53 protein-coding genes and 1 other annotated feature (2 of these 54 cut by a window edge) are annotated in these 57,671 nt (G+C 53.1%); of the genes, 3 read left to right on the forward strand and 50 right to left on the reverse strand.

Annotation, left to right across the window (positions count from 1 at the left end; genetic code table 11):
- The 23 genes from glyS to J2T14_RS02595 all read right to left on the reverse strand — a co-directional run.
- A protein-coding gene (gene glyS, locus J2T14_RS02485) for a glycine--tRNA ligase subunit beta (protein ID WP_307467377.1) crosses the window boundary here: on the reverse strand, positions 1–505 show its 5' end (the start). It extends 1,577 nt beyond the left edge of the window; the window shows 505 of its 2,082 coding nt (coding positions 1–505); its start codon is at positions 503–505; the stop codon falls past the left edge of the window.
- Positions 498–1,385 (reverse strand): glycine--tRNA ligase subunit alpha, encoded by an 888-nt coding sequence (glyQ, locus tag J2T14_RS02490; protein ID WP_307467379.1) that lies wholly within the window; start codon positions 1,383–1,385, stop codon positions 498–500. The genes glyS and glyQ overlap by 8 nt, the downstream gene beginning before the upstream one ends.
- Before the next feature lie 356 nt (positions 1,386–1,741).
- A complete protein-coding gene (locus J2T14_RS02495; RefSeq protein WP_307467382.1) occupies positions 1,742–3,304 on the reverse strand; it encodes an MDR family MFS transporter in 1,563 nt (520 codons plus the stop codon).
- A gap of 119 nt (positions 3,305–3,423) precedes the next feature.
- Positions 3,424–4,176 carry a DNA repair protein RecO gene (gene recO, locus J2T14_RS02500; RefSeq protein WP_307201853.1) on the reverse strand — a complete coding sequence of 251 codons (753 nt, stop codon included), beginning with the start codon at positions 4,174–4,176 and terminating at the stop codon, positions 3,424–3,426.
- Positions 4,177–4,269: 93 nt separating this feature from the next.
- The gene (locus tag J2T14_RS02505; protein WP_307201855.1) at positions 4,270–4,431 is read right to left on the reverse strand and encodes a YqzL family protein; all 162 of its coding nucleotides are present in this window, start codon (positions 4,429–4,431) and stop codon (positions 4,270–4,272) included.
- A gap of 99 nt (positions 4,432–4,530) precedes the next feature.
- Complete coding sequence (gene era, locus J2T14_RS02510; protein ID WP_307467385.1) at positions 4,531–5,460, reverse strand: GTPase Era; 930 nt, start codon at positions 5,458–5,460, stop codon at positions 4,531–4,533.
- An 8-nt stretch (positions 5,461–5,468) separates the two neighbouring features.
- Positions 5,469–5,903 carry a cytidine deaminase gene (cdd, locus tag J2T14_RS02515; RefSeq protein ID WP_307201859.1) on the reverse strand — a complete coding sequence of 145 codons (435 nt, stop codon included), beginning with the start codon at positions 5,901–5,903 and terminating at the stop codon, positions 5,469–5,471.
- A gap of 33 nt (positions 5,904–5,936) precedes the next feature.
- On the reverse strand, positions 5,937–6,299 hold the full coding sequence (locus tag J2T14_RS02520) for a diacylglycerol kinase family protein (RefSeq protein ID WP_307467388.1): 363 nt from the start codon (positions 6,297–6,299) through the stop codon (positions 5,937–5,939).
- Complete coding sequence (gene ybeY / locus J2T14_RS02525) at positions 6,299–6,796, reverse strand: rRNA maturation RNase YbeY (RefSeq protein ID WP_307467391.1); 498 nt, start codon at positions 6,794–6,796, stop codon at positions 6,299–6,301. The genes J2T14_RS02520 and ybeY overlap by 1 nt, the downstream gene beginning before the upstream one ends.
- On the reverse strand, positions 6,793–9,042 hold the full coding sequence (locus J2T14_RS02530; RefSeq protein WP_307201863.1) for an HD family phosphohydrolase: 2,250 nt from the start codon (positions 9,040–9,042) through the stop codon (positions 6,793–6,795). Before J2T14_RS02530 ends, ybeY begins: the two co-directional genes overlap by 4 nt.
- 15 nt (positions 9,043–9,057) lie before the next feature.
- The gene (locus tag J2T14_RS02535) at positions 9,058–10,023 is read right to left on the reverse strand and encodes a PhoH family protein (protein WP_373458103.1); all 966 of its coding nucleotides are present in this window, start codon (positions 10,021–10,023) and stop codon (positions 9,058–9,060) included.
- Between the two features lie 12 nt (positions 10,024–10,035).
- Positions 10,036–11,229 (reverse strand): sporulation protein YqfD, encoded by a 1,194-nt coding sequence (gene yqfD, locus J2T14_RS02540; protein WP_307467394.1) that lies wholly within the window; start codon positions 11,227–11,229, stop codon positions 10,036–10,038.
- Between the two features lie 64 nt (positions 11,230–11,293).
- Positions 11,294–11,572: a sporulation protein YqfC gene (yqfC, locus tag J2T14_RS02545; RefSeq protein ID WP_307467397.1), complete on the reverse strand. Its 279-nt coding sequence runs from the start codon at positions 11,570–11,572 to the stop codon at positions 11,294–11,296.
- Positions 11,573–11,767: 195 nt separating this feature from the next.
- Positions 11,768–12,217, reverse strand: a complete 450-nt coding sequence (locus J2T14_RS02550; RefSeq protein ID WP_307467400.1) for a hypothetical protein — start codon at positions 12,215–12,217, stop codon at positions 11,768–11,770.
- A 6-nt stretch (positions 12,218–12,223) separates the two neighbouring features.
- Positions 12,224–13,216, reverse strand: a complete 993-nt coding sequence (floA, locus tag J2T14_RS02555; RefSeq protein WP_307467403.1) for a flotillin-like protein FloA — start codon at positions 13,214–13,216, stop codon at positions 12,224–12,226.
- Positions 13,217–13,256: 40 nt separating this feature from the next.
- Complete coding sequence (locus J2T14_RS02560) at positions 13,257–14,636, reverse strand: NfeD family protein (RefSeq protein ID WP_307467406.1); 1,380 nt, start codon at positions 14,634–14,636, stop codon at positions 13,257–13,259.
- Positions 14,637–14,764: 128 nt separating this feature from the next.
- A complete protein-coding gene (locus J2T14_RS02565; RefSeq protein ID WP_307201876.1) occupies positions 14,765–15,208 on the reverse strand; it encodes a GatB/YqeY domain-containing protein in 444 nt (147 codons plus the stop codon).
- Between the two features lie 15 nt (positions 15,209–15,223).
- Positions 15,224–15,397: a 30S ribosomal protein S21 gene (rpsU, locus tag J2T14_RS02570; protein ID WP_005547957.1), complete on the reverse strand. Its 174-nt coding sequence runs from the start codon at positions 15,395–15,397 to the stop codon at positions 15,224–15,226.
- 86 nt (positions 15,398–15,483) lie between these two features.
- Positions 15,484–15,837 (reverse strand): histidine triad nucleotide-binding protein, encoded by a 354-nt coding sequence (locus J2T14_RS02575; protein WP_307201879.1) that lies wholly within the window; start codon positions 15,835–15,837, stop codon positions 15,484–15,486.
- Positions 15,838–15,945: 108 nt separating this feature from the next.
- On the reverse strand, positions 15,946–16,542 hold the full coding sequence (locus J2T14_RS02580) for a hypothetical protein (protein ID WP_307467409.1): 597 nt from the start codon (positions 16,540–16,542) through the stop codon (positions 15,946–15,948).
- Positions 16,543–16,607: 65 nt separating this feature from the next.
- Complete coding sequence (addA, locus tag J2T14_RS02585; protein WP_307467412.1) at positions 16,608–20,528, reverse strand: helicase-exonuclease AddAB subunit AddA; 3,921 nt, start codon at positions 20,526–20,528, stop codon at positions 16,608–16,610.
- 8 nt (positions 20,529–20,536) lie between these two features.
- Complete coding sequence (gene addB / locus J2T14_RS02590) at positions 20,537–24,046, reverse strand: helicase-exonuclease AddAB subunit AddB (RefSeq protein ID WP_307467414.1); 3,510 nt, start codon at positions 24,044–24,046, stop codon at positions 20,537–20,539.
- A 44-nt stretch (positions 24,047–24,090) separates the two neighbouring features.
- Positions 24,091–25,473: a class I SAM-dependent rRNA methyltransferase gene (locus J2T14_RS02595; protein ID WP_307467415.1), complete on the reverse strand. Its 1,383-nt coding sequence runs from the start codon at positions 25,471–25,473 to the stop codon at positions 24,091–24,093.
- Positions 25,474–25,602: 129 nt separating this feature from the next.
- Between J2T14_RS02595 and J2T14_RS02600 the strand changes: the two genes are divergently transcribed.
- Positions 25,603–26,580, forward strand: a complete 978-nt coding sequence (locus tag J2T14_RS02600) for a Na/Pi cotransporter family protein (protein WP_307467418.1) — start codon at positions 25,603–25,605, stop codon at positions 26,578–26,580.
- Between the two features lie 49 nt (positions 26,581–26,629).
- Here J2T14_RS02600 and J2T14_RS02605 read toward each other — a convergent pair whose 3' ends face one another.
- The 17 genes from J2T14_RS02605 to gpr all read right to left on the reverse strand — a co-directional run bounded on the left by J2T14_RS02605 (position 26,630) and on the right by gpr (position 43,732).
- Positions 26,630–27,061, reverse strand: a complete 432-nt coding sequence (locus tag J2T14_RS02605) for an NUDIX hydrolase (RefSeq protein ID WP_307202351.1) — start codon at positions 27,059–27,061, stop codon at positions 26,630–26,632.
- Between the two features lie 196 nt (positions 27,062–27,257).
- Positions 27,258–28,649, reverse strand: coding sequence for a tRNA (N(6)-L-threonylcarbamoyladenosine(37)-C(2))-methylthiotransferase MtaB (gene mtaB / locus J2T14_RS02610; RefSeq protein ID WP_307467420.1), 1,392 nt, complete (start codon positions 28,647–28,649; stop codon positions 27,258–27,260).
- Positions 28,650–28,654: 5 nt separating this feature from the next.
- Complete coding sequence (locus J2T14_RS02615) at positions 28,655–29,443, reverse strand: 16S rRNA (uracil(1498)-N(3))-methyltransferase (protein ID WP_307467423.1); 789 nt, start codon at positions 29,441–29,443, stop codon at positions 28,655–28,657.
- A 99-nt stretch (positions 29,444–29,542) separates the two neighbouring features.
- Positions 29,543–30,196, reverse strand: coding sequence for a site-2 protease family protein (locus J2T14_RS02620; protein ID WP_307467426.1), 654 nt, complete (start codon positions 30,194–30,196; stop codon positions 29,543–29,545).
- 14 nt (positions 30,197–30,210) lie between these two features.
- Entirely contained in the window at positions 30,211–31,206 is a 996-nt protein-coding gene (prmA, locus tag J2T14_RS02625; protein ID WP_307467429.1) for a 50S ribosomal protein L11 methyltransferase, read from the reverse strand.
- 135 nt (positions 31,207–31,341) lie between these two features.
- Positions 31,342–31,548 carry a hypothetical protein gene (locus tag J2T14_RS02630; RefSeq protein ID WP_307467432.1) on the reverse strand — a complete coding sequence of 69 codons (207 nt, stop codon included), beginning with the start codon at positions 31,546–31,548 and terminating at the stop codon, positions 31,342–31,344.
- Position 31,549: 1 nt separating this feature from the next.
- The gene (locus tag J2T14_RS02635) at positions 31,550–31,705 is read right to left on the reverse strand and encodes a YfhD family protein (protein ID WP_307201901.1); all 156 of its coding nucleotides are present in this window, start codon (positions 31,703–31,705) and stop codon (positions 31,550–31,552) included.
- Positions 31,706–32,101: 396 nt separating this feature from the next.
- Positions 32,102–33,229 (reverse strand): molecular chaperone DnaJ, encoded by a 1,128-nt coding sequence (dnaJ, locus tag J2T14_RS02640; protein WP_307201903.1) that lies wholly within the window; start codon positions 33,227–33,229, stop codon positions 32,102–32,104.
- A gap of 127 nt (positions 33,230–33,356) precedes the next feature.
- Positions 33,357–35,198, reverse strand: a complete 1,842-nt coding sequence (gene dnaK, locus J2T14_RS02645; protein WP_307201905.1) for a molecular chaperone DnaK — start codon at positions 35,196–35,198, stop codon at positions 33,357–33,359.
- A gap of 144 nt (positions 35,199–35,342) precedes the next feature.
- Positions 35,343–35,897, reverse strand: a complete 555-nt coding sequence (gene grpE, locus J2T14_RS02650; RefSeq protein ID WP_307467433.1) for a nucleotide exchange factor GrpE — start codon at positions 35,895–35,897, stop codon at positions 35,343–35,345.
- A 39-nt stretch (positions 35,898–35,936) separates the two neighbouring features.
- Positions 35,937–36,962 carry a heat-inducible transcriptional repressor HrcA gene (gene hrcA, locus J2T14_RS02655; protein WP_307467436.1) on the reverse strand — a complete coding sequence of 342 codons (1,026 nt, stop codon included), beginning with the start codon at positions 36,960–36,962 and terminating at the stop codon, positions 35,937–35,939.
- Between the two features lie 150 nt (positions 36,963–37,112).
- Entirely contained in the window at positions 37,113–37,580 is a 468-nt protein-coding gene (locus J2T14_RS02660) for an N-acetyltransferase (protein ID WP_307201913.1), read from the reverse strand.
- Positions 37,581–37,679: 99 nt separating this feature from the next.
- Positions 37,680–38,843 (reverse strand): radical SAM family heme chaperone HemW, encoded by a 1,164-nt coding sequence (hemW, locus tag J2T14_RS02665; RefSeq protein ID WP_307467440.1) that lies wholly within the window; start codon positions 38,841–38,843, stop codon positions 37,680–37,682.
- A 77-nt stretch (positions 38,844–38,920) separates the two neighbouring features.
- Positions 38,921–40,738 carry a translation elongation factor 4 gene (lepA, locus tag J2T14_RS02670; protein ID WP_307201920.1) on the reverse strand — a complete coding sequence of 606 codons (1,818 nt, stop codon included), beginning with the start codon at positions 40,736–40,738 and terminating at the stop codon, positions 38,921–38,923.
- 81 nt (positions 40,739–40,819) lie between these two features.
- Entirely contained in the window at positions 40,820–41,266 is a 447-nt protein-coding gene (locus J2T14_RS02675) for a hypothetical protein (RefSeq protein ID WP_307467443.1), read from the reverse strand.
- 29 nt (positions 41,267–41,295) lie between these two features.
- A complete protein-coding gene (gene spoIIP, locus J2T14_RS02680; RefSeq protein ID WP_307467445.1) occupies positions 41,296–42,546 on the reverse strand; it encodes a stage II sporulation protein P in 1,251 nt (416 codons plus the stop codon).
- A 181-nt stretch (positions 42,547–42,727) separates the two neighbouring features.
- Positions 42,728–43,732 carry a GPR endopeptidase gene (gene gpr, locus J2T14_RS02685; RefSeq protein WP_307467448.1) on the reverse strand — a complete coding sequence of 335 codons (1,005 nt, stop codon included), beginning with the start codon at positions 43,730–43,732 and terminating at the stop codon, positions 42,728–42,730.
- A 210-nt stretch (positions 43,733–43,942) separates the two neighbouring features.
- Between gpr and rpsT the strand changes: the two genes are divergently transcribed.
- Positions 43,943–44,215, forward strand: a complete 273-nt coding sequence (gene rpsT / locus J2T14_RS02690) for a 30S ribosomal protein S20 (RefSeq protein ID WP_307201928.1) — start codon at positions 43,943–43,945, stop codon at positions 44,213–44,215.
- Positions 44,216–44,324: 109 nt separating this feature from the next.
- On the opposite strand, the gene holA is transcribed toward rpsT, so the two are convergent.
- The 7 genes from holA to J2T14_RS02725 all read right to left on the reverse strand — a co-directional run bounded on the left by holA (position 44,325) and on the right by J2T14_RS02725 (position 53,066).
- The gene (gene holA / locus J2T14_RS02695) at positions 44,325–45,302 is read right to left on the reverse strand and encodes a DNA polymerase III subunit delta (RefSeq protein ID WP_373458104.1); all 978 of its coding nucleotides are present in this window, start codon (positions 45,300–45,302) and stop codon (positions 44,325–44,327) included.
- Between the two features lie 434 nt (positions 45,303–45,736).
- Entirely contained in the window at positions 45,737–46,810 is a 1,074-nt protein-coding gene (locus tag J2T14_RS02700; protein ID WP_307467454.1) for an anti-sigma factor, read from the reverse strand.
- Complete coding sequence (locus tag J2T14_RS02705) at positions 46,807–47,355, reverse strand: RNA polymerase sigma factor (RefSeq protein ID WP_307201934.1); 549 nt, start codon at positions 47,353–47,355, stop codon at positions 46,807–46,809. The genes J2T14_RS02700 and J2T14_RS02705 overlap by 4 nt, the downstream gene beginning before the upstream one ends.
- Positions 47,356–47,716: 361 nt before the next feature.
- Positions 47,717–50,383: a ComEC/Rec2 family competence protein gene (locus J2T14_RS02710; RefSeq protein ID WP_307467457.1), complete on the reverse strand. Its 2,667-nt coding sequence runs from the start codon at positions 50,381–50,383 to the stop codon at positions 47,717–47,719.
- A 132-nt stretch (positions 50,384–50,515) separates the two neighbouring features.
- Positions 50,516–51,046, reverse strand: coding sequence for a deoxycytidylate deaminase (locus J2T14_RS02715; protein ID WP_307201940.1), 531 nt, complete (start codon positions 51,044–51,046; stop codon positions 50,516–50,518).
- A gap of 70 nt (positions 51,047–51,116) precedes the next feature.
- The gene (locus tag J2T14_RS02720; RefSeq protein WP_307467459.1) at positions 51,117–52,415 is read right to left on the reverse strand and encodes a homocysteine synthase; all 1,299 of its coding nucleotides are present in this window, start codon (positions 52,413–52,415) and stop codon (positions 51,117–51,119) included.
- Between the two features lie 114 nt (positions 52,416–52,529).
- Complete coding sequence (locus tag J2T14_RS02725) at positions 52,530–53,066, reverse strand: ComEA family DNA-binding protein (RefSeq protein WP_307467461.1); 537 nt, start codon at positions 53,064–53,066, stop codon at positions 52,530–52,532.
- 135 nt (positions 53,067–53,201) lie between these two features.
- Between J2T14_RS02725 and comER the strand changes: the two genes are divergently transcribed.
- On the forward strand, positions 53,202–54,041 hold the full coding sequence (gene comER, locus J2T14_RS02730; RefSeq protein ID WP_307467464.1) for a late competence protein ComER: 840 nt from the start codon (positions 53,202–53,204) through the stop codon (positions 54,039–54,041).
- Between the two features lie 56 nt (positions 54,042–54,097).
- Here the strand turns inward: comER and leuS are convergent, their stop codons facing one another.
- The 3 genes from leuS to J2T14_RS02745 all read right to left on the reverse strand — a co-directional run.
- The gene (gene leuS, locus J2T14_RS02735; protein WP_307467467.1) at positions 54,098–56,536 is read right to left on the reverse strand and encodes a leucine--tRNA ligase; all 2,439 of its coding nucleotides are present in this window, start codon (positions 56,534–56,536) and stop codon (positions 54,098–54,100) included.
- Positions 56,537–56,665: 129 nt separating this feature from the next.
- Positions 56,666–56,885, reverse strand: a binding site (T-box leader).
- 47 nt (positions 56,886–56,932) lie between these two features.
- Positions 56,933–57,337: a hypothetical protein gene (locus J2T14_RS02740; protein WP_307467469.1), complete on the reverse strand. Its 405-nt coding sequence runs from the start codon at positions 57,335–57,337 to the stop codon at positions 56,933–56,935.
- Positions 57,334–57,671 carry the 3' portion of a hypothetical protein gene (locus tag J2T14_RS02745; RefSeq protein WP_307467472.1) on the reverse strand. Its footprint extends 28 nt past the window's final position, so the window shows 338 of its 366 coding nt (coding positions 29–366); its start codon lies beyond the right edge, outside the window — the gene reads right to left on this strand; it ends in the stop codon at positions 57,334–57,336. Before J2T14_RS02745 ends, J2T14_RS02740 begins: the two co-directional genes overlap by 4 nt.

Raw genomic sequence — 57,671 nt, forward strand, 5'->3', positions numbered from 1 at the left:
CACCGAACATAGCGACTAACCAGCGAATCGGACGGACGAAGCGAAGCTCATGCGCGCCCCAACGCATATTTTTCGGGAACGACATTGAAGTGATCAGCGACGGCAATCCTTCCGGCAATACGCCAGCCGTCTCCACTCCTATGCTGCTCTTGCTTGCATACACGTATTCAACGCCGGCAAGCTCTTGGAAATAAAGCTGATCCGGTTCGACGCCTTGGCTGCGCGCGAAGCCGAGTGCCGCCTTGCTCCAGTTCCCTTGCTCATCCTGCGCGATCTTGCGCGAAGGGCCCTTCGCTTCCTCGTTCATATCCGATTGCTTCTCTGCGACATCGCGAATAAGCAATGCCAGACGGCGCGGAGTCGCGTACGCTACGACCTCGCCATGGGAAATGCGGGAATCGGCCAGCCATTTGACCATTTTGTCCTTCAACTGATTCATCGCGCCGCGCACGAAGCGTGCCGGCACTTCTTCAAGACCGATCTCGAGCAATAAATCTTTAGCCATTGTGCTCCACTCCTTTCTTCAGCAACGGGAATCCGAGACGTTCTCTCTTTTCGAGGTAAGTCGCCGCGCAAGAACGAGCCAAATTTCTTACGCGCGTAATATAGCCCGTTCTCTCGGTTACGCTGATTGCGCCTCGCGCATCAAGAAGATTGAACGTATGCGAGCATTTCAACACGTAATCGTAAGCGGGAAATACGAGCTTCCGCTCCATCGTCTTCTTCGCTTCCTCTTCGTACATATTGAACAACGTGAACAGCATGGCCGCATCGGATGTCTCGAACGTATATTTGGAATGCTCGAATTCGGGCTGTTTGAACACGTCGCCATAGGTTACGCCTTCGACCCACTCCAAATCGAACACATTTTCCTTTTGTTGGATATAGGATGCAAGGCGCTCCATGCCGTACGTAATCTCTACGGCGACCGGATTCGCGTCGATGCCTCCGACTTGCTGGAAGTACGTGAATTGCGTAATTTCCATGCCGTCAAGCCATACTTCCCAGCCCAGTCCCCATGCGCCCAGCGTTGGCGACTCCCAGTTGTCCTCTACGAATCGGATATCGTGATCCAGCGCATCGATGCCCAGACGTTTCAAGCTCTCTAAGTAAAGCTCTTGGATATTGTCCGGCGATGGCTTCAGAATTACTTGAAACTGGTGATGCTGATACAACCGGTTCGGATTCTCGCCATAACGCCCGTCTGCCGGGCGGCGCGAAGGCTCTACGTAAGCAACATTCCATGGCTCAGGGCCGATCGAGCGCAAGAAAGTCATCGGGTTCATCGTGCCCGCGCCCTTCTCGACGTCGTAAGGCTGAACGAGAATGCAGTTCTGTTCGGCCCAAAATTGTTGAAGCGTCAATATCATTCTTTGAAAATTCATCAAAACCGTCTCCTTCTTCCTCATTATTGTCCGTATAGGACCTTATCCTGCGCATCGGCGAAGGCGATGGCGATGGAATGCAAAAAACTCCCGCCTCTACGCCTGTTGCCAGACGTAGGGACGAGAGTTATATCCCGCGGTTCCACCCTACTTGGTTCCCTCGCCTCCGAGAAAACCCTCTTTTCGTTCGTCAGACTCCGGAACGCCCCTTCATCGCCATCGTTCGTCCGGGCTTTCACTGTCCCCGGCTCGCTATGCACGTCGATTGTTACGATTACTCTTTCCATCATAGTCCATATACATATTAGATTATTGTATTCCCTTTGCAATGCAATGTCAACTATAACGGTTTAAGACTAGCGGCTGCGGGATTCGTCTCTATGGGACGCTATAGCTGCCTTCCCATGCCCGCGCGTCTCAAGTAAATCCTTCATGCCCGCATTGCCCATCATAAGAACGCATACGAAGGCAAGACCGGCGGGCACGATCGACCATAGGAACGTAACCGATATCGATTCCGACAACGCGGCTATGATTTTATCCATTACCGGACCCGGAATTTCCGCGCGCTTCTCCGGAGAGAGCAGCTCCCGAGCATTATCGGTCATTGGCGCAGCGCCGCCGCTTCCGCCTCTGCTTGCGAACGCTTCGGTCATTCCGTTCGTAAAGTGATTGCGCTGAATGATGCCGAAGATCGTAATGCCGACCGTCATGCCAAGCGAACGGACGAAGGACATCGTAGATGTCGCGCTCCCGCGCTGGCGCATATCGAAATCGTGAATCGACGACATGCCGAGAACCGAGAAGGAGAAGCCGATTCCGAAGCCTGTGACGAACATATAGACGGATAGCAGGAAACGCGTCGTATCCGGCGTAATCGTCGACAATAATATAATGCCGGCAATAAAGATGACAGCGGATACAGTCATTATGCTGCGATAAGATATTTTATTGGCTAGAAATCCGCCAAGCTGCGCGGCGAATACGGAACCGAGTGTCATTGGCAGCAGAGTTAAGCCCGCACTTACTGCGGTACCCCCGAATACGCCTTGCACGAACATCGGGATATACAGAGCCGCCGTAATGAATGCCGCCCCGTAGAACAAACCTGCTCCCGTACTGCTGGCGAACAACCGTTTCTTGAACATGCCGAACGAAATGATTGGCTCCTTCGCCCTCGTCTCCACGAAGAAGAAAGTAATCAACAGTACGGCGAAGCCCGCGAACAGGCTAATAATTTGCGCAGAATCCCATGCATATTCATTGCCGCCCAGTTCTAACGCGAACATTAAGCAAACGATCGAGCCGACAAGCGTCGACGCTCCCCACCAGTCGATAACTTGCTTCGAGTGGGACAACGATTCCTTGTAATAGATAATAATGAAAGCCAGTGCAACAAGACCGATTGGGATGTTGATGTAGAAAATCCAGCGCCAATTCACATACTCCGTCAAATAAGCGCCGGCAAGCGGCCCGAATAAGCTCGAAGTGCCGAATACGGCACCGAAGAGACCGCCCATCTTTCCCCGTTTCTCAGGCGGGAAAATATCGAATACGATTGCGAACGCGATCGGCATCATCGCGCCGCCACCAATGCCTTGGATCGCGCGGTAAATCGTAAGTTGAGTAATCGATTCCGCCGTTCCGCATAATACGGAACCAATTAGAAATAAGGATATGCCGAGCACGAAAAATCTTTTCCGTCCGTACATATCGGACAGCTTGCCGAAAATAGGCATTCCCGCCATTTCCGTAACGAGATAGGCGGACGTTACCCAAACGTATTTGTCCAGGCCGCCAAGGTCGGACACGATTGTCGCCATCGCCGTCGATACGATTGTGTTATCGATCGAAGCGACTAGAATGCCGAGCAGCAAGCCCGCGACAACGAAACCAAGTCTGCTTTGTTTTGCTGACATAATGTCATTCCCTCCATCATTTTGTAGATAGGCAACCAACATCAACTAGCATACTGTATCGAATGGCGGCATGTAACCATCGATAGCAGTAGCGCCGTCTCCGTCTTAAGAAGTAGGCTCTATTCGGGCGGACTCAGCTTATCGAGCTGATCGAGAAAGTTTCTGGACTTAAGCTGCAAGCTCATGTGCGTATCCATAAGCTTGCGCATGCATACTTTCAGCTCTTCTTTTGTCTCCGGCCTTACTTGAATTTGGCCCAATCGTCGCATATCCATCCTGCGGAATAGCCGCAGCAGTTTATAGGCTCCTTCACTAAGCAGCATAGCGAAAGGATCTTTGCCCGTGCATCTTGAGCATAATACCCCGCCAGCGTATGGCGATAAGCGGAACGGCCCTACGACGTTGCCGCAATGTACGCATTGGTCAAGCTCAGGCGCATAGCCAGCCGAGTCAAGCATCCTCATTTCGTATAGATGCGCGACAATCTGCAAATCCTTGCCTTCCTCAAACGCCGACAAACAAGCCTTCAATTGCTCGAAATGATAATTGCCGACTTCATCGTCCTGCAAGGCCCGATCCGTGAGCTCGACTATGTAAGCCGCATACGCCGTCTTATCAAGCTGCTCACGCAAAAGATGGTGAGATTCAATAATCTCACCATGGTTAAGCGTTCCGAGACCGCTCGTACGAAAGTAAACAAATTCACCATATGTAAAAGGCTGCGAAAGCGATCCGTGCTTGCTCTTCACCTTTTTTGCGCCGCGAATAAGGACGCCGACCTTGCCATTCGTATTCGTCAGAAGCGTTACGATTTTGTTGCCTTCCCCGTAATCCATGCTTCGAATAACGATTCCTTCCACTCGATAGAGCATATGGTTTCCCCTTAAAGCGTAAATGGCTTACACCGTCCCATACGGTGTAAGCTCATTTTCGCACTGAAATGAAGTGCGGTCATTAGACGGCATCTAGCTAGAGCTATCCTCTAATTCCATCATGGCAAAATCATCGTGTTCTCCAGCTTGCGCGACGCCTTGTTCCAGGGCGCCCATTTGATCCATTTCTTTGTACAGCATGAAGGATTCGACATCCCCGGTCAACGTAAAATACTTCCACGAAAAATCTCGCATTCGTATCCATCCCTTTCCGTGTCGGAAATGCTGCTCCAGACAGTATTAGGATGCGATAAAGATTCGAAGTCTATCCTTAACAAAATACGTCAACGAAGGTCAATCATGCCTGAAGCCGAGATCTTTAAGAACCCGTTCCTGGTTCCGCCAATCCTTCTTCACCTTCACCCACAGCTCAAGGAATGTCCGAGAGCCGAGCAACGCTTCAATGTCTTTGCGAGCCTGCTTGCCGACTTCCTTCAGCAGCTCGCCGCGCTTGCCGATAATAATCCCTTTCTGGGAATCCCGCTCAACAAATATGACCGCTCCGATATATACGACGCCATTGTCCTGCACCTTCATATCCTCTATGGCTACCGCAATCGAATGCGGAATTTCCTCGCGAGTCATATGCAGTATTTTCTCGCGGATAAGCTCCGACACGACGAACTGCTCCGGATGATCCGTAATCTGATCCGCAGGATAGTATTGCGGCCCTTCCGGCATATAACGCGACAATTGCTCGATAAGCGTGTTAACGTTATTGCCTTGCAGCGCGGAGATCGGAATAATCTCGGCAAATTCGAACAGCTCGTTATATTGCGTAATCATCGGCAGCAATTGCTCCGGTTGAACCTTGTCGATTTTGTTCATGACGAGAAATACCGGCGTCTTCACTTTCTTAAGCTGCTCGATAATGAACCGGTCTCCGCCTCCAAGCCCTTCCGAAGCATCGATAAGGAACAAAGCCGCTTCCACTTCCTTCAAGGCGCTCTCTGCCGTCTGCATCATGTAGTTGCCCAGCTTCGATTGGGGCTTATGAATGCCCGGTGTATCAAGAAAAACGATTTGCGTATCGTTCGTCGTATAGACCCCGTGAATTTTGTTGCGAGTCGTTTGCGGTTTGTCGGACATAATCGCGATCTTCTGTCCGATGAGATGGTTCATCAGCGTCGACTTGCCGACATTCGGCCGTCCGATAATCGCTACGAACCCGGATCGAAACTTGCCTTTGCCGTCTCCGCGGTTATTCGATGGTTGTTGATTCATAATAGGTTTTAGCTTTCCCCTTTCTCTAATGAAGCAGGCGTGAACGCCCCTGGCAATATCGCGGACACCGTGGACATCGTCCATTGTCCGTTCATATTGCCCATAATAACCGGCATATCCGGCGAGCATAGTTCTACCAGTACCTGTCGGCATATGCCGCATGGCGCAATCGGCCCTTCCGTATCGCCAATAACGGCAATCGCTTGGAATTGGCCGGGACGCTTGCCGTCGGCGACAGCGCGGAAGAGCGCAGTCCGCTCCGCGCAATTCGTCGGCCCGTAAGCGGCATTTTCGACGTTGCAGCCATAATGTACATGTCCTTCGTCATCGAGCAAAGCCGCTCCGACTTGAAAGTTCGAATAAGGCACATAAGCGCGTTCCATCGCTTCCTTAGCCGAGTGCAGCAACGTTGTATAAGCTTCCGATAAACCTTCATAAATCATTGTAACATACCTCCCGCGATTTCAATGCGTCTATTATTCAAAGCATAGCCGCCATAACGGCGGGCCTAATAGAATCAGTCCAATAAAGACTGCGGCAATGGCCGCAAGAAGTACGGCGCCAGCCGCGACATCCTTGGCCGTCTTGGCGATCGGATGGATGTCGGGGCTGGCTAGGTCCACTGCTTGTTCAATTGCCGTATTTACCATCTCCGCGCAGATGACGAGCGCGATTGCCAACAATAGAATTGCCCAGTCCTGCCGCGGTAATCCGACTAATACACTAATGCCGCAGGCTAGTGCCGCGGCAATTAGATGAATTCTCATATGCAATTGCGTCCGTATGGCAAACCATATGCCTGTATTCGCAACAGATAAGCTGTGGATGAACTTGCGCATTAGCGTGATAAGCCAGCTTGCTGCAGCACGGCTTCCTGCTTCGCCGTCATTTCCGCTTCACCGGCTTCATCCTGGTGATCATAGCCGATCAGGTGAAGGAAGCCGTGAACGAATAGAAAACCGATTTCCCGCTCCAGGGAATGGCCGTATTCTTCGCTTTGGCGTACCGCCGTCTCGGCCGATATGATTATATCGCCAAGCATGCCGGAAATCGGGTCAATCTCATCCTCGGTCTCTACTTCGAAAATAATGTTCAGCTCTTCCACGCCATCGTCCTGCATCGCGAAGGAAAGCACGTCGGTAGGACGGTCGATATTGCGGTATTCAAGATTGAGCTTATGAATCTCCTCATCGTCCGTGAACGTGAGCGTTACTTCGCCATCCGCAATGCCTTCCTTCTCGCCTGCAATGCGAAGCAGCTGCTCCAGCCTGCCGATCCACGCCTCGGGGATGTCTACCTTCTGCTGCTCATTGCTCCAATCCAGCTGCAAGCTCATGCCAAACGCTCCTTTGATTTCACATCATCGGGATATTCAATACGCGAGTGGAAAATACCAATAACGCTTTCCTTAAGCGACTGCGCGATTTTGTCCAATTCTTTCAGCGTCAGATCGCACTCGTTGTACTGATTATCGTCAAGTCTGCTTTTAATTATTTTGTGAATCATCGCTTCTATTTGTTCGACAGTCGGATTGCGCAAGCTTCTTACCGCCGCCTCCACGCAATCCGCGATGCCGACAACGGCCGCTTCCTTCGACTGCGCCTTCGGACCGGGATAACGGAAGTCGTCCTCGGTAAAGGTAGGGGGGGTGCCTTGCTCTTCCGCTTGCTTATAAGCTTTGTGATAAAAATATTTGAGCGACGTCGTCCCGTGATGCTGCTCGGCGATATCGCGAATCGGCTTAGGAATATTATGTCCCTTCAGCAGATCGACGCCGTCTCTGGCATGCGCGACGATGATCGATTTGCTCAGCTTCGGATCAATGGTATCATGCGGATTCTCGATATTCGTCTGGTTCTCTATAAAGTAGTTGGGCCGCTTCGTCTTCCCGATGTCGTGATAGAACGAGCCAACCCTGCAAAGCAAGCCGTCTGCCCCTATCGCCTCTGCAGCGGCCTCGGACAAATTGCCGACCATAACGCTATGATGGTAAGTGCCCGGCGTCTCGGTCAACAGTTTGCGAAGTAGCGGATGATTCGGATTCGACAGCTCCACGAGCTTAAGCGCCGACAAAATGCCAAACGTAATTTCGAAGAACGGCATAAGTCCGATAACGAGAACCGCAGTCACGAGTCCGCTTGCGAATGCGAACGACACCGAGTAAATGAACGGCATGCGCTCTAGCTGCTCGTTTAGCAGCATCATCGCGATAACGGATAACGAACCGAATAAGCTGACCATGATGCCAGCCTTCAAAATTGTCGAGCGTTGGCTGGCCCGATGAATCGAGAAGATCGCGGCGAACGATACGGCGATAATGAAGAAGCCGTATTCGAAGTCGAATATTTGATGCTGCGACGTATTCAGTAGGATACTGCCCATGATCGCGAACAGAATCGAGCTAACGATCGCCAGATGGATATCGAGAAGCAGCGTAATGAGCATCGTTCCCATTGCCGCCGGCGCAAGGAAGCCCACGTAAGCAGCCGAATCGGTCTGCGTTAGCGCCACGATCTGAATCGTAATCATATTTATCAGGAAAACAAGCCACAGCATAAGCAGTTGCGAATTATTGTACTTCGGCTTAATGCCGTTAATACTGCCGGAATTATGCAAATAGGCGAATAGTAGCACGGTAAACATAATCGACATTATCAAGAGGCCTAGCTGCGGCCAATAATTTTTCTTGTCCTGCAGAAGCGATGAGTCGACGAGAAGCTGGTACAGATCCGGTGTTATCGTCTGCCCGCGCTTGACGATCAGGTCGCCTTCCTTAATGATGACGGGCGGCGTATTCTGCTTCGCCAGCGCCTTCGCGTCGTCAGTCGCTTGTTTGTCCAAAAACTTGTTCGGCATAATCGAGAACCTGGCTAGCTCCTGAACGATTTCCCGGCTTGTCCGGTTCGCGAGCGAACTCGCATTAACGAGCTCCGCTACTTGCGTACGGGCCGTCTCTGCCTCCCGGAGCTGCTCGCTGGTCAGCTTGCGTACGATGTCCCGGGCAACGTCCCGCATCTCCGCCAGTTCTTCGGCCGTTAAATTCGGCATCTTGTAAAAGGCTTCCTCCGGAATCGTATACTGCTGATCTTTGGCGATAACCGACATTTCCTCAAGGAGCGCATCGTTATATGTCCCCTTGCCCTTATTCGCCTTAACGAAGCTGTCAATATAAGCGGAATAGCGGCCCGGAATTTCATTGCGATAGATGTCGATCTTGTTCTGCGTCGACACCTGGTCATCCATATTCAATTGCTCGATACGAACGAGAATTTGTTCTACAAGCGCTTCATTGCGGAGCGGAACGATCGAGTAGATCGTATCGATTCGCTCCGCTGCGTCCTCCTCCGCTTGGCGAGTGGCTTTCTCGTCCTTAATCTGGAACGGCGCTTTAATGTCCTTCTCGCTAACCGCGCCTTCTTGTATATCATAGGTTTCCGGAACCAAATGAGGCGCTAGGCTGAAATAAAACAGCAGGACGAACAAACACAGCAGCACCCACTGCACGGCCTTGCTCTGCTTCCAGCGAGCCGATCCGAGCGACTGAGAGACGCCTTGCTGCTTGTCCGCTTGTGTTTGGTTCATGCAGCACAGTCCTTTCTAGGTTCTGTTCTCAGCATCTGTATTGTATGCAACAATGATTTTCTGAACTAACGAATGGCGTACGACGTCCTGTTCGGCGAACATCATGAATCCAATCTCTTCGATGCCTTGCAGGATTCGTCTTGCTTCGATAAGACCCGAATTTTTGCCTCGGGGCAAATCGATCTGCGTCACGTCGCCCGTAATAACCATCTTAGACCCAAAGCCGAGCCTGGTCAGAAACATCTTCATCTGCTCCGGCGTCGTATTTTGCGCTTCGTCCAAAATAATAAAAGAATCGTCGAGCGTACGTCCGCGCATATAAGCGAGCGGCGCTATCTCGATAGAGCCGCGCTCTAATGCTTTCACCGTCTGATCAGGACCGAGCACATCGTGCAGCGCATCGTATAACGGCCGCAAGTATGGATCGACTTTCTCTTGCAGATCCCCTGGCAAGAAGCCCAGGTTCTCTCCCGCTTCGACAGCTGGGCGCGTAAGCACGATTCGCTTTGCAGAGCCATCCTTAAGGGCCGCAACCGCCATCACAACGGCAAGATAGGTCTTGCCTGTACCGGCCGGTCCTATCCCGAACACCACATCGCGCTTCCGAATCAGCTTGACATAATGGCGCTGGCCGATCGTCTTCACCCGAATCGGCTTGCCTTTGAAAGTGGTCGTAATTTCGGCTTTGAACAGATCGAGCAATTCTTCGGCTTGCATCGATCTTGCCAAATCCAGTGCGTATGACACATCTCGCTCAGAAGGGGTATAACCGCCGCGGATGAGCCCCAATAGCACCTGATAAAGCTGCTCAAGGGAGTCAACCTCGGCAGGCGGACCCGATATGACGATTTCGGCCTCCCGCGAAGAAATAGACGATTCAACCTGCTGCTGCACCAATCGCAAAAACTTGTCCTGTGGGCCGAATACGGCTAACCCTTCCGCTGCGTTACCGAGCGGGATCTTTACTGATTTCGTCTCCATTTGCAACAATTCTCAATCTCCCTGTAATTGAACTAATGGCATTTCCGTTACGATGGATTGCTCAACTTCAAAAACAACTTTCATATAAACTTTACCATTGTCTGTCTTTTCATGCAAAACCTTTTCGTCCGCTATGACAGCATCCGCCCCTGCTTTATCAATGACCTCGGCTCTCGCTTCCATTAACCCGATCTCTCGCGCATCCGCCTCGGTCAGCTCTCTTTCCTGTATCTCCGTTTCCATTACCGTTTCCTTCATACGGCCGACGGGAAGCGTCCAATGCCGCCATGCCGCCCTCTCCTCCACTCGAATCGTTTCCGATTGCTCGTATGAATGACCGCCGAATCCGCTAATCTGCAGCGCGCGCGAACCGAACACGAGATGCCACTTCGTTTTCTTCCCGCCCGTATATACTTTCGCCTTCTGCGTAAGGGGAGCGGCTATGTCGAATTGGTACCAGACAAGACCTCTGACTATCCCTTTGGCAACAACCGTTTGCGAATGCATCTCGTTGCCAATCGTTCCCGATATAAGCGTTTGTCCTTTTTTGACGAACGCGTTTCTCTTCACGACAGGCCTGCCTCTCTCGGCTATAATTTGAGTCACGACCGCATCGGCCGACGCAACCAAGTGGCGCGGGCTCTGAAGCTCCGGCAGCTCGGGCGACGTCGACTCCACCACCTGAATAACGACCTTCGTCCCTTTCTTCTCGACGCCGATCCACGACGCTCCCGGAAGTTTCGTTACGAGCCGTTTGGACAATACGTCTGCATCGGCAAGCTTGAACGACCATTGCAGCGGATATAATCCCTCCTGCTTGGCAACGGCACGAATCTGCTCTTCCGTCAGCTTGACATTGCCTTTCACATCGATGCTCCAGACGAGCGAGGACAATAAGAACATAAGGGCCAAGAACAGGACAATGCCCGACGTAAACAGCAATCGCTTCTCGGCTTTCATAAGCCAGAACGGTAATCCTCTCCGCCTAGACACATGCGCCCGGCAGCCTGTCTCCTTTAAATACGCGCGAAGTCTGAAATAGTCGCTTACGGACAGCTCGAATTCGAGCAAGCCCCCGCTTGTCCACCGAATGGACGACAATTCGAGCCCCCCGGCTAGCGCTTTGTTCACAAGCTGCTCGGGCTTTCCGCCCCTGACATGAACCGTCACGATCCCCTTCATCCACGGTGTGCTTTGCAGTTTCAACCGTTTCCCCTCCTCTGTTCGTCTTCCGTGCCTACAGACATGCCAGCTTGTACGCACGCTCCGGCTAAGGAATTAATTGGATATTCGAAATCTGTCCTTCAATGAACACTTCTTCCGTCCAAATGGTCCGAATGACCAGATCGCTTCCCGTCACTTCCAGCTCGCCCTTCGTTAAGGCGAGACGCAGACGATCCGTTGAGAAATGGACGACTCCCCGATGATTCTCGATATATAGTTGGCGATCCCCGATCATCGTCAAGCGGGGAAGGTCGTATACGACGTCCTGAGGCATATCAAGCAGATCTGCTGTAAGTTTGCGAAATCTCTTTTTCAAGCGACTCATTGTTGAATTCATGCCCCCTCGTAATGATGTATCCCGCAAGCCCCTTGACGTATAAGGCCAAACCCGCATCGATTACACTATGATCTTTTAAAAATATGCTCGGTGCGCCGCAAATATGAAACAGAACGAAAAGAGCGGTTGAAGAAGGCATAATCGCCTTCCTCAACCGCTCTTCCGCTCATTGCTCGTAATGAATCACTTCCGGAATGGACGCTTCGCGCGCGGCGGACCCAATATTTCCGCCCATACAACCGCCCGCCTAATATCTTCCGCTCGCAATTCCGGCTTTGCGCCGCCGATGATCGGAGATGAGCGCTGCCCCCGATGGGCATGAGACGCTCTGTCAGCCTCTGACGCTCTCCGGGCTTCTTCTCGCGCGTTGCGATCGACTACGCGCCGACCCAGCTCCAAATCGGCCTCGTACGCCCTCTGACGCTCGCTCTCAAGCGCAGCGTGCCGCCCCTCGATCTGACGTCTGCGTTCCTCCTGGAGTTCCTCCGTCCGGTCAGGAGCCGGCTGTCCACCGAAGCTGGCCGTTTGCCCCGGCTTTCGCTTCTCCTTCACCTTGCCCAATAACGTCGCCACGAAACCTAATGCGATGACGACCGCAACGATGTTATCGAGCAGAAACTGAAAAAGTTGCATGCTTTATCAGCCGTCCTTGCCGTCTGGCGGCCCGTCGGTTTTGCCGATCGAGCTTCGCATTTGGGTATCGGCCTCAATATTTTTTAAGTTCATGTAATCCAACACGCCGATCTTGCCGCTTCGCAGCGCTTCCGCCATCGCAAGCGGAACCTGCGATTCGGACTCGACGACGCGAGCCTCCATCTCAACGACCTTCGCCTTGTTTTCCTGCTCCTGCGCAACAGCCATTGCACGACGCTCTTCCGCCTTCGCTTGGGCAATTTTCTTATCGGCTTCCGCCTGCTCCGTTTGCAGATGCGCCCCGATGTTTTTGCCTACGTCCACGTCCGCGATATCGATCGACAAAATTTCGAACGCAGTTCCCGCATCCAGTCCTTTGCCAAGCACCGTTCGGGAGATCATATCCGGATTCTCCAAAACGTCCTTATGGGAATTCGCCGAGCCAACCGTCGTAACGATCCCTTCGCCTACACGGGCGATAATCGTCTCTTCGCCGGCGCCGCCGACAAGCCGATCGATGTTGGCACGTACCGTAACGCGAGCCTTAACCTTCACTTCAATGCCGTCCTTGGCAACAGCCGCAACGATAGGCGTCTCGATGACCCGCGGATTAACGCTCATTTGCACCGCTTGCAGCACGTCGCGGCCGGCAAGGTCTATCGCTGCCGCCCGTTCGAATATCAACGGGATATTGGCACGCTGCGCCGCGATTAAAGCATTTACAACGCGGTCTACGTTACCGCCTGCTAGGAAGTGGCTCTCAAGCTGATTAATATTGAGACCTAGTCCCGCTTTCGTCGCCTTTATGAGCGGATTCACGATCCGACTCGGCACAACTCGCCGCAGACGCATGGCGACTAGCGTTATAATGCCGATTCTAACGCCTGACGCAAGTGCCGATATCCATAACATAATCGGGAAGAAGCTTAAAAAAACAGACATCAGCACGATTACGACTACTGCGATTATCAAGAAAGATACAATGGGATCAAGTGTCATGCATTCGCCCTCCTATTGGAATTTAGTAATTACCGATAGCTTACTCTATCCATTCCTTAACAACAACCCATGTGCCCTCTGCTTTTACCACCCTTACCTTACGGCCTGCAGGAATGAATTCGCCCGATGTCACAACGTCGACGCGATTATCGCCTATCAATACCGTACCCGACGGGCGCAGCGGGGTTACCGTGACGCCTTCGAGACCTAAGAGTGAATCCTTCGCATCGGCTGAAACGTAACCGTCTTCGGTCGTCAGCTTGTCGCGCAAAATAAATTTGTTCCATATCCCCTTCGACTTATACCGTTTCACGACGAAGGCAATGACGAGCACGGCCGCAACGAGAGCGACGGCGATCGAGATAAAGGCGGTCATAGGATCGGATGCCGCAATGACCACGCCCGTAAGAAGTGACGCCGTTCCGAGCAAGCCTAATATGCCGAAGCTGGGAACGAAGATTTCAATCACAAGCAGCGCAATGCCAACGATTAACAGCACGACGGATTCGATGCCGGCGAAGCCTGCTACATAATGGCCGAAGAAATAGAGCCCAAAGCCAAGCAAGCCGACAACTCCCGGTACGCCGAAGCCGGGTACGAGCAGCTCGATCACGATGCCCGCAATGCCAAGGACGAGCAGAATCGTCATCACGAGCGGATTGATGAGCCATCTCGCAACATTTTCAGCCAGAGAAGGGTTCACCTCGACCTGCGTGCGCCCTTCGAGCTGCAGCCATTTGATAACGTCGTTCACCGAGCTTGCGGTGTAGTCGGAATAGCCGACCGCTGCCGCCTCGCTCGCCGACAACGTTAGAATGTCGCCCTTCTGCTTATCTCTGCCGATCTTGTCCTGCAGTTTGAGCTCCACGTTCGGATCCACCATAGCAGCCGCAATATCGCCATCCCGCCCATTCAGTTGGGCGGATTCCATCATTTCCTTCACCCAGAACGAGACGGTCTTCGGATTGTCGATCAGCTCCCCTGAACCGTTCACGACTGCGGCTGCGCCAATCGTACTTCCCGGCTGCATGACGATATGGTCGGCATTCAACGCGATATAAGTACCGGCCGATACAGCCTTCCCTTCCACGAAAGCGGTTGTCGGTATGTCGCTTGACCGAATCAAATGCCCGATCTGCTCCGCATTGATAACTTTACCGCCTAATGTGTTCACGACGAGGACGATATGCTCGGCATTCGCTTCTCCGGCCTCCTTGTAAGCCCTTTCCAAGAAGGACTGGAGACCTGATTCGACGGTCTGCTTGACCGGTACGATGTAGACAGCCGGGCCAATCTCGGACGCCGTCTCCGCTTGCGTCGTTTCCGTCGGCCCAGTCCATAAGCCGGCTAACAGAACCGTCAGCAGCATCATGAACAGCGATATGCGACCCGCCTTGTTACGCCACCTCGGATTGTACAAGATTTAGCCACCCCCCATTTTCAATGTCGCAATACCTTCTACGAAATTGTGGCGAATTTGTTTCAATTTATGCACGGGAACGGCAAAAAACACCCCGGTTAAGGGGTGCTTGCAGTCCGAACATATCGTTATTGCAGAAATTGCTGTACAAACTGATTTACTAGTTTACCGTCAGCGCGTCCTTTTGTTTTTGGCAAAAGAGCGCCCATAACTTTCCCCATGTCGGCTTTGGAAGAAGCACCGAGTTCCTGGATGGTCTGCGTTACAATCGCTTTAATCTCTTCTTCAGTCAGCTGCTCGGGAAGGTATTGACTAATAATTTCAATTTCTGCTGCAAGATCCGTAACGAGATCGTCACGGCCGGCTTTCTTAAATTCTTGGAGGGAATCTTTACGTTGTTTGATCTCACGACTTAATATATCAAGCACTTCGGTATCTTCCAAAGGGCGCTTAAGATCGATTTCCAAGTTTTTCATTGCCGCACGCATCATACGAATTGTGGACAACTTAAACTTGTCCTTATCCTTCATCGCTTGCTTCATATCGTCGTTCAATCGTTCGCTCAGGTTCATTGTGGACGGATCCTCCTAAAACTTTCTCTTGCGCGCAGCCTCGGACTTCTTCTTGCGCTTCACGCTTGGCTTTTCATAATGCTTGCGTTTCTTCACCTCAGCTAAAACACCATCTTTAGCGATGGAACGTTTAAAGCGGCGAAGCGCAGCATCAATAGTTTCGTTTTTACGAACTTTAGTTTCAGACACCAGTTTTCCCTCCCTCCGAAACAGACCGTCCAGAGCTTATAACACGGTTTATCAAATTTCATTATATGTCAAACCAAAACCGAAAGTCAACTTTGGTTATCTGCCAATAATGGGCCAACATTTTTGCCGCCTAACAGATGGACATGAAGATGATAAACGACCTGACCGCCGTCTGCATTTACGTTGTTAATCAACCGATAACCGGACTCCGCTATTCCTTGCTCCTTCGCGATTTCGCGAGCAGCCTTGAATAACTCCGCCATAACGGCATCGTCTTCTCCGGTTACGTCATTCATCGTCGCGATATGCTTCTTCGGAATGATTAGAATATGTACGGGCGCCGCAGGAGCAATATCGCGGAATGCGAGTACCGAGTCGCTTTCATACACTTTCGTCGACGGAATCGTGCCTTCGACGATTTTGCAAAAAAGACAATCCATTTCAATTCACCCCTTTGCGACCGTATTCACTCTACCATCATAACGAAAAATAAGAGGCGCGTCCAATCCGGAGTCGAAACGGTGCAAAGAGTTATCGATCCGGGCGGGTTATTGCTCGATAATCACTTGCCGCACTTTGTTCGCTATATCCACCCATTCATATCCGCCTGCGAGCCGGATCGAAGCCGTCCGGTTCTCGCCGATCGCATAGTTGAAGCCGCCCAGCGCCTGCTCCATCTCTTCGAAGTCTGCCTTAAGCGCCGCCAGCTGTTCTAGATCGCCGTCGCTTAGTTTGCCTTCGTGATGAGCGACTCCCGACAGTTTGGCCGCAGCAGCGTTGACATATGCTTCCGCTTCCTCCGCGCCGCTTGACCCGACGCCCTCGGACAGCTTTCCTGCCTCCATCATCAGTTCGCTGACCGAATAGCCAAGCGTCGCCGCCCGGCCGATCTGATAGGCGAGCTCGTAGCGTTCAGCCTGCGTGGCGCTCTGAGCGAGCCCATCGATCGTTTTCACCATTTCCTGAGCATAAAGCCGCGATTCCGTCAGTTTCTCAATAACTGTTTGTCCAATCTCGTAATTGTTCTGCTGCTTGTTCTGCAAATATTGCGAATACAAAAACACGTTGCCGATCAAGCTGAATACGAGCAGGACAAGCGTAATGGGCAACGCAATAGGACGCTTGCCCGCTTTCTGCTTCTCCATTGCTTCAGCACTCCTTCTACTTGTTCAAGTTATTTCATTCACAGGCAAAGCTGCTTGCAAGGGTTCTAGCCCCTAAGCTTAACAGATTGTCCGCCATCGAAAAAGAACACATAGCTTTCGTCGATGCGCCTTCCCAATACCGATTCAATGGCCTCCGCATACAGTTCAAGCTGGAAGCGGTGGCGCTCGGCGGCACGTTCCCAATCCTTCATGTAGATGCGGTCGGTCTTGTAATCGAGGAGGACGACGCCCGCTTCGTCTTCGAATAAGCAGTCGATAACGCCTTGGATCAGTATGGGCTCGCCTTCCAGCTTGCCTTCCGATCCCGGATAGACGCGGCTTGCCGGGAACATGCAGCTGAACGGCACTTCCCGTCTAACCCATTCCGCGCGGCGCAGCCTTTGTCCAAGATCGCTCTCGAAGAACGCGGATACAGCGTTCAAATCAATCGCTTCGGCATGTTTAACGGACAATAACCGTCTTGCAATCATGTGATCCAGCGTTTCCTGCAGATGCTCCAGATCGGTCGAAGCAGTCAACGATACATGCTGCATGAGAAGATGGTTCGCCGAACCTTTCTCCGCCGCCGTTAATGCGATTTCCTCCATGAATGAAGGTCGCCGCAGCCTGAATGTATAGCTTCCGCCTAGGCTGTCTGCGGACGTAGAAGCCGCTTCGTTCGTGGACGAGGGATTGCTCGCGAATGACTGCGATTTTGCTTCATCCTGCGAATGCGAATAAAGCTCCGTTGCATCGTCAGGCGTTTCGGCGTACAGCCGCTTCATCTCCGTTACCGACGTCTTCGCGGCTATCCCGGAAGCTGCTTGATGCGGATAGCGCCACTCCAGGCGGCTGCGAAGCTGCTCATCGGCTTCAATATCCTCAAGCAGCGCGAGCGACGCCACCGCCTGCAGCCGCTCTTCCTTCTCCGCATCAAGCTCCAGCCGTTCGGAAGCGGCAGCCGCTTCAACGCCGAAAATAGCCGCTGGAACAATGCCAGTCTCCCATTCCAGTATCGAAGCGCGCCCGTCTTCTTCGTTTTCTGCGATGGTTAGCTGCATATGGCTTGCAGCAAGCGGACCGAGCCAATCGATGAACGATCGGGCGGACGCGATTCTGAAGTCGGGCAATTGCCCGTTCTCGTCGACGGAGGCCAGCCAGCGCTTAAGCTTTGCTTCGGCGCCCGACACAGTGCCGACAAGAAACATTTTCTCCTTCGGACGGGTTAAAGCGACATATAGGATACGCATTTCCTCTGCCAGCATTTCCATGCGCATCGTTCGTCTTATTGACAAATACGGCAATGACGGGTAACTGATGCGCAGCTCCGTATCTACGACGCGTGGACCGAAGCCAAGCTGCTTGTGCATGAGGAAGGAGCTGCGTATATCTTGCTGGTTGAACATCTTCCCAAGACCTGCTACGAATACAACGGGAAATTCCAGCCCTTTGCTCTTATGAATGGACATGATCCGGACGACATCTTCCTGTTCGCCTAGCGCTCTGGCTGTACCTAAGTCGCCGCCGCTGTCTCTCATGCGCTCGATGAAGCGCAGGAAGCGGAACAGTCCGCGGAACGAGGTCGCCTCATACTGGCGTGCGCGATCATGAAGCGCGCGCAGGTTCGCTTGACGCTGAATGCCTCCGGGCAAGCCTCCGACAAAATCAAAGTAACCGGTCTCGCGATAAATATCCCACAGCAAATCCGCTAGCGAGCCTTGTCTCGCTTCATCGCGCCATCTATCGAGCTTCATAAGAAACCCGTTTAGCTTGCGTCTTGTTTCCTCTTCCAGACGTAGATCTACAGCTGCCCGCAGTACGGCGTCATAATAAGTCGAACCCGAAGATTGTATGCGTATTTTCGCCAGCTCCTCCGCCTTAAGCGAATAGAGCGGTGATCGAAGCGCGGCTGCCAGCGGGATATCCTGATACGGATTGTCTATAACGCGAAGCATGGAGAGCATCGTCTCCACCTCGGTCGCATCGAAGTAGCCGCTGCTAAGCTCCGCGTAAGCGGGAATGCCAGCCGCTTGCAGCTCCTCGATAATGATCGGAGCCCACTGCTGCGTCGCCCGGAGCAGGATGACGATATCGCGCCATTGCAATGTCCTGCTCTGTCCGCTCCTGCCGTCATACACCTTGAATCCGCTATCCAGCATAGAGCGAACCTGCCCGGCCATCCATCTTGCTTCTAACTGAGCCGTCTGAAGCTCCTGCGCGTTGTCAGCCGATGCCGCTCCACCGGCAGCCCTCTCTTGGTCATCATCCTCCGTTGCCGATGAATAGGCGCTTGCTCCGGATTCGTCCTCGCCATCTTCTTCATTGTCTCCGCCGCTGCCTTTGTCGAGCACGGCGAATTGAATTTGGAACGTATTCGGCGACTGCAGCGGCGGAGGCGGATAAGAGGCACCGCATACAAGCTCCGCCCGCCGGTCGTAATCCATCTCGGCTACGCTCTCGCGCATAATGGAGCGGAATACGTCATTAACGCCGTCTACGACTTCCGAACGGCTGCGGAAGTTGCGGGCCAGATCGATGCGCAGTCCTTGCTCGGCACTGGCGACACCTGCATCCTCAAGCTCCTTCCGAGTCGCATAAGATTTATACTTGCGCAGGAACAAGGTAGGATCGGCAAGACGGAAGCGATAGATGCTCTGCTTCACATCGCCAACCATGAACCGGTTGCCGCTTCCTGCTCGTTCGATCAGCGATACGATCGCTTCTTGTACCATATTCGTATCCTGATACTCGTCCAATAGGATTTCGTCGAATTGCTGCTGGAACTCGAGCGCCGCAATCGATGGCTTCAGCTCCTGCGGCGTGGAACTTGGATCGCGAAGAATGCGCAGGCAATAATGCTCCAGATCGCCGAAGTCCAGCAGCCCTTTCGCTCTCTTGGCCGCTTCGTAGCCTTCGCCAAAGGCAATGACCAGCTCGGCCAGCGCCGCCATTAACGGCGCCAGCTCCTGGAGCTCCTCCAGAAACTGCTCGGCCGTTCGTCCGAATAATTCGGCAGCCAGTCCGGCAACGAGCTTCTTTGCCTGATCGCGAAGCGCCTTCGCCTGCTCTTGCAGCTCCTTGTCGTATTCATCTCCGCGCATCGCCTTCAGCTTACCGAACAGTGCCGTCTGAAACGGCTCCGACCAGCTCTCCCAGCCCTTCGCCTTGACGCATGCCATCAATTGCTCAATGACATGAAGATCCTCTTCGAAAGTTGCCGCATACGGCGAAGGACCGGCCGGCTGGCGCGTAAGCTCCATCGCTTGCTGCAGCAGCGACGCGGCGCCTTCAAGCGTCAGGAGCACATGGCCGGATAAGCTCCTGACCCATTCGCTCTCGCCGAGCGCGGCGGTATCCTTAAGGTCAAATGCCGCGGCGGTCTGTCTAAGCCAATAAGATGGCCAAGGATGGCTTTGCGCGAAATCGTACAACTGTTGTACGAGCCGGTAGAGCGGCTCGTCGCCGCGCTCGCCGCCGAACTTGTCGGCAAGCTTCAAGAAGGCGCCGTTGTCGCCGGGCGACTCGTACTTCCGCTCGAACAATTGGTCGAGCACGTCGAGCCGCATAAGCCCGCTTTCCGTTTCATTCGCGATTCGAAAGCCCGGATCGAGTCCGATCAATGGATAATAGCGGCGAATGACGTCCAGACAGAAGGAATGCAGAGTCGTAATCGATGCGCGGTTCATGAGCGCAAGCTGCTTGCGCAGATGCTCCGAATCCGGCTTGCGTTCCAGCTCCTTCTCAAGCGCGATGCGGATGCGGTCCTTCATCTCCGCAGCCGCCGCCTTTGTGAAGGTTGCCACGAGCAGCCGGTCTACGTCGGTATTCGCCGATATTTTGCGAATGATCCGCTCTACAAGCACGGCCGTCTTGCCCGAGCCGGCAGCAGCGGCTACTAGCACGTTCGAACCGCTTGTCACGATGGCATCCCACTGGTCGTCCGTCCATGTGCTGTTCTCAGGTTTAGGTACTATGGATGCTTTCATCGTCGCCGTCACTCCTTCTCGAGCTGCTGCCAAATCTCGTCCTTGCCTGGCTTGTTCAGCTTTCTGTATTCATTACCTTCGAACAGCGTGTCGAATTGGCATACTGCTTTATAATCGCAATACTGGCAGGGCGACTTCGCCCCCATCCTATACGGCTCGATCGACACTTTGCCGCCTTGAATCGATTCCCCGATGCGGGCAATCTCGCCTCGTACCGAACGGCGAAGCTTGTCCCATTGTTCGTTCGTTACAACCGAGGAGCTGCTGTAGAAGCTCCCGTCGCGCTTCAGCGCTACAGGAAGAAGCTCCGAATATCCGGTCTCCAGCTCATCGTCCATCAGCCTGACCGTTTCCGCGTGCGCGGTGACGAGACCGCGCATCTTGAACCGCTTAAGCAATTGTCCGTTTGCCTCTGCCTTGCCAAGTCCGTTAGGCATGGCAAGCACCGGATTGTGCACATGAAAGTACAGCACCCCCGCCGGTGAAGCTTCTTGTCCCAGCCAAACGGACGAATGGGTAACGAGCACATCGAGATAGGTCAGCATTTGCAGCGACAAGCCGTGAAGAACCTCTTCAAGCTTCAAATGGGTTGCGCTGGATTTGTAATCGAGCACGCGCAGCAGCAAGCCGTCATCGGTCTGGGCAGCATCGACGCGGTCGATCCGGCCAATGATCTCAATCTCTCCGCCGGCAGGCAGCGGAATGATCAAGGATGGGAGCGTGCCGTCCGGGCCAAAATCAATCTCCGTGCCGATAGGCTGGAACTGCGCCCTTCTTGCATGCTCGCCAAGCATCGCCGCCGCTTGTCCCACGATCTCCTTCAGCTTACGCGCGATGAATTGGAATCGTCCGCTGCTAAGCAATATCTGCGATTGAAGTTTCGGAATAAGCTCATCGACCGTCTGGTCTGCGATGGCTTTGATCTCGGCGGGCGGCATCGTCCCCCATCTTCCTCCGAGACCGGTAGCCATGCGGCTGAGCGCAGCGTGGAACAATTGGCCTACATCCGGCGCAGCGAGCCTGTACATCCGCCGCTCGCGCAGCTTCAAGCCATGAATGGCGAAGTGCTGGAACGGGCAGGCAACGAAACGTTCCATTCGCGAGACGCTGACTTTAAGCCGTTCGCCGTATAACTCTCTAGCGGTCTCCTGGCGAATATAGAACTCTTGGTTAATATAGCCAAGCGACGAGACGAGCAGCTCCAGCTTATGCTGCCATTCCGGACGGACGGCGAACCAGTTGTATATGTCCCACCAGAACGGAGCAATATAGCCTTCCTGCCGATAGTCTTGAAACGCGGCAATCAAATAGGATAAAGCGCGTTCGGGATGCGCAATGAACCGGCGCTGCTCCTCAACCTTCAATGCCGCGGACGGCTGGGCCGCCGATGCGTCGACAGGGATGCCGGGAAACAGCTGCTTCATATGTCGCACAATCTCCGAGGGCAGCAAGCTCTTGCCTTCTTCGTCGGCCTGCGCCCAGCTTAGCCATAAGTGACGGCTCGGCGTCGTTAAAGCGTTGTAGATCATGAACCGCTCGTCCAACAAGCGGCGTCTCACGCCAGGCGCCATCGGCGTGCCACCCTCGGCCAACCGCTCCCGCTCCGCCTCGGTCAGAATGCCGTCTTCCTTCACGCGCATCGGTACGACGCCGTCATTAGCCCCAAGGACGTAACAAACCCGCACCTGTCCGGATCGCGTCCGATCCATGCTGCCAATCAGCACCTGATCGAGCGCAGGCGGAACGGCGGCAAGCTTCAAGCTGTCAAGCCCCGCTTCCACCATGCCTGCGAACAATTCCGGCGCGACTTGCTGCTGTCCGGCGAGCTCGACAAGCTGATCGAGCAGTTGCATAACGCCGTCCCAAAGCTGGCGATGGCTTCTTGCCCGCTGGACGCGGCCCGCTTCCGTATCTTGCCTGCTCCAGCGCTCCAGCTTATCGGCGGCGTCCATATGGTCAAGCAATCGGTAGAGCGCTTCGCACATCGCTTGTATGTTGTCGGCCTTGGCAAGCGTTTCGCCGAAGCGGCGAAGCGGCGGCACGACCGCTTCGCTGGCTGCGAAGACGATATCGAACTCGCGTTGCGCCTTTTCGCTAATTTTCGTCTCCATCTCGGAATCGTCATCCAGCGACTGTTGAACGAGCGGATGCCAGCGTTTGCGATCGAGCCACTTCCAACCGTCGATCCCGGCTGCGAGAGCGTAGTTTTCCAGCAGGTCGAACCATTCTCTCGGCAAGCTATTATCGATAGGGAACAGCATCTCCGTTTTTATGCAACGAAAAACAGCATCATAGCGCCAGCCGTACAGTACCGTCTCCAAGGCTGAACGGATGAACTCGACGAGCGGATGATGATGTGCCTTCTGCTTCTGATCGACGAAGAAAGGAATGCCGTAATCGGCAAAAATAAGGGCAATATAATCCGAATAATCTTCCGCATTGCGAACCATGACGGCCATATCGCGCCATCGAAGCTGCTCCGTCCTCGCTCTGCTAACCATATCTCTGGCTACCGATTCAACCTCTGCACGTCGATTCGCAGCCGCATGCAAAGACAAGCCGCATTTCTCGTGCTCGGCCTGCAGCATCGTCTTATCGGGTAATAACATCGGAATGCGTTCTCCGTAATGCTTCTCGATATGAGCAAGCATCGGGCTATCGCTGAATCTGCTTTTCTCCGCCACTCCGAGCAGCAAAGGGGGCAGCACTTCCACATCGTTCGCGACAGCAAGCTCCATGAGCTTATTGAACGTCTCCGCTGTGGGATGGAACAGTTCCAGCTCATGAGGCTGCTCGCCGATTGCATAAGGACGGTCCAGCGTTAACGATACCGTGACGCTCGTACCGGATGCGAGCAGCGCGCCAAGCGCCTCATATTCCGTCGGCGTGAACCCGTAGAAGCCGTCGATCCATATCTCCGCTCCGCGCATCGACGGAGCGTCCGCGAATCCCTGGCGCAAATATTGCAAGTAATCTTCTGCGTCGATATACTTGCCGGCCAGCTCTTGCTCCATCTGCCCGTAAACAAGCTGCAAATCATGCAGCTTGCGCTTCAGGAGTACTGAGTGTTCGCTGCCGGAATCATCCATATTGCGCTTCAATAACTCCGAATCGACACCGTACCGCTTCCATTCCGTCAGCAGCTCGGCCAGCCGTTCAATAAAACCGGGCTGCTCGGCGCCGCTCTGGAACAGCTCTAGCTGCGAGCCGAACTTATGGACGATTTTATAGAGCAGCATATGCTTGCCCGTATCGTTAATCGGCACGAGTGACGTTCCGCCCGTCTCCTGCATGACGCGAAACGCAAGACGGCGAAAGCTTAGCGCTTGCGCTCTGATCGTGCCATTCAAGCCGCTATTCTGGAGGAGGGCATATTCGGTTTGGAAGGTAGCTTGCTCCGGCACGAGCATAATAAGCGGTCCGCCATCAGGCTTCTCCCTAAGCCTGTCGCGAATTTCATTAAGACAGCAGGTCGTCTTGCCTGCTCCCGAACGACCGATGACATAGCGCAGCGACATATCCCTTTTCTCCCCTCTCCCATTTCCATGTGAGTTGCTGCATTCTATTTGCTTCGAACCTCGAACACGGCGAACTTCAAGTAATGTCCTTCGCTAACTCCGAGCAGCTGCGGATGATCTTTGCCGGCTGCGCGCCATTCGATCAAGCGAAGCAGCTTGCCTGCGTCGGAGGCGGCATCTTGAATGGTCTCTAAGAACAGCTCCGGCTTCATATGATACGAGCAGCTAGCGGTAACGAGATAGCCGCCTTCATTGACGAGCTTCATCCCTTGCAGATTTATATCTTTATAGCCCCTAACAGCTCCAGGCACCGCGCTCTTCGTCTTCGCGAATGCAGGCGGATCCAAAATAACGACATCCCATGTACGTCCGGCGTTCTCGAGCGGCTTCGACGTATCAACGCCTGCGCTGCTGCGCTGCTTGCGTTCATCGAGTCCCTTCACCTGCGAGCGCAAATAATCGAACGCATCCGCGACAACGAATTCAACCCGATCGGTGAAGCCGTTTCGCTCCGCGTTGCGACGCGCCGTGTCGATCGCATGCTCCGAAATATCAAGGCAAGTGACCTTCTTCGCCCCGTACTTGCACGCATGCAGCGTGAAGCTCCCCGTATGCGCGAAGCATTCGAGCACCGTAGCCCCGTCCCAATAAGGGAACGTCACGACTTTGCCATTCGCGTTAACAGGGACAAGGCGCTCTTCGGCTCCAGGAGCGGGATTCTCGTCCTGCAACGACGGATCAGGCTGCAAGCGAATGCCGCTCCGTCCTCCCCAGCCTTTCATTAGCGGAGCGATAGACGCGCGATTCTCTCGTTGGTCGAAGAAATAACCGGTCTTCTGACCTTCTACGATGTCGACCTCCACCTTCAAGCCGTTCTCCTCGATCTCCACGATGGCTGGACATTCGCCGTACAAGACTCCCGTCCGCTCCTCAAGCCCTTCCAGCAAACGTACGCCGACGTCGCTGCGCTCATAAATGCCTTTGGGCTGAAATACGGCCACGAGCTCATTCACAAGCGCCTCTCGTCTTACATCCATCCCGAGCGTAAGCACTTGGATAACGAGCATGCCGCCAAACCGGTCGACTACGAGTCCCGGAAGGAAATCGGCTTCGCCGTATACAAGCCTGCAATCGGCGTCGTTGACGAAACGCGCTCGATGCTCCTTGCATTGCTCGAAGCGGCTGCGGAAGAATGCGCCGTCCATGGACTCAATCGGCGAATAGGAGACAATCCGGACTGTAATCTGCGATTTCGGATTCCAGTAGCCCGTCGCCAAATACCTTCCTTGATGATTCACGACATCGACGAGATCGCCTGCCGCAGCTAAACCCTCCAATCGGTCGATTTCACTCGCGTATACCCACGGATGACCTTGCTCCAGCCTCTTTTTGCGCGATTTCAGTAGAAAAAGTTTTGCATTGCCCATCGTTCATAACGCCCTCTCTGCTCGTAGCTTGTCATGCTTGTCTTGCTTACAGCATATGTATAGTTGCAACCGTTAACGGCTTGTACACGCCTGCGATAGCATTCTTATATCGGATAAAGGAGATTCGCTATGCTTCAAACGATCCTTATACCCATGCTGCTAGGCTTCTCCGTATTCATGTGCGGCATGAAGCTCATGGAGCTTGCGCTTCACCAGCTTGCCGGCCCTTATCTTACTACGATGCTTCGACGATCTACCGCAACGCCCGTACACGGACTCGCAATCGGAACGGTGACGACCGCTTTTCTCCAAAGCAGCACCGCCGTTACCGTTATTTCGATCGGTCTCGTCAACGCAGGCTTGCTCACTTTTCCAAGAACGCTAGGCATCATACTGGGAACCAATATAGGTACCAGTCTGACAACGGAACTTATCGGACTCAATTTGAACAAGCTGGCCATACCGATCATGATCGTATCCATCGGCATATGGCTGCTCACCGCGCTTATCGGGGAAGTCAGACTATTTCCTTGGCTGCGGCGTTCGACGATGAAGCTTAATCCGATCAGATCTGCATCAGTCGTACTTTGCGGCTTCGGTCTGCTCCTGACAGGCATGTCGATGATGCAGTCGATCGGCCCTGCCGTACAGCAAAGCGATTTGTTCAACTGGTTTATCGGAAAAGCGGACGACAGCCTCTGGTGGGGAATTGCGGCGGGCGCGCTTCTGACAGCGGCCGTTCACAGCAGCGCGGCCGTAATCGGCTTAGTCATGGGCTTCACCGCTATCGGCGCGATGCCGCTCGAGGTTGGAATCTCCGTCGTACTTGGCGCCAATATCGGCACCTGCTTCACGGCCATGCTTGCGTCGATCGGCGGTTCGAAGGCGGGAAAGTACGTGGCACTGTCCCATGTACTGCTGAATGCCGGGGGCGCATTGCTTTTCTTGCCCTTTTTGCCCGAGCTGTCATTCGTTTCCGAGTGGCTGTCAGATTCTCCGTCGGGACAAATCGCGCGCGCCCAAACGGTGTTCAATATACTGAGTTCCCTGCTGGCGCTTCCTTTCTGCTACTTGCCCGCATTGCGAGGCATCGATAAACAGAGTTGAAATAAAACTTCTATCAAAGTCATTCGAGGATGTGCGAGTGAGGAATCCCTTATTCCGTCGGCAAACCAAGCAGCTGGAACGCGCCGGCAACAATCCGATGATTGTTGTCATACCCGGATTGCTTCTGACGTCTCCACGCTTCCTTCGGCTCGAACCAATCAACGCCGCGTATCTCCTCGACCTGCGCCTGCAGCGAGCCGCCGACCGCTTCGACCAAATAATAGTGAACCTCTTTGTCGACCGTCCCGAACTTATCATGCTCGTACTGGTATTTGATTTGATCGATCGGTGCGATAATGACGCCTTCCATTCCCGTCTCTTCTACGATCTCGCGCAGAGCGGTCTGCTCGACCGTCTCGCCCGCCTCCATCTTGCCCTTAGGCAGCGACACTTTTCCGTACCGGTCCTGAATAAGCTGAATTTGAAGCTTTCCTTCCGAAGTTCGACGATAGACGACGCCTCCAGCAGATATTTCCTTCATCTTCGCTCCCCCCTTGCTACGTTTAATAATTAGTATATCCAGCATGAATGGCTTGCCTGCTGCTGCAAGCAATTGCTCATTACGCGATCGAACGCGATTAGCCATAGTTGGATATAAGTGCAGCAAAGGATTCCTTCCTCTTTTCCATTAACAATGAAAAGAAAAGAAAAGGAATCCCTCATAAAGCCGATTATCGCTAGGCCCGAATAGCCTCGGGACGCTCCAGCACGAAGCTGTGGACTTCGGACTTGTCCAGCCGAGCCTGCTCGTCGTCAAGCACTCGCACGAGTGTCGCGCGGCATTCATTAACGCCCGCTTCCGTAATCTTAACGCGGCAAAGCTTGCCGACAAGCGATTCCGGGCCTTCGAACACGACTTGAATATAATTGTCCGTATACCCCATAATCAATCCGGTGCCAGGCGCGCCTTTGTAATCCCGTTCAGGGATAACGTCGAGCACCTCTCCTACGAATAGCTTCGCATATTGAAGTTGCATCCGCTCGGACAGATCAATGAGCTTATGAACGCGCTCGTTCTTTACTTCCTCGTCGACCTGCTCCTCCATCCGCGCGGCAGGCGTTCCTGTACGCTTCGAATACGGGAATACATGCATTTCCGCGAATCCAAGCTCTTCCATGAAGCGGTAGCCGCTCTCGAACATTTCCTCGGTCTCGCCAGGGAAGCCGACAATAACGTCGGTCGTGATCGCAACGCCCGGCATAGCTTCATGCAGACGCTTGATCTTCGCGGCGAATTGTTCCGTCGTATATTTGCGACGCATCCGTTTAAGCACCGAATCTTCGCCCGCTTGCAGCGGAATGTGAAGATGACGGCACATTTTGCTCGAACGGTTAAGCACGTCGATCATCGCGTCGTCGATCTGGCTAGCCTCGATCGAGCTGATCCGAATGCGCTCCAGCCCTTCAACCTTGTCCAAGTCCCACAGCAAGCTAGTGAGATTATAGTTCTCCATATCGTCGCCGTAACCGCCGGTGTGAATGCCCGTCAGAACGATTTCCTTATAGCCGGAGGCGACTAGCTGCTTTGCTTGCTCAATGACGCTATGCGCATCGCGGCTGCGCGACAAGCCGCGCGACCAAGGAATGATGCAGAACGTGCAGAAGTTGTTGCAGCCTTCTTGGATCTTTAAGAACGCGCGCGTGCGGTCGGAGAAGTCCGGCACGTCAAGCTCTTCGAAGTCACGCGTCTTCATTATATTGCGAACGGCGTTAACCGGTTTTCGGTCGCCTTGAATCTGACCGACGAACGACATGATTTTTTCGCGGTCCTGCGTGCCGATCACAAGATCGACACCCTCAATCGCCATAATCTCCGCAGGCGACGTTTGCGCGTAGCAGCCCGTTACGGCAATAACCGCATCAGGGTTGCGGCGTACGGCACGGCGAATAATTTGGCGGCTCTTCTTGTCGCCCGTGTTCGTAACCGTGCAAGTATTAATGAGATAGACATCAGCCGTCGATTCGAAATCGACCTGCTCATAGCCTTCGTTTTTGAATAACTGCCAAATCGCTTCCGTATCGTAGAAGTTAACTTTGCAGCCTAAGGTGTAAAATGCGACCGTTGGCATAGTGGTCACGCTCCTCCCATTTCTCCGGATTCATATAGTAAGCAGGTTAATCCGACGATTCCCGCTGTTTCCGTTCTAAGTATTCGTTTCCCGAGTCCCACCAGCACGGCTCCCGCAGACTCTGCCTCGGCAGCCTCGCGTTCGGTGAAGCCCCCCTCAGGACCGACAATAAGCAGTAGGTTAGCTGAGGATGCTTGTTCCATGGATCGTTCACTGCGCCGCTTCCACTCTTGAACCGCAGTCCGGATGCCTTTCCCGTGCGCTGCGTCGCCTTCGCGCTCATAGCAGAACAGGGCAAGGTCATAACGCTCAATGCCTTGCATCAGCTCGCGCCAGCTGCGCACTTGCTCGATATCCGGTACGCGATTGCGATGCGATTGTTCCGCCGCTTCCTTCGCAATCTTGCTCCAACGTTCGAGACGCTTCGCTTCCTTCTTGGCGTCATATTGCACAATCATCCGTTCGGACTGGAATGGCGCGAACGCATAAGCGCCGATCTCCGTTCCCTTCTGAATGACAAGCTCCATTTTATCGCCTTTCGGCAAGCTTTGTGCTATCGTAACCGACCACAGCGGTTCGCTGTCCGTTGACAGCAACTCGATAATGTCAGCCTCGACGAGCGCAGAGGAAGCTTCGGTCACTTCCGCGATCGCCGTACGAGCCTCGCCATCGCTTACGATAAACTTATCGCCCGCCTTCATGCGCATAACCCGCGCAGCATGATGCGCATCTTCGCCGGTCAATTGCACCTTCGTCTCCGTAAATTGATCTGCCGCTATAAAGTATCGTTGCATCGTATGTTTCTAACCATCCTTCATAATAGCATGTTTCACATCTCGAAATCCATGATAAACCGTTGCCAGCAAGGCTTCTCCACCCGTAAGCTCTATTAGTTAAAAGAAGAGCATGAAAAACTGGATTAAGTTTCTCGTTATCACATCGGTTAATCCTAGTATAGGGTCAAGCGTCACTCTTCGCAGTGGCGGAATGAAAACGATGAGCAGGAAAACAAACATCCCCCATTGCACGTTCTGCTCCATTTTGAAACGGATGCGCAGCGGCATTAAATCGGTTAGAATTCTATATCCGTCCAATGGCGGCAACGGGATTAAGTTAAATACGAATAACAAAATATTGATTGAGATCAAGTAGTTGAAGAACCGCTCTAATGCCATCTCAACGCCTCTCGAGCCTGCGTACATTAATCCGGTCTCATGCAGCACGAGCAACAATAAAACACCGAGCGCGCCAATGATCAAGTTGCTAAGCGGCCCGACGGCCGAAACGACGATGCCCATCAATCTCGGATGCTTGAACCGGCTTGCCCTTACCGGCACGGGCTTCGCCCAACCGAAACCAGCGATCAGCAATAAAATCGTGCCGATCACATCCAAGTGAACGCGCGGGTTAAGCGTAACCCTGCCTGCCAAATACGCCGTGTCGTCGCCGAACTTATAGGCGCTGTATGCATGAGCGAACTCATGCACCGTGAACGCTATGATAAGGACGAGCGCGATGAAAGGCAAGTCCTCCAGCGGATACCACAAAAAGTTTTCCAGATCTATTCACTCCCTTGCGGTTTTCTCGCAACGAATGCAATCCAGTCCTCATCGCGTCTTTTTTCAACGATCTCGAAACCGGAACGAATCAAGCCGTCCTGTACGTCGGTTTCCTTGTTTTTCCAGATGCCCGACGCAATATACGTACCGCCTGGTTTAAGCGCCTCGTAAACATCGTCGATGAACAACAAAATAATTTCCGCCAATATGTTAGCGACGACAAGATCGACCGGTACAGTAACGCGCAGCGCCTGCTTGTCGTCGGCGGTCTTCGAATGGTCTTCGCGCAGGACGCCCAGAAGATCGCTCAGACGTACTTCCACCTGTTCCGACAGGTCGTTCAGCCGCACATTCTCCGTAGCGCTCGATACGGCAATCGGATCAAGGTCCAAAGCTAGCACGCTCTTCACCCCGAGACGACATGCCCCGATCGCGAGAATGCCCGAGCCTGTGCCGACATCGATCATCTCTTCGCCGCCGCGCACGACTGACTCCAGCGTCTGCAAACATAAAGCGGTAGTCGGGTGTGTTCCCGTTCCGAAAGCCATGCCAGGGTCAAGCTCGATAATCCGCTCGTCTGGACCGGCTTCATAGTCTTCCCATGTAGGCTTGATCGTAAGTTTATCCGATACGCGCAGCGGCTTAAAGTATTGCTTCCAAGCCGTCGCCCAATCCTCATCGTCCACTTCGGCGGTAGAATATTCGACTTGACCTGGATCTATATCAAACTCTCTAAGCTGCTCGACGCGCGGCTTAATCGCTTCAATCAGCTCGTCAATTTCCGTTCCTTCTGCAAAATAACCTTTAATAACGGCCATGCCTTCAGGGATATCGTTAAGCGGCAGCTCATACCATTGTCCTAGCGACGTGTCGCGCGGCTTGTTCAGCGTTCCCGATTCTTCAATGGATACGCCTCCTGCGCCCATTTCATGCAAAAAATTCGTGATCATTTCCGTCGCTTCTTCTGTTGTTGCGATCGTTAGTTCATGCCATTTCATAGGTAACCGTCCTCCAATGCAATAAAAAACCTAACATCTATTGTACACCACGGAGGGGCTTTTGCACAAAAGAGTTATTCCGCCGCATTGAAAAGAGCCTCCGTCGCAAGAACGGAGGCTCTACTGTAATTAATTCTATATGATCGACGTATCTACTTGTCCGCCGATCTGCTCGATGAGATGCCGCGCTTTGTCCGCAATTTCTTCATTGACGGTAGCGGTCAGCAAGCCTTGCTCGTACAAGCCGCCAACATCGACTACGCGAAGCGCCTGCAGCTTGTGCAGCGCTTCGTGTGCGGCACTCACGCCACTGAAGGTCGCCTTGATCTCGACCTGGTTCATGTTACTGCTCCTGAGCGCGTCTGTCCGCTTCGGCCGCACGCTGAGCCGCTTGGCGATCAGCCTCGTCCGCTAGTTCTTCGGAAAACTCGACGTCCTCGACTTTGCCATCCGGCTGTGTTGCAAAGTTAATTTTCTCAAGCTGGTTCTGTTCTTCCATCTGAATCGTCTCCTTCGCTTCGTGTACGAATATAACTGCACTACCTGAATAGAGTTCTCACAAATGAAGCATTCTATGCGCCTGGTCAGCCGATATGCCGACTCTTTCGTTATGGACATCAATGAAATTAACCATAACATAATCGGTATTCGAGTTGCGTTGCGGACTCCAGTAGGCATTATACTTAAAAAATTGACGTCTGAGGCACATCATTTGGTAATTAAGGTCTACTGTGTCCGCTGCTTCAAACGTTATTCCGTTAAGAGCCCATTAAGGTCAGTTGTGTCCGCAATAGCGTTTATCGTTTTAGGCTAGGAGAAAACGGCTGATGCCGATCTTTCAAGTTGGTGTTGGCGTGATGCATCATATCACGGCGAAAAAAAAAGACGTTCCGGGTTATTCACCGCGGAACGCCTTCTTCATGCGCTCGAAAATCGATTCATGATGTTCTTGATCGTTGCCCGCATCCGATGCCGGTCCGCCGAGTTGGCGAAGCAGATCCTTCTGCTCGTCGGTTAAACTCGTCGGAGTGACGACGGTTACCTTTACATGCTGATCGCCTTGACCATAGCCGCGAAGCTTAGGAACGCCTTTGCCTTTCAAGCGGAAGTACGTACCGGTCTGCGTACCGGCTGGCACCTTCAACTTAATCTTCTCCGTAAGCGTCGGGATTTCGATTTCGTCGCCAAGCGCCGCTTGAGCGAACGTAAGCGGAACCTCGCAATAGATGTCGTCGCCTTCGCGTTCGAAAAACTCATGCGCCTTGACACGGATAACGATGTACAAATCGCCGGCAGGACCGCCGCGCAAGCCGCCTTCGCCTTCGCCGGAAAGTCTGATTTGCGCGCCTTCGTCTACGCCCGCAGGGATGCGAACGTTGATTTTGCGTTGGCGTTTTACTTTGCCGGCGCCATGGCAAGTGCCGCATTTTTCTTTGATAACGCGTCCAGTACCGCTGCAATTCGTACATGCGCGACGGTTGACCATACGACCGAACGGCGTATTCTGAACAACCTCTTGTTGACCGCTGCCTTTACATATTGTACACGTTTCCGGCTTCGTGCCTGCCTTCGCGCCCGATCCATGACATGTATCGCAGGATTCGGTTCGAGGAATCGTGATTTCCGTTTCCTTGCCGAATACCGCTTCCTTGAACTCGACGGTCATCGTATATTGCAAGTCATTGCCGCGCTGCGGTGCGTTCGGGTCGCGTCTGCCGCCACCGCCGCCGCCAAAGAACATATCGAAAATATCGCCAAAGCCGCCGAAATCGCCGTTTCCGCCGCCACCCATGCCTTGATTCGGATCAACATGACCATAACGGTCGTAAGTAGAACGTTTGCCATCGTCGCTTAAGACGTCATAAGCTTCCTTGACTTCCTTGAATTTCGTCTCCGCGTCCGCTTCCTTGTTGACATCGGGATGATATTTGCGGGCAAGCTGTCGGTATGATTTTTTAATATCGTCTGCGGAGGCATCCTTGCCAACGCCTAATACCTCATAATAATCGCGTTTATCTGCCATCTGTTCTCACCTCCGCTATATGCTATGATTTCTACTGCAAAATGGCCCATTGGTATGAGCATTCGCACGAAAGGAGGTCAAAGACAGGCTACGCCCGCCCTTGACCTCACGCCCATGCTAACGCTTATTACTTCTGGTCGTCTACAACTTCGTAATCGGCATCAACGACGTTATCTTTGCCTTTCGAAGCTCCAGCTCCAGCTTCCGGCTCTCCGCCTTCAGCGCCTTGCGCAGCTTGTGCTTGCTCATAGAGCTTCACGGAAAGCTGTTGAACGATTTCAGTAAGCTCGGCAGCCGCGGCATTGATTTGCTCGATATCGTCTGTTGCAAGCGCAGCCGTCACTTTTTCTTTCGCGACATTCGCTTTTTCGATTTCGGACGCATCCACTTTATCGCCAAGATCTTTGATTGTTTTATCGACGGAGTAAACAAGCTGGTCGGCGCTGTTCTTCGCTTCTACTAGCTCGCGGCGCTTGCGGTCTTCCTCAGCGTTCAGCTCCGCGTCCTTCATCATTTGCTCGATCTCGGCATCGCTTAAGCCGCTCGACGATGTGATCGTAATTTTTTGGCTCTTGCCTGTTCCTTTGTCCATCGCGGATACGTTAACGATACCGTTCGCGTCGATATCGAAAGTAACTTCGATTTGCGGTACGCCGCGCGGAGCAAGAGGAATATCGTTCAGCGTGAATCGGCCAAGCGTCTTGTTGCCGTTCGCCATGGAACGCTCGCCCTGCAATACGTGAATTTCTACGCCCGGCTGATTGTCGGCATAGGTCGAGAAAATTTGCGATTTGCTTGTCGGGATCGTCGTGTTGCGGTCGATCATCTTCGTGAACACGCCGCCAGCCGTCTCGATACCAAGCGAAAGCGGAGTAACGTCTAGCAATACAACGTCCTTCACGTCGCCCGTCAATACGCCTGCTTGAACGGCAGCGCCGAGGGCTACGACCTCATCCGGGTTAACGCCTTTGTGAGGATCTTTGCCGATCAGCTTTTTAACTGCATCTTGAACGGCAGGAATACGCGTCGAGCCGCCTACAAGAACGACTTTGTCGATGTCGTTAGGGGACATCCCGGCATCGCTAAGCGCTTGACGAGTCGGTCCAAGCGTACGCTCTACGAGCGCTGCGGACAGCTCATCGAATTTCGCGCGAGTCAGGCTCATCTCCAAATGCTGCGGAACGCCGTCAACCATCGTGATGAACGGAAGCGAGATCGAAGATGTCAGAACGCCGGACAATTCTTTTTTCGCTTTCTCGGCAGCGTCTTTCAGACGTTGAACGGCCGCTTTGTCTTTGGAAAGGTCGATGCCTTGTTCTTTCTTGAATTCGGCAACGAGGTGATCGATGATGACTTGGTCGAAGTCGTCACCGCCGAGCTTGTTATCGCCGCTTGTCGCTTTAACTTCGAAGAAGCCGTCGCCCAGCTCAAGAATCGATACGTCGAACGTACCCCCGCCAAGGTCGTATACAAGGATCGTTTGATCTTCTGTTTTCTCAAGGCCGTATGCAAGCGCGGCTGCCGTCGGCTCGTTGACGATACGAAGCACTTCAAGACCTGCAATCTTGCCTGCGTCTTTTGTCGCTTGACGTTGGCTGTCATTGAAGTATGCTGGAACCGTAATTACGGCTTGCGTTACCGTTTGGCCAAGGTACGCCTCCGCATCGGACTTCAGTTTTTGCAAAATAATAGCGGAAATTTCTTGCGGCGTGTAGTCTTTGCCGTCCACTTGCTCCTTATGGTTCGTGCCGATATGGCGTTTGATCGAGCTGATCGTACGATCCGGGTTCGTGATCGCTTGGCGTTTTGCCGTTTCGCCGACAATACGCTCTCCGTCTTTCTTGAAGCCGACAACGGACGGCGTAGTACGGTTGCCTTCCGGGTTCGGAATAACGACGGCTTCGCCGCCTTCCATAACTGCTACGCAAGAGTTCGTCGTACCAAGGTCGATACCGATTACTTTACTCATCGTTTATATTTCCTCCTAAAAAGTTTTGTGGAACGCAGTGGAACAAAACTTACTTCGTAAGCATTCGCTTAAAGTTTTGTGGAACGCAGTGGAACAAAACTTACTTCGTAAGCATTCGCTCATTAAATCATCTTTGATTATGGATTAGCCGCTTACTTTGACCATCGCCGGACGCAATACTTTATCTTTCAGCACGTAGCCCTTCTGCACTTCCTCGACAATAATGCCTTCTTCATGCTCATCGGACTCTACCTGCATGATAGCCTGATGGAATTCCGGATTAAAAGGCTCGCCGACGACGTTCATCGCCTTCAGCCCTTCATTCGTAAGTGTCTGCTCCAATTGGCGGAAGATCATCTCCACGCCTTTGGCAAGCGATTCAAAATCACCGTTCGCGGAAGCTGCCGCCATGGCGCGGTCGAAGTTGTCGACCACCGGTAGCAGCTGCGTAATCAGTTTCATGGAAGCGTATTGAGCGAGCTCTTCCTTCTCCTTCATCGTACGGCGGCGGAAATTGTCGAAGTCTGCTTGCGCGCGTAAGTATCGTTGTTGTGCTTCTTCGGCTTGCTTCTCGAGCTCAGCATAACGGGAATCCGTTGCCGTATCCTGTGCTATGATCTCCTCGGCAGCTTGCCGCTGCTCTTCGGATACTTGCTCTTCTACTGCTTCCGCTGTTTCGTTATGTTGTTCGTTAGTCACCTTGTCACCTCCTTAAAGAATCAAATCGTATGCATGGTCTTACTTATACCAGCGGCTCATTAAGAGTGCCATATCCTTGGATATTAGATCGAGCAGGCTGATCACTTTGCCGTATTCCATCCGTTTCGGACCCAATATGCCGATCGTGCCAAGCGATTGTCCGTCCACGGCATAGGTGGCCGTAATCAAGCTGCAATCGCTGATTGCCTTGTGGTCATTTTCTGTTCCGATACGTACTTGTATACCTGATGGAAGCGCGGAAAACATTTTCATTATTGCAGGCGTCTCGTCGAGCAAATCCAAGATCGTCTTTACTTTGTCTACATCCTTGAACTCCGGCTGCGTCAGCATGTTCGTTGTACCGCTTAAGAAAATGCGGTGCTCATCGTCGCTTTGCAGCGCGTGGTCAAGCACTTGAAGCACTTGCTCGAAATGATCGACATGCCGCTCCAGCTCTTGGCCGACCTCCGAGTAAAGCTTCGACTTCAAACGGATCAGCGGAACGCCAGCCAGCTTCTCGTTCAAAATGTTGACGACCTTCTGCATATCGTCCATCTTAAGTCCTTCCGGCAACGCGATGGTCCGATTCTCGACATGACCGGTATTCGTCACGATAATCGCAACGGCCGACGTATCGTTAAGCGGAACCAAACCGAAATGCTTCAAGGAATTGGAGAACAGCTCCGGCCCGAGCAAGATCGACGTATAGTTCGTTAGATTGGACAGGATGCCGGCAGCGTGCTGGATCACTTCTTCCATCTGGCTCATCTTATCCGTAACGAACGATCGAACCATGCCAAGGTCATGCTCATTAACCTCGCTGAGCTTCACCAAATGGTCGACGTAATAACGGTATCCCTTTGTAGAAGGCACGCGTCCGGCGGACGTATGCGGCTGTTCCAGGAAGCCGAGCTCCTCCAGATCGGCCATTTCATTGCGAATGGTGGCCGGACTGAAAGCGACGTCGCCTCGCTTCGAAATGCTGCGTGAACCGACCGGTTCGGCCGAGCGAATATAATCATCCACTATTGCGTGCAATATCATCCGTTGTCGATCCGTCAGCATTCGAATTCCCCCTACTTTATTGTTCATTACCGTTATCGTTAGCACTCAATCGATTCGAGTGCTAATCAATAATACAAAAATACCAAACCAGCTTGACGATTGTCAAGTCGGTCCGGTATTTTTGTTCGCATTGACGCTGCAACCGGATCGTTAGACCGTTCTTAGTACGGCGATTTCATCGCAGGCATGCTGCTTCGGGCAATTGACGCAGTCTTTCCATACTTTCTCCGGAAAAATCTCCTTCTCGACGATCGAGAAGCCGTTTCGCTTGAAGAAATTATCCGCATACGTGAGCGCCATTACTTTATGAACGTTCAGCGCCTTGGCCTGTTCAACCAAGCTCTCGACGAGTTTGTTGCCGATGCCAAGTCCTCTGTACCCTTCGGTCATGCCGAGCGAGCGAATTTCCACCAGATCGTCTCCAAGCCGGCTTAACGATCCGCAGCCGACGACGACCCCGTCGACTTCGGCAACGACGAACGTATCAATTATATGTTGCAGAGCTTCTCGTGTACGAGGCAGCATAATGCCTTTCTCGGCATAACCTTTAATTAATTGAAACAACGTCTCGATATCATCGGAAGTCGCTTTTCTGCATAATACCTCTAATGCCTGCATCGCTGCCTTCGCCTCCGCTCGTTACTGATGAAAAAATCAATATGAATAAATATACAACACAATGTATTTTTACACAATAGAGAAAAAGATGCTGCTTTCTCAGCCCTCCAGGAACGCGCCAAACACTTCGTTGCCGAGCAAAACGCCCTGCGAAGTAAGTTTATAAACCGTATCGTCCGCAAGCTCCAGCCTCTCAAGCAGGCCGTCGCTTACCAGCTTCTCCGTCGTAGAACCAAATTTCCGTTCCAACGATTGACCGCCGAACTGTTTCGCGAAATTCGACGACCGAACGCCCTCCAGCAGACGCAAGCCTACCATCATGAAGTCCTCCATCGCCTCTTGTTCGCTAACCTCGAACGAATCGAGGCGCGGCAGCTTATCCGCTGCCGCCTCGATATAAGGCGTAATGCCTTTCAAGTTCACATGACGCTTGCGATTGGCATAGCCATGCGCGCCGGCGCCTAAACCGTAGTAAGGCTCGTTGCGCCAGTACGTGGAGTTGTGACGGCTTTCGTAACCCGGCTTCGCGAAGTTGCTGATTTCGTAATGCGCGTAGCCGCCGGCTTTCAGCATCTCCATTAAGCGGATGAACATGTTGAACTCCTCATCCTCGGTCGGCAGAGGCAGCTCATTCCGTTCGTACAGCTTGTGGAACAGCGTATTCTCCTCGACTTTCAAGCTATAGATCGAATAGTGCGGCAAGTCTAACGCCAGAGCGCTCTCCACGCTGCCGGCCAGATGCTCGAGCGTCTGGCCCGGCAATCCGAACATTAGATCGATCGACATGTTCGTAAAACCGACCTTGCGCGCATTTTCCAAGCTGCGATACACGTCGTCTACATTATGAATGCGGCCAATCCGCTCCAGTAGTCCGTTGTCGAACGACTGGACGCCGAAGCTGATTCGATTGACTCCTCCTTCGCGCATCGCTTGCAGCTTCTCGATATCCGTCGTGCCGGGATTCGCTTCCATCGTGAATTCAACATTCGGAGAAAGCGGGAAATGCGCCTTGACCGAATCGAGAAACACTTTCATCTGCGGCGGCGTCAGCACCGTCGGCGTACCCCCGCCTACGAAGACGGTATCGATCTGCTCCGGCGGCAACAGCTCGGCCGTCCTCTGCATCTCTTGCTCAAGCGCGGTCAAATACTGATCAACGGGCTGGCCTTTCAATACGTAGGATGTGAAGTCGCAATAATGGCATTTGTTCGTGCAAAAAGGAATGTGAATATATAACGCCCGAGGCGGTTGTATGACACTCATCGTTAGTCCTCCTTCCGTCCTTTCAAATAAAAAGAAGGAGAGCCGCGCTCTCCCTCGCTTCGCTACTTTGAATGATCTTAATCCTCGTCGATCTTAAGTACGGCCATGAACGCTTCCTGCGGCACCTCGACGCTGCCGACCTGCTTCATCCGCTTCTTGCCTTCCTTCTGCTTCTCGAGCAACTTCCGCTTACGGCTGATATCGCCGCCGTAACACTTGGCAAGAACGTTCTTCCGCATCGCTTTAACCGTCTCTCGGGCAATAACCTTCGTTCCGATCGATGCTTGAATCGGCACCTCGAACATTTGGCGAGGGATAAGCTCCTTCATCTTCTCGCAAATGAGCCGTCCGCGGTGGTAAGCGCGGTCGCGATGCACGATGACGGACAAGGCGTCAACCTGCTCGCCGTTCAACATAATGTCCATCTTCACGAGATTGGACCGGCGATAACCGGACACTTCGTAATCGAAAGACGCATAACCTTTCGTATTCGACTTCAATTGATCGAAGAAATCATAGACGATCTCGGATAACGGAATCTGGTACGTAATCGTAACGCGGTTCGTATCAAGATATTCCATATTGACGAATTCGCCACGTTTATTTTGACAAAGCTCCATTATAGCCCCGACATAATCGTTGGGAACGATAATGCCCGCTTTAACGAACGGCTCCTCAACAAAATCAAGCTTGCCGGCTTCCGGATAGTTCGATGGGTTGTCGATATCCATCGACTCGCCATTGGTCAACGTTACTTTGTAAATAACGCTTGGCGCCGTCGTTATGAGCGGAATATTGAACTCGCGTTCGATACGCTCCTGAATGATCTCCATATGCAACAAACCAAGGAAGCCGCAACGGAAGCCGAAGCCTAGCGCTGTCGACGATTCCGGCTCGTATCTGAGCGATGCGTCGTTCAGCTCGAGCTTCTCGAGCGCCTCGCGCAAATCGTTGTAATCTTGCGTCTCGATCGGATACAAACCGCAGAATACCATCGGATTAATGCGACGGTAGCCCGGCAGCGGTTCTGGTGCCGGACGCTTCGCTTCCGTTACCGTATCGCCGACACGAGTATCCTTCACGTTCTTGATGCCGGCTACGACGAAGCCTACATCTCCGACGGCAAGCTCGTCGACAATCGACATGCGCGGTTTGAATGCCCCGACCTCAATGACTTCGAATTCGGCTCCCGTCGCCATGAAGCGAATTTTTTTGCCGGCTTTGATGCTGCCGTCCATGACGCGCACATATACGATTACGCCTTTGTAGGGATCGTAATGGGAATCGAAGATCAGCGCCTTAAGCGGCTGATCCGGGTCGCCAGTCGGCGCCGGAACCTTTGAAACGACCTGCTCCAATATTTCCTTAATGCCGATGCCCGCTTTCGCGGATGCCAGAACGGCTTCGCTCGCGTCAAGGCCGATGACATCCTCGATTTCCTGCTTCACGCGCTCTGGCTCGGCGCTAGGCAGATCGATCTTGTTGATGACAGGCAAGATTTCCAGGCTATTATCCAGCGCCAAGTATACATTGGCAAGCGTCTGCGCCTCAATGCCTTGCGCCGCATCTACGACTAGAAGCGCGCCCTCGCAGGCCGCCATGCTTCGAGAAACCTCGTACGTAAAGTCGACGTGTCCCGGCGTATCGATCAGGTTCAGAATGTAATCCTCGCCGTCGTCGGCGCGGTACGTCAATCTGACCGCCTGCAGCTTGATCGTAATGCCTCGCTCCCGTTCCAGGTCCATTTGGTCAAGCACCTGCGATTGCATTTCGCGGGAGGAAAGAGCACCGGTATATTCTAAAATCCGGTCAGCCAAAGTTGATTTGCCGTGGTCTATATGCGCAATAATGGAAAAATTTCTTATTTTCTTTTGCCGGTCACGAACGTCTGTCATGCCTAACCCCCACAATATCCATTAATTCTAATCATTCTTTCTAGTATATCAGCTTTTGGTGTATGTGGGCAATGTTCATTCTCACTTCGTCAATCCGTCGAAAATAGAGACGACGAATCGGATCCCGCCGCTCGATACGGATTGCAGCATCCCCGAGGCCGATTCGGCCAGTTTATCGACGGCGGGCGCATCCTCTTGAACCGGTATACCCGGCAGCCGCTCGTCCTCATCGATAACCGGCGATTTACCGGCTTTTGATTCTCCTACGCCTGCCTTAGTCAACAACCGCTTCGTTTCCTCAAGTTCCCGCTCCAGTTCCTCGATCTTCCGGGCATAAACCGAGTTTTCGTCATTTTGCTGCGAATTTTCCTCGGCGACCGCATTTTCCTCGTATAAGCTTCCGGACTCCGTTTCCTCGAAAGTACCGTTGATGCGCTCAAGTCCTGCCGAAGACATCTCGATTCCGTATAAGACGATAAACACAATCGCGCCTCCCAGTATTGTCCACTTAAGCGCATTCCTCTTCATGGCTCATTCTTCCCTTCGATTCTAATAGCTTAGCTTTCTTTACCGCTCTTATTTGGGACTGCGACCTTCGCATCCTCCCAGTAGATTTCGCCAATAACTTCCGCGAGCGCGTCAGCCGTCCGATACGATTCCTCAAGCGTATTGTCTACGCCGCCGATCTCAACCAGAACGCTGTCCGAGGCGAGCGATTGATTATATTCCCCGTTGCCCGTCGCTGCCGTCTTGCCCCAGATGCCACGCGAGATTCCGGGGTACTTTTTCTCCAGCGATTCATGTATTTTGGTAGCGAATGCTTCGTTTTCTTTCCAGTTCGGATTTTTGTGGCCGATTACAAAATACACTTGTGCATAGCTTTGTCCGTCAATATCGATCGTCGTATATTTACGCTTCTGGGAATCCCGATGCAGATCGAAAAAGAACTTCAGCTTCTTGCTGCTCGCCATTGCTTCCTTCACGGTCTTCATTGAGTATTTATAGGACAGCTCCCAACGGTAGCCCTTGATTGCAGTCGGATAGTCGGTCTTGCTATGTAGAGCGCCGACGCCTTCTTCCTCCAGCTTTTCGGCGAGCCTCTTGCCGACTAGCGTAATATTCGTTTCCGTGGAATTCGGATCTTTCATCTTCTCCGTCAGCTCGGGAAACCACGATTCTCGGTTGTGCGAATGATAGATGAACACAACCTTATCGTCTCCTGTCGTCGGCTCTGACGGCTTGTTGCCCCCGTCCTGCGCGGGAGGCTCGGTAGCCTGCGTCGGCGGGTCAGTGCCGGGATCAGCCGAGCTTTCTCCGCCTGGAGTACCCCCAGAACCCGTTCCCGTCTCCGGCTCGGAAATGATCGGCGTATTATCTTCCGGACCGACCTCGACATCGGTTCCGATCCCTTGCCGGATTAAGATAGCGTCGTTGGCGTTCATGCCCGGCAATTCGCCTGCAAGAAGGCTCTTCGGATCATTCGGGTTTATATCCGTTAATGCGCGTATAAGAAATTTGCTGACTTGTTTGCTGGAAAGCGAGCCTGATTCGCTGCTGCTCCGGAATGCGGGCATCTCCATTTCTAGCATGTCCCCAAAAAAGCCGCTAGATACGGTGGCTGCAAACCCTTTCATCGAATTGACAGGGTCGGCCGTTGACTGCTGATGGGCCATACCCGCCAACCCTATCAAAATAAAAAACAAAGTCGAGCTAAATGAAAGAAGCGCGAAAGTACGCCCCGTTACCAGCAACTGCCTAACCCTCCGGCTTTCTCTTCCGAAATCCAGCAGCATGATCGATCGTTTCATTGTTTCCATACCTCCCGCCTAAGTTTCCGCAAGCTACTATTAATCTATGAGCGCTGCAAAGTTCATAGAACCAATAGAACATACGAATTCACAATCTCATAGAGTTGGATTGGGAGAGTACGGTAGCATGCAAAAAAAAAGCGACGCCCCAACATTTAAGCTGGAACGTCGCTTGTACGGTTTAATGCGTGTAAGCCGCCACATTATCCGTATCCACCGCGTCATGAAGCGAAGCGTTAAGACCGCTGGCGATAATGTTGGCAATATCCTCGATAAACTGGTCGATTTCCTTCGGCGTTACGAGCAGATCATGACCTAGCGGACTCAGAACTTCGCGAACGAGCTGCAGACGTTCCTGTTCGGCCATCTGGTTCATTAAACCAAAAATATGATTGGTATCGCCCTTCTGCGTCTCGATATGGGTTCTCATCATCTCGATCGTATTGTTGACGATGGTCGAGGCGTATACAACGGTCGGTACGCCGATGGCAATAACCGGCACGCCCAATATTTCCTTTGTCAGCCCTTTGCGCTTATTGCCTATGCCTGAGCCGGGATGTATGCCGGTGTCCGCTATCTGAATCGTCGTATTTACGCGTTCGATCGCTTTGGACGCTAGCGCGTCAATCGCAATAATGAGATCCGGCTTCGATCGCTCCACGATCCCTTGCACGATCTCGCTCGATTCGATACCCGTAATCCCGAGCACGCCTGGCGCTATCGCGCTGACGGGACGATAGCCTGGCGCGACTTGATCGGGCATGAGCTCGAAATAATGGCGAGTAACCATCACGTTCTCCACGACGAGCGGGCCGAGCGCATCTGGCGTGACGTTCCAGTTGCCCAGACCGACGATCAGTATTTTGGCCATTTTGTTAATACCAAGCCGCTCGAGAAATTTCTCGAAATGTTTGGCGAAAGCCGTTGCGACGCGGTCCTGCAGCTCTGTGTCCTGATTGCGCAGCTCAGGCACCTCGATCGTTACGTATTGGCCCTGTATCTTGCCAATCGCCTGCGAGCCCTGCTCGTTTTGCACATGCAGCTGCGTGATCGTGATTCCGTTATCCTCCGTCACCTCCGAGACTATGCCCGGGATCGGCCCGCCGCCAGGCGTCTCCGCCATTTCTTTCGCTTCCAAAGCCAAGTCGGTCCGAATATTGAATTGCTGCAAGTCAAGCTCACTCATTATGCTATTGCTCCCTTCATGCGTACATATGTCCTTTCGTTATTGTTTGCAAGGCGGTCGATTTCATACTTTTGATTTCAATGACGGCATCTTGTATCCAGCCAGACTGCCCATTGGTTACTATTGCTTTTTGATAACCTGCATGGTAATATATTTTAAGTTGTGTTGTCTAGATTTTTACCGTTGTAAACAGTTTAGGAGGTGAATTCCATGCCAAACATTAAATCCGCAATTAAACGCGTCAAAACAAGCGAAAAACGCCGTGCTTTGAACGCATCCCAAAAATCCGCACTTCGTTCGGCCGTTAAATCTGCTGACCAAGCTATTGCTGGCACTGACGTTAACGCAGCTAAAGCTGCTTTGATCACTGCTACCAAAAAATTGGACAAAGCAGCTACGAAAGGCCTGATTCATAAAAATGCGGCTTCCCGCAAAAAATCGCGCCTTGCTAAAAAGCTCAATGCCTTGTCGGCACAAGCTTAATAACAGCAACCCAAACGGCTTCATCGTTCGCCTCGCGAATGGTGAAGCGTTTTTTTGCGTTTCATTCGCATTGAAAAAAAAGAGCAGCAGCGATGCCGCTATAACGCGGTTACGCTCTCTGCTCCAGTCCTAATGATAATAAGTACAGCTCTAGCCCTAACGTCTTGTCGATCGCACCGGTCTTCATCTTATAGTCGAGATCCGCAAGCGACGCCAGCAGCTGGCCAAGTCTTGCCGTTTGGAACTTGCGGCTCTTCTCCGCCGACAGCTTCACCGCATAAGGATGCAAACCGAGCTGACCGGCCATCTGCTGCGGCGAATATTGATGCTGCTCCAGCTCCTTGATCTGCAGCATGATCCGAAGCTGCCTTGCGATGAGCGCCGCTATCTTGATCGGTTCTTCGCGTCTGACAAGCAGCTCGCGATACATGCGCAGCGCACGGTCGATTCGCAACTCCGCGATGGCCTCGATAAGGGCGAAGACGTCCTCCTCTACTGTTGCGGCCGTTAGAATCGAAGCTTCCTCCGCCGTAATGACGCCTCCCGTTCCCGCATGCAGACAAAGCTTGTCTACCTCCTGTGCCAGCTGCTGCATATTGGCGCCCGTGCGCATGAAGAGAAGATCGGCCGCTGCGGACTCCAAGATCCTCTGCTGCTCCGCCGCTCGCTTCATCATCCATTGCTTCAATTGCGCGGCATCAAGCTCAGGAAAGGCTAGAAGCGAGTGACGATCCTTAAGCGTCTTCACGAGCTTGCGGCGTTCATCCAGCTTCTCCGCATGGACGCTTACGACGATTATCGACGTCTCCGAAGGATTCTCTATATATTGCAATAGCTTCTCGGGTTTATGCTCAATCTTGCCGCCCTCTTTGCCGCCAGCGGCAAAGACATTCATGTCGCGCACAAGCACGAGCTTGCGCGGCACGAAGAAAGGCAGCGTCTCCGCTTCCAGAACCGCTTCCTCGATCGACGTCTCCGCCGTATCGAATTTGACAATGCCCAGCTCCCGCTCATCCGGCGTAAACAGCTTGTCCGATAACGTATCGATAAAATGCTGCAAGCGGTAACGGTCCTTGCCGTACAACACATAGATAGGCCTAAACCGGCCGCCCTTGATTTCCTTTAACGCTTCCTTTGGATCCAATGTATAACACCGCCATCCCAATGATGTTCCAATACCGCTGATCTGCTGACTCTAATCTACAAAATAGACGGCAACAAAGGGATGTGCCGTATAAAGGCTACATCCCTTTGTCCAAGATAAGGAGCTTACTGGTGAAGCAAACAGCGCTTATCTTTCACGTGACCCGGCTTCCTGACTGTTTCCGGTAGCGCTGCCCCGTTAACAGTCAGACCGGTCCAGCTTGCCGAACATCTATATAAACAGCCGCAGGCAGGTCCATGGTACCGCCCTACGGTTGGTCATACGTTCGTCATGCTCTCGCCTGCTTGCAATGGTTGCTCGTTACTTATACTATACGCAAAGCCGCGGGAGAGTGTGCGAATACCCGCAAATTAATGCTAAGCCTTCGTATCGATGCCCGCTTTCACGTCAATTACGTATTTCTCGATCGCGCCTTGTTCCAATTGCACTTCGTAATTCAGCACCGTATTGTCGTCCGACCACACTAGCTGAGCTAGCTTACCATTCTTGCGGTCCGTCTCGACGAGCAGCGATTGATCCGCCACATTGTATATTTTCACCTGAAACCCTTCCGCGATTGCCTGCATTTCGCCATTCGGAGAGACAACGGCGATCGTAGCCGGCACATCGCTCATAATGCCTTGATAGCCGGGCGTCGATGGGAGGCTTCCTTCCGATGGAGCTTCAGTGCCTCCGAACCCGCTGCTCGAACCATTATCCGTTGCATCCGTCGTCTCCGTCTCCGGATCGGACGCAGGTTCTTCTGCCTTGCCGACCTCGCCTGCGCCGGTCGCCATGTCCGGATCTACGCGATTACCATCCGAAGAATTTCCGCTCTGGTCCTGCGAACCGATGGTAGGCTGTCCACCTCCATCCGAACCGTTCTTCGATTCGGTGTCAGCACCGGCGTCCGGCGCGGCCTGATGCGCCTTGGGCTCTAAATTGGCCTTCAAGCGTACGTCGGCCTCCTGTTCGACCATCATATCGGTAACCGCTTCATTGGCGCTTAACGACTTCCCGCTATCGGCGCTATCGAAGCTTGGTCCGATGCCTGCGTTATAGCTTATAATAAACAAGCCGGAAACGACCGCCGCTGCTATAAGTCCGCCCATAACGCGCAATGACGGGAAGCGGCGGCTTCGAGCCGCACGACGTACAGGAATGAGTTCCCGCACCGTTTCATTGGCGTCCACGTCTTGTTCAGTCTCGCTTCCGCCTCGTCCGTCAAGTTCCAAACGCCGCAGCTCCGGCAAAATCGCATCGACCAAGCTGTAACTCGGAACAACCTTAGGCAAACTAGTAAGATCGGCGGACAGCATTTGAAGTCTATCATACATTGCTGCGCAGTCCGGACAATGTCTTGTATGATTCATCAAGACGCTGTACTCGCTCTCGTCGAGATCGCCGTCTAGCTGCCTTTGCATCAATTCCATCACCTCTTGACAATTCATCCCCGGACACCACCTTTCTGATATTCATGGAGTAAAGTTTGCAGTTGCTGCCTAGCTCTAAACAAATAAGACTTTACCGTGTTGAGCGGCAAATCGAGTGAATCGGCAATTTCGTTGTAAGAAAAATCTTGCAAGTAACGAAGCACGACGACTGCCCGATGATGCTCGGGTAGCTTGTCGATCGCGGAGCGTATGTCTTGAACCGCATAGGCGGTCATTACCTCGTCCTCCACGTTCTGCTTCTCATGAAAAACCATTTCATGCTCGTCGATCGAAACCGTCGGCTTGTTCCTTCGGAATTTGTCTATGCAAATATTCGTTACTATCCGTTGAATCCATGTTTTGAACTGCGCCTTCTCTTCGTAAGAGCCGATCTTCGTATAGATGCGTATAAGGGCCTCCTGGGCCGCATCCATAGCGTCCTGCTCGTTATTCAATATATAATAGGCTGTCCGATAAACATGGGTTTCAATCTCGCGCAATAGAGTGATTAAAGCATCGCGATCTCCCGACTGAGCGGCTCGTATGAGGTCCGGCTCCACCACGAAGGATCCCCCTCTCTTGCAACCTCTCTGACGAGGCGGTTGCCTTAAAAGTTGCAGATTTTTTTTAAAAATTCCAAGAATTTATACGTTTCACTGTTAGATAGCGAAGAATTCACTGCGAAAAGCTTGCTTTTGCCGCCTGAGGACAACGTCAGACGTTACTCTAGTTTATATACTAAGTTATTTCGGGAAAGTTTCATGACAGACAACTCCACATTAAAGGATACCAAATATTCGATATCCCGTATATAGAAAAGCGATGATCCGTTAGTAATTGTAAACGAAAAATAGCCCTCGGCTCATTGAGCGGGGCGATTGCTTAGACCGATAGCGGCTATGCATTCAGTGATTGGCTTAGCCGCTAGCTTCTAATAAGCAGTCCATGTCGAGATACCGAGAAGGAAACCTCTCCGTCCACGTCCGTTCGCCATAAACGGACGCCCGCGGAATCCAGTCTTGCAAGCACGTCCGGATGCGGATGACCGTAGCTGTTCGTCGCGCCTACCGATGCCACCGCTCCCATCGGTCGCCAATAATCAAGCCACTCCTTGCTTGTCGAATACCTGCTGCCATGATGGGCAACCTTCAACACCGCGGCATGACCGAAAAGCTTAATTGCTTCCGGTGTGTCTTGTAAACGGTCGATTATCGCTTGCTCCGTCACTGTATTAATGTCGCCGGACAGTACGAATAGCTGATCGTAGAGCCGAAGCGCCAGGACGACGCTAATTTCATTTTGCTCCTGCCCGAGAACGATGTCATTCTTAACCGCCCGAGGCGGCCATAATACTTGAACATTCGTATTCGCATCCATATCCATCTTCATTCCCGCATGTACCGCGTACATCGGAATACGCTTGGCAAGCGCCGTTCGGATAAGCTCCTGAGCATCCTCGGCTTGCTTCACGGTCCCGTTCCACCATATGCTCTTGACCGGAATCGATTCCACCACCGCCTGCAGCCCTCGAATATGATCGCTATCGAGATGTGTAATGACGAGCGCGTCAATCTCGCGGACGCCTCGTTTCATTAGGAGAGGCACGAGCAGCTTCCGCCCCACTTCGAAAGGATCGCTTCTTGCGCGCCACTCTTCTCCGGGCTTCGCGAACGTTAACGTACCGCCGCCGTCGATGAGCAGATGTTTGCCTTCCGGCGTCCTTATATGTATGGCATCGCCTTGCCAGACATCAATAACGCTGACTATCGCCTTGTTATCCCAGCGATTCGGCTCGTACGCCCAGAATAGAAGGATGCCGAAGATGGAGAGCAAGATTAGCGGTATTAATGTTTTTTTATACGAAAAACCGTTATGCTGATCGCCTTCCTTCGCCGGTAGATCAAAACGCTGGCGCAATTCGGCCAACGGATCAGGCCATTCGGCTGCATCTTGGATCGGAAGGGGGATCGTTGGTGTGTCAAGCCGAGCCGCAGCCATCGTTGCCTGGACTTGGCCGGAGGCGGCATTGTCGTCGGCGGGATGGCCAGTCACACGTTGATTAAGCCCATGAAACGTAATGCCAAGCGCAACCAGCCACGCAGCAACCCACCATAACGGCGGGCTTGCCCAGATCGTTCGCAGCATGTCCGCGGCGGCAAGCTTCTCGACAAGCGCGAACGTCCAGTCGTTAGCGTAATGCGATACATAGGCGAGCGCTTGTCCGCCACCCTCCCAGAAGGAACCGATTATTAACGCAACGGCGCCAATCGGCATAACGACAAAGCTGATAAGCGGGACGAGAATGAAATTGGCAGGCAGCGATAACAGATGAAGCTGATTAAAGTAATAGATCGTTATCGGGAACGATACAAGCTGGGCAACTAGCGTAACCGCCGCGAGGTCGAGCAGCGGCTTGCCTCTTCGCCATTGCGGCATCGCCTTGCGCACGGGCGCCACGCCGACTATAAGACCGGCCGTGACGATGAAGGAGAGCTGGAAGCTTACATTCTCAAGGAAATACGGATCATAGATAAGCATAGCAAGCGCCGCGGCGGCCAGCAAATGCAACCCGTCCTTAAACTTGCCCATCCGTGCCGCAAGCAGTCCGAGTATCGCCATAATACCGGCACGCATGACAGACGGCGATGCGCCCGAAAGCAGGACGTATAGCGGCACGGCCAGCGTAAGCAACAGCAGCGTCCGCTCGCGCGTCAGTCTCGCGAGCCGCAGCATGGCTCCAAGCGCGTAGAGAAACACCGCGACGTGCAGGCCCGATATGGCCAATATATGTGTCAAGCCAAGACGCGAAAATTGCTGGAACTGCTCCGGGTCGAGGTCCTCGCGAATGCCGAGGACGAGACCCTTCATGTACCCGGACTGATCGGACGGGTACAGGGCGTTCATCCGTGCGCCGAGGCTGTCGCGCACGGCATCGACGCGGCCGAGCATAGCGGCCGCGCTCCAAGCAGGGCCAGCCGCCGCTTTGACGGAGGCGGCGCCCTTAGCCTTGAGCAGCCAGTGGATGCGCTGGCTGCGAAGGTAGCGGCGGTAGTCGAAGCCGCCGCTATTCGTCGCTTCGGCCGGCTGCGCCAGCTCGCCGGCAACGACGACGCGGTCGCCGCGCTTCCAGCCCGCGGCGACAGCTTGCTCCGGCTGCTCCGCCAGCCGCACCTGAACGAGCAGCCGCTCGCGCACCGCTCGCGGCGCCGCATCCCCCTTCACGCGCAGACGTTCCGTCCTGACGCGGAAGCTGACCCGGTCGCCGTCGATCCGGGCGACCGACACGATCACCCCCTCCGCCTCCGCTTCATAAGCGGCTCGCGGCCCTTCCGCCTGTGCGGCGGCCATCAGCTCCGGCAGCGCGGTTACGTTATGGGCATCCGCCCATAAACGCTCCCCTGCCGCAAGCCCCGCCGCCAACAGACAGGCGATCGCCAATCTCGGCGACGCCTTCCCGAACAGCACGCCGGCCGCGGCCATGAGCACGGCCGCCCCGCCCGCATACACCATGCCGCGCGGGCTAAGACCCGCCGCCGCCGCACTGCCGCCTACATAACAGAGCACAAACCAAATAAGCGGCCTTCTGCTCATGCTTATATCCCCCTTCCCGCCTCGGTCGCAGCGAAATAGCACAAAGAACCCCCACCCTCATCAAAAGATGCGAGCGGAGGTTCTTCCTCTGCACTGCGATATGAATTTTAAGTTCAACGATCATGATCGATGCTACAACGTGATTTCCATCTGCGCTTGAGCGGGCGGGTCGAACTGATCCAAGCTGCGAAACACAATCCCCTTCTGCTCCATAAGCGCAGCGACCTTCTCGCTATCTTTAGGATAGCTTCGATGGTATACGATCTCGACGATACCGCTATTGGCAAGCATATTCGCGCAAGTCCAGCACGGCTGGTCGGTAACGTAGACGATAGAGCCTTCCCGATCCGCACGGTCGGTGAACAAGAGCAGATTTTGCTCGGCGTGGATCGTCCGGATGCAGCGCTGCTTCTTCACGACCCGCTCCTTGCCGCCCTCGAGCTTCACCTCGATCTCTTCCGCGATCATGCAGCCGGCTTCCAGGCAATCATGCACTCCCATAGGAGCGCCGTTATACGCAGTTCCAAGCAGCTTCTTGCCCTGCACGAGCACGGCTCCGACATGTCTCCTTGGGCAACGCGAGCGCGTTGACACCATATAGGCAATATCCATGAAATACGTGTCCCAGTCTTTGCGAACAGTTTCCTGCGTTTCCTTCAACATTGTTCAGCTTCTCCCTTTCTCATGCTGCTTCTATCCATCATGCTGTATAGGTTGTCGTTATGGATCTTGCTTAAACGTCCTGTTGGCTAAGCGTCAGCGCCTGACTCAGGTCTGCCAAAATATCGTCGATGCCTTCCGTTCCGATAGACAAGCGGATCATGCCAGGCGCAACGCCTGCCGCATTCTGCTCATCGGCCGACAGTTGCTGGTGGGTCGTGCTCGCCGGATGGATAATAAGCGACTTCGAATCGCCGACGTTAGCCAAATGCGAGAACAGCTTGACCGAGTTGATCACCTTCTTGCCGGCTTCTACGCCGCCTTTGATTCCAAATGTGAGAATGGCGCCTTTGCCCTTCGGCAAATACTTCTGCGCGAGCTCGTAGGACGGATGGCTCGGAAGACCCGGGTAGTTGACCCATTCAACCGACTCATGCGCTTCCAGGAACTCCGCAACCCTCTGGGCGTTCGAGCTATGGCGCTCCATGCGCAAATGCAGCGTCTCAAGACCTTGCAGCAGCAAGAACGAGTTGAACGGCGACAGCGCCGCGCCCATATCGCGAAGCAACTGTACGCGTGCTTTAATAATGTAAGCGATCGGACCAACCGCATCCGTGTACACAACGCCGTGGTAGCTTGGGTCCGGTTCGGTAAGTCCGGGGAACTTTCCGCTGGCTTTCCAATCGAATTTGCCGCCGTCGACGATGACGCCTCCGATCGATGTGCCGTGACCGCCGATGAACTTTGTTGCGGAATGGACAACGATATCGACGCCATGCTCAATCGGACGGCACAGGTAAGGGCTTGGGAACGTATTGTCAACGATAAAAGGAATGCCGTTCTCGTGCGCAATCGCCGCAACGGCTTCCAGGTCGATAATATCGCCCTTCGGATTGCCGATCGTCTCCGCAAATACGGCTTTCGTTCGCTCGTTGATCGCAGCGCGGAAGTTCTCGGGATTGGATGGATCTACGAATTTGACCGTGATGCCAAGCTTCGGAAGCGTCGTGGAGAACAGGTTGTACGTACCGCCATACAGGCTGGTAGCGGAGACAATCTCGTCGCCTGTGCCGGCAATGTTAAGCAGCGCATACGTAATCGCGGACTGGCCGGATGCGACCGCGAGCGCTGCCGGAGCCCCTTCGAGCTCGGCTACGCGCTTCTCGAATACGTCCGAGGTCGGGTTCATAAGGCGCGTATAGATGTTGCCGAATTCTTGCAATGAAAATAAGCTTGCTGCGTGATCCGTATCTCTAAATCCGTACGACGTCGTTTGGTAAATCGGTACTGCGCGCGACATGGTCGTTGGATCGATTTGTTGGCCTCCGTGGACGGCTACCGTATCAAGAGAGAGCTTTCGTTGTTCAGGCATGTTATGAACTCCTCCTATAAATGAAAGATGATTGCTTATACGGTCAAAAGCTCATAACCTGCCTCGTAAGCTTCAGTCTTTCGCCTGCAACCGCTTCTTTCCATTATCTCACAATCATGGACGAGCTACAATGTCCTCTTTGAATCCCGCAAGCAGCTTTTCGCCTATTCCTCGCACTCTAAGCAGATCATTTACCGTGGCAAAAGGACCATTCTGCTCCCTATCTTCGACAATGGCCCGCGCCTTAGCCTGGCCAATTCCTTTCAACGCGTCCAGTTCGGCTGCTGTCGCTTGATTAATATCAAGCTTGCCGGTCCCTTCATCCGAATTACCCTCAGACTCGATGCCGGCTCCGATATCCGGAGTAACGGCGCCGCTTGCATCTTTCTCCTCATCCTTCGTTTCCCGTGCTTTCCCCTTATCTTGAACATTGCCGTTCTCTTCATTCGTCAGCACCATTCCCTCGCCATCGGAAGTTGAATCAAGCCCGTTCAAAGCATGCTCCACCTCTTCATTCATTGCAGTCCACTCTTCTGCATAAGGCTGCTTCGGCTGCGTGAACGCCGCACCGAACAAAACAGCCGCTAGCACAAGGCATATAGCTGCAAACAGCCATAGCTTCGCATCCGCGCGAGCATTCCTTTTTTTCATGGTGCAACAGCTCCTTCGTCTTCATAAAATAACTACAAGTTTATTTGCGCGCATAATTGCATGCATATGAAACAAGTCTTGCAGAATATGGTAAGAGAGTACGCAAAACGCGGCTTATGCTTAGGGGGGCTCCGCATGAATGTCGGTTTTATCGGGACGGGAACGATGGGAAGCCTGCTGATCGAGGCTTTTATCGCATCGGGCGCGCTTTCGCCTGCACAAATTGTTATTAGCAACCGCACCTTTGCGAAGGCGCAAGCTTTGGCCGACCGTTACTCCGGCATTAGAGCAGAGAAGACGAATGCTGCGGTTGCTTGCGGCTGCGAAATCGTATTCTTATGCATCAAGCCTCATGAGTTCAAGAAAGCGGTCGACGATTTGAAGGCGATCGTCCATCCACGGCAAATCATCGTATCCATTACAAGTCCGGTGCTTATCGCCCAACTTGAAGACGAACTGAACTGCAAAATCGCAAAAGTCATACCAAGCATTACGAATCAAGTATCGAGCGGCGCAACATTATGCATTTATGGCGAGCGTATGGACGAAACGGATAAGGCAAAGCTTGAAGGAATCCTCGCCCACATTAGCGAACCGCTGCGCATACAAGAATCGCATACGCGCATTGTATCCGATCTGTCCAGTTGCGGCCCTGCCTTCTTCACCTTCCTGCTGGAGCAATTCATAGAGGCGGCAACTGAGGAGACAGGTATCGCTCGCGAAGAAGCTCGGAAAGTCGCCAGCGCGATGCTCCTCGGCACGGGCTTGCTGCTTACGGAGGGAGGCTTAACGCCTGCCGACGTGCAAGAGAGAGTCGCAGTCCCGGGCGGTATCACGGCGCAAGCGCTGGAGTACTTGAAGCGCGAGACCGGCGGCATGTTCAATCAGCTTATTCGTACGACGCATAATAAATACAGGGACGACTTAGTCAAGGTTTCAGCCTCATTCATGAGCGAAGAGGTGAACGGGCAATAGCTGTTCTTCAGCTAAAGCCCGCTCACCTCTTCGAAGTTTTGCGGCTGTATTTTGTATTAATTGGCTACGATATTGACAAGCTTGCCTTTGACGGCAACGACTTTGCGAATGGTCTTGCCTTCGATCAGCTCTTGAACTTTCTCAAGCTCCTTAGCCAAACGCTCCATCTCGTCGGTTTCCGTATCGGCAGCAATCGAGAGGCGCTCTACGATTTTGCCGTTTACTTGGACAACAATCTCTACCTCTTGATCGACGGTCCAGGCTTCCTCGTACTTCGGCCATTCGGAATACGTAATCGTCTCCGCACGGCCAAGCTTCTCCCACAGCTCTTCCGCGATATGCGGCGCGATCGGGGACAGCATTTGCAGGAACTGACCCATCGCCTCGCGCGGAAGCACTTCCGTCTTATACGCTTCGTTAACGAAAATCATCAGTTGGCTAATAACGGTATTGAAGCGCAGGTTCTCGTAATCCTCGGTCACCTTTTTAATCGAACGATGCCATGTGCGCTTGAACGATTCGCTTGTATCGCCGTCGGAAATTTTCGCGCTCAAGCTTCCGTCCTCGTTAACGAATAAGCGCCATACGCGGCTCAAGAAGCGGTAAGTGCCTTCAACACCGTTCGTATTCCACGGCTTCGTCGCTTCAAGCGGCCCCATGAACATTTCGTACATGCGGAGCGTATCCGCGCCGAACTCGCCGACGATGTCGTCCGGGTTGATGACGTTGCCTCGAGATTTGGACATCTTCTCGTTGTTCGTTCCGAGAATCATCCCTTGGTTCACAAGCTTGTGGAACGGTTCTTTCGTATCTACAACGCCGATGTCGTACAGTACTTTATGCCAGAAGCGCGCATACAGCAAGTGCAGTACCGCATGCTCGGCGCCGCCGATATAGAGATCGACCGGCAGCCATTCCTTCTGCTTCTCCTTCGAGCAAATCTCGTTCTCGTTCTTCGGATCGATGAAGCGCAAATAGTACCAGCAGCTGCCGGCCCATTGCGGCATCGTGTTCGTCTCGCGGCGGGCTTTCATACCCGTCTCCGGATCGATTGTGTTGACCCACTCCGTGACATTCGCCAGCGGCGACTCGCCCGTGCCGGACGGCTTGATGGCATCGACATCAGGCAGCAAGAGCGGAAGCTGATCCTCTGGTACAGCTTTCATCGTGCCGTCCTCCAAATGAAGAATCGGAATCGGCTCGCCCCAGTAGCGTTGACGGCTGAACAGCCAGTCGCGTAGGCGATACGTGACTTTGCCCTGCCCTTTGCCCGTCTCATCCAGATGTTTAATCATCGCCGCAATGGCGTCTTCATTACTCAGACCGTTAATGAAATCGGAGTTCACATGCGCGCCGTCCCCGGCAAACGCTTCCTTCGTTACGTCTCCGCCTGCAACGACTTCAATAATCGGCAAATCGAACTGCTTCGCGAACTCCCAGTCGCGGACGTCGTGACCAGGCACAGCCATAATGGCTCCCGTGCCATAGCCCGCAAGCACGTAATCGGCAATCCAGATCGGCGTCTTCGCGCCGTTCACCGGATTGATCGCATAAGCGCCGGTAAAGACGCCCGTCTTATCCTTCGCCAAATCCGTGCGCTCCAGATCGCTCTTGCGCGCGGCAGCTTCTTGATACGCTTCAACATCAGCCTTACGATCCGACGTCGTAATGGATGCTACAAGTTCGTGTTCGGGAGCAAGCACGCAATAGGTTGCGCCGAACAGCGTGTCGGGTCGAGTCGTGAACACAACGAGCGCGTCGTTATGGCCGTCAATGGCGAATGTAACTTCCGCGCCCGTCGACTTGCCGATCCAGTTGCGCTGCATATCCTTGATGCTTTCCGTCCAATCCAGCTCCTCCAGATCTTCAAGCAAGCGCTCGGCGTACTCGGTAATTCTAAGTATCCATTGGCGCATCGGCTTACGGATAACCTGATGACCGCCGCGTTCGCTAAGGCCGTCGATTACTTCCTCGTTGGCAAGCACCGTACCCAGCGCCGGGCACCAGTTGACCGGAACTTCGGCCACGTAAGCAAGTCCGCGGTTATACAATTGGATGAAAATCCACTGCGTCCATTTATAATAGTCCGGATCGGTCGTGCTGAATTCGCGATCCCAATCGTAGGAGAACCCTAGCGATTTGATTTGGCGACGGAAGTTGTCGATATTTTTGAACGTAATATCTCTTGGATGCTGGCCCGTATCGAGCGCGTGCTGTTCGGCAGGCAAGCCGAAGGCGTCCCAGCCCATCGGGTGAAGAACGTTGTAGCCCTGCATCCGCTTAAAGCGGGATACGATGTCCGTAGCGGTATAGCCTTCCGGATGGCCTACATGCAATCCGGCTCCGGACGGATACGGGAACATATCCAGCGCGTAAAATTTAGGTTTGCCCTTCTCGTCCTTCGTTTGGAACGTCTTGTTCTTATCCCAATATTGCTGCCATTTCGGCTCGACAACAAGCGGGTTGTAGCCGTGATATTGCTGCTCCTGACTCATCTTTTATTCCTCCTACAAAGTTAAACTTGCTCACGTTGCGCGCTCAATCTAAGGGCCCCATTACGAGTGAATTTACAGGCAATAGACGCTTTGATTGCAATAAAAAAACTCCCGCCCCCAGCGTATTACGCTAGGGACGAGAGATTCGGCTCCCGTGGTACCACCCTAGTTAGCGACGGGCATGCTTTGTCCGTGCTCACTTGTCGCCTTTAACGCAGGCCGGACGGCGCGTATGGATAACGCGCAGCTCCAAGGCGAGATTCGTTCCGCAGCAGGTCCGGCTTGCACCCTTACACCGGCTCTCTTTGCCTTGCTTTGCGAAAGTACTGCTCCTCTTCAACGCTTCCTATGGATGAAAATAGTTATTTTCGATTATAAAGATCGTATTGATATGTGTCAAGATACGACAAGCGCCCTTCTCATGGCTCTGACGCTTCCGATCATCGCGACGAGTACTAAACAATGCAGCAACACCGATACCCCCGCGCCCCATTCGCCAAGGAGCATTACGAACAGCCACAAGAAAACCGGAGGTAGCTGAATGAAGCACAGCAGGAACAAAATCCCGAGCAGCACATAATTCGTCCATTTCAGCTTCGCGTTCATAGCGCAAATAACGGCAGCGAGAAGCACAATGCTAAGTCCGATAGATACGTAGCCCCATAGCTGCACCGTCTCTCCCTCCGATCCAATCTCAGGACCGAGAAAGCCATAATCGAAAAACACATCTCCGACATAACAAGCGCCGATGGCCAGCGACAGCAGCGCTGCAACTACGGCGTACGCATAACTTTTGTTCATCCAATATGACCTGCCCTCAGCTTCTTCTTGCGGCGCAATGCCTCCCATACAGAAACGAAGGCAAATAGGAGTGTAATCGACAGCGTGCACCAGATAGACAGCTCTAAAATACGACTGAATCGCGCCACGCTCCAGCCGTCCTCGCCGATAATCCAGTAAGCGACCCGATTAGGGACACTTAAACCGTCGTTCATAACGGGATTGGAATTGAAGGCTACAGTGGAGACTAGGGCGACATTGCCTATCAGGCTTAATAGTACGGCAACCAGGACGGTCTTCGACCAAGCCGAGGAGACGGATGCCGCCCTCGCAACAACCGCATATCCAATGACGA

The sequence above is a fragment of the Paenibacillus harenae genome (genome assembly GCF_030812415.1).
Lineage (GTDB): Bacteria > Bacillota > Bacilli > Paenibacillales > Paenibacillaceae > Pristimantibacillus > Pristimantibacillus harenae_A.

Coding starts and splice junctions, on each gene's coding strand:
- glyQ (WP_307467379.1), bottom strand. CDS start 1,385: ATGAATTTTCAAAGAATGATATTGACGCTTCAACAATTTTGGGCCGAA.
- J2T14_RS02495 (WP_307467382.1), bottom strand. CDS start 3,304: ATGTCAGCAAAACAAAGCAGACTTGGTTTCGTTGTCGCGGGCTTGCTG.
- recO (WP_307201853.1), bottom strand. CDS start 4,176: ATGCTCTATCGAGTGGAAGGAATCGTTATTCGAAGCATGGATTACGGG.
- J2T14_RS02505 (WP_307201855.1), bottom strand. CDS start 4,431: ATGCGAGATTTTTCGTGGAAGTATTTTACGTTGACCGGGGATGTCGAA.
- era (WP_307467385.1), bottom strand. CDS start 5,460: ATGAATCAACAACCATCGAATAACCGCGGAGACGGCAAAGGCAAGTTT.
- cdd (WP_307201859.1), bottom strand. CDS start 5,903: ATGATTTATGAAGGTTTATCGGAAGCTTATACAACGTTGCTGCACTCG.
- J2T14_RS02520 (WP_307467388.1), bottom strand. CDS start 6,299: ATGCGCAAGTTCATCCACAGCTTATCTGTTGCGAATACAGGCATATGG.
- ybeY (WP_307467391.1), bottom strand. CDS start 6,796: ATGAGCTTGCAGCTGGATTGGAGCAATGAGCAGCAGAAGGTAGACATC.
- J2T14_RS02530 (WP_307201863.1), bottom strand. CDS start 9,042: ATGAACCAAACACAAGCGGACAAGCAGCAAGGCGTCTCTCAGTCGCTC.
- J2T14_RS02535 (WP_373458103.1), bottom strand. CDS start 10,023: ATGGAGACGAAATCAGTAAAGATCCCGCTCGGTAACGCAGCGGAAGGG.
- yqfC (WP_307467397.1), bottom strand. CDS start 11,572: ATGAGTCGCTTGAAAAAGAGATTTCGCAAACTTACAGCAGATCTGCTT.
- J2T14_RS02550 (WP_307467400.1), bottom strand. CDS start 12,217: ATGCAACTTTTTCAGTTTCTGCTCGATAACATCGTTGCGGTCGTCATC.
- floA (WP_307467403.1), bottom strand. CDS start 13,216: ATGACACTTGATCCCATTGTATCTTTCTTGATAATCGCAGTAGTCGTA.
- J2T14_RS02565 (WP_307201876.1), bottom strand. CDS start 15,208: ATGAACCTGAGCGAACGATTGAACGACGATATGAAGCAAGCGATGAAG.
- J2T14_RS02575 (WP_307201879.1), bottom strand. CDS start 15,837: ATGGATTGTCTTTTTTGCAAAATCGTCGAAGGCACGATTCCGTCGACG.
- J2T14_RS02580 (WP_307467409.1), bottom strand. CDS start 16,542: ATGGAGAAGCAGAAAGCGGGCAAGCGTCCTATTGCGTTGCCCATTACG.
- addA (WP_307467412.1), bottom strand. CDS start 20,528: ATGAAAGCATCCATAGTACCTAAACCTGAGAACAGCACATGGACGGAC.
- addB (WP_307467414.1), bottom strand. CDS start 24,046: ATGTCGCTGCGCTATGTCATCGGTCGTTCGGGAGCAGGCAAGACGACC.
- J2T14_RS02595 (WP_307467415.1), bottom strand. CDS start 25,473: ATGGGCAATGCAAAACTTTTTCTACTGAAATCGCGCAAAAAGAGGCTG.
- J2T14_RS02600 (WP_307467418.1), top strand. CDS start 25,603: ATGCTTCAAACGATCCTTATACCCATGCTGCTAGGCTTCTCCGTATTC.
- J2T14_RS02605 (WP_307202351.1), bottom strand. CDS start 27,061: ATGAAGGAAATATCTGCTGGAGGCGTCGTCTATCGTCGAACTTCGGAA.
- mtaB (WP_307467420.1), bottom strand. CDS start 28,649: ATGCCAACGGTCGCATTTTACACCTTAGGCTGCAAAGTTAACTTCTAC.
- J2T14_RS02615 (WP_307467423.1), bottom strand. CDS start 29,443: ATGCAACGATACTTTATAGCGGCAGATCAATTTACGGAGACGAAGGTG.
- prmA (WP_307467429.1), bottom strand. CDS start 31,206: ATGAAATGGCATGAACTAACGATCGCAACAACAGAAGAAGCGACGGAA.
- J2T14_RS02630 (WP_307467432.1), bottom strand. CDS start 31,548: ATGAACCAGGTCGAGATCAAGGCGACCTTCAGTGGCGTGAGTGCCGCA.
- J2T14_RS02635 (WP_307201901.1), bottom strand. CDS start 31,705: ATGGAAGAACAGAACCAGCTTGAGAAAATTAACTTTGCAACACAGCCG.
- dnaJ (WP_307201903.1), bottom strand. CDS start 33,229: ATGGCAGATAAACGCGATTATTATGAGGTATTAGGCGTTGGCAAGGAT.
- dnaK (WP_307201905.1), bottom strand. CDS start 35,198: ATGAGTAAAGTAATCGGTATCGACCTTGGTACGACGAACTCTTGCGTA.
- hrcA (WP_307467436.1), bottom strand. CDS start 36,962: ATGCTGACGGATCGACAACGGATGATATTGCACGCAATAGTGGATGAT.
- J2T14_RS02660 (WP_307201913.1), bottom strand. CDS start 37,580: ATGCAGGCATTAGAGGTATTATGCAGAAAAGCGACTTCCGATGATATC.
- hemW (WP_307467440.1), bottom strand. CDS start 38,843: ATGAGTGTCATACAACCGCCTCGGGCGTTATATATTCACATTCCTTTT.
- lepA (WP_307201920.1), bottom strand. CDS start 40,738: ATGACAGACGTTCGTGACCGGCAAAAGAAAATAAGAAATTTTTCCATT.
- J2T14_RS02675 (WP_307467443.1), bottom strand. CDS start 41,266: ATGAAGAGGAATGCGCTTAAGTGGACAATACTGGGAGGCGCGATTGTG.
- spoIIP (WP_307467445.1), bottom strand. CDS start 42,546: ATGAAACGATCGATCATGCTGCTGGATTTCGGAAGAGAAAGCCGGAGG.
- gpr (WP_307467448.1), bottom strand. CDS start 43,732: ATGAGTGAGCTTGACTTGCAGCAATTCAATATTCGGACCGACTTGGCT.
- rpsT (WP_307201928.1), top strand. CDS start 43,943: ATGCCAAACATTAAATCCGCAATTAAACGCGTCAAAACAAGCGAAAAA.
- J2T14_RS02700 (WP_307467454.1), bottom strand. CDS start 46,810: ATGAATTGTCAAGAGGTGATGGAATTGATGCAAAGGCAGCTAGACGGC.
- J2T14_RS02710 (WP_307467457.1), bottom strand. CDS start 50,383: ATGAGCAGAAGGCCGCTTATTTGGTTTGTGCTCTGTTATGTAGGCGGC.
- J2T14_RS02715 (WP_307201940.1), bottom strand. CDS start 51,046: ATGTTGAAGGAAACGCAGGAAACTGTTCGCAAAGACTGGGACACGTAT.
- J2T14_RS02720 (WP_307467459.1), bottom strand. CDS start 52,415: ATGCCTGAACAACGAAAGCTCTCTCTTGATACGGTAGCCGTCCACGGA.
- J2T14_RS02725 (WP_307467461.1), bottom strand. CDS start 53,066: ATGAAAAAAAGGAATGCTCGCGCGGATGCGAAGCTATGGCTGTTTGCA.
- comER (WP_307467464.1), top strand. CDS start 53,202: ATGAATGTCGGTTTTATCGGGACGGGAACGATGGGAAGCCTGCTGATC.
- leuS (WP_307467467.1), bottom strand. CDS start 56,536: ATGAGTCAGGAGCAGCAATATCACGGCTACAACCCGCTTGTTGTCGAG.
- J2T14_RS02740 (WP_307467469.1), bottom strand. CDS start 57,337: ATGAACAAAAGTTATGCGTACGCCGTAGTTGCAGCGCTGCTGTCGCTG.